49 protein-coding genes, 2 tRNA genes and 1 riboswitch (1 of these 52 running past the window's edge) are annotated in these 57671 nt (G+C 70.1%); of the genes, 30 read left to right on the top strand and 21 right to left on the bottom strand.

The window, feature by feature from the left end; all coding sequences use genetic code 11:
• Positions 1-420: the 3' end of a transglycosylase domain-containing protein gene (locus ABGB11_RS26930; protein ID WP_347636997.1), read on the top strand. Its footprint begins 2211 nt before the window's first position; the window shows 420 of its 2631 coding nt (coding positions 2212-2631); its start codon lies beyond the left edge, outside the window; the stop codon is at positions 418-420.
• Between the two features lie 37 nt (positions 421-457).
• Here ABGB11_RS26930 and ABGB11_RS26925 read toward each other — a convergent pair whose 3' ends face one another.
• Entirely contained in the window at positions 458-841 is a 384-nt protein-coding gene (locus ABGB11_RS26925; RefSeq protein WP_347636995.1) for a hypothetical protein, read from the bottom strand.
• Between the two features lie 50 nt (positions 842-891).
• Positions 892-1008: riboswitch (SAM riboswitch) on the top strand.
• Between the two features lie 41 nt (positions 1009-1049).
• Between ABGB11_RS26925 and ABGB11_RS26920 the strand changes: the two genes are divergently transcribed.
• From ABGB11_RS26920 to ABGB11_RS26905, 4 genes are all read left to right on the top strand, one after another.
• On the top strand, positions 1050-2330 hold the full coding sequence (locus tag ABGB11_RS26920; RefSeq protein ID WP_347636993.1) for an aminotransferase class V-fold PLP-dependent enzyme: 1281 nt from the start codon (positions 1050-1052) through the stop codon (positions 2328-2330).
• A 102-nt stretch (positions 2331-2432) separates the two neighbouring features.
• Complete coding sequence (locus ABGB11_RS26915) at positions 2433-5846, top strand: SseB family protein (protein WP_347636991.1); 3414 nt, start codon at positions 2433-2435, stop codon at positions 5844-5846.
• Positions 5843-6211 carry a hypothetical protein gene (locus ABGB11_RS26910; RefSeq protein ID WP_347636989.1) on the top strand — a complete coding sequence of 123 codons (369 nt, stop codon included), beginning with the start codon at positions 5843-5845 and terminating at the stop codon, positions 6209-6211. The genes ABGB11_RS26915 and ABGB11_RS26910 overlap by 4 nt, the downstream gene beginning before the upstream one ends.
• A 144-nt stretch (positions 6212-6355) precedes the next feature.
• The gene (locus ABGB11_RS26905; protein WP_347636987.1) at positions 6356-7330 is read left to right on the top strand and encodes a hypothetical protein; all 975 of its coding nucleotides are present in this window, start codon (positions 6356-6358) and stop codon (positions 7328-7330) included.
• Between the two features lie 196 nt (positions 7331-7526).
• On the opposite strand, the gene ABGB11_RS26900 is transcribed toward ABGB11_RS26905, so the two are convergent.
• The 3 genes from ABGB11_RS26900 to ABGB11_RS26890 all read right to left on the bottom strand — a co-directional run bounded on the left by ABGB11_RS26900 (position 7527) and on the right by ABGB11_RS26890 (position 10578).
• A complete protein-coding gene (locus tag ABGB11_RS26900; protein WP_347637184.1) occupies positions 7527-8762 on the bottom strand; it encodes a S8 family serine peptidase in 1236 nt (411 codons plus the stop codon).
• A gap of 5 nt (positions 8763-8767) precedes the next feature.
• Positions 8768-9478, bottom strand: a complete 711-nt coding sequence (locus ABGB11_RS26895) for a hypothetical protein (RefSeq protein ID WP_347636985.1) — start codon at positions 9476-9478, stop codon at positions 8768-8770.
• A gap of 281 nt (positions 9479-9759) precedes the next feature.
• On the bottom strand, positions 9760-10578 hold the full coding sequence (locus ABGB11_RS26890) for an RNA methyltransferase (protein WP_347636983.1): 819 nt from the start codon (positions 10576-10578) through the stop codon (positions 9760-9762).
• A 272-nt stretch (positions 10579-10850) separates the two neighbouring features.
• On the opposite strand from ABGB11_RS26890, the gene ABGB11_RS26885 reads away from it, so the two are divergent.
• The 3 genes from ABGB11_RS26885 (at position 10851) to ABGB11_RS26875 (ending at position 16610) form a co-directional block, all read left to right on the top strand.
• A complete protein-coding gene (locus ABGB11_RS26885; protein WP_347636981.1) occupies positions 10851-13130 on the top strand; it encodes a substrate-binding domain-containing protein in 2280 nt (759 codons plus the stop codon).
• 285 nt (positions 13131-13415) lie between these two features.
• Positions 13416-14921 (top strand): sigma-70 family RNA polymerase sigma factor, encoded by a 1506-nt coding sequence (locus ABGB11_RS26880; protein WP_347636979.1) that lies wholly within the window; start codon positions 13416-13418, stop codon positions 14919-14921.
• A gap of 216 nt (positions 14922-15137) precedes the next feature.
• A complete protein-coding gene (locus ABGB11_RS26875) occupies positions 15138-16610 on the top strand; it encodes a sigma-70 family RNA polymerase sigma factor (protein ID WP_347636977.1) in 1473 nt (490 codons plus the stop codon).
• 48 nt (positions 16611-16658) lie between these two features.
• Here ABGB11_RS26875 and ABGB11_RS26870 read toward each other — a convergent pair whose 3' ends face one another.
• On the bottom strand, positions 16659-17744 hold the full coding sequence (locus ABGB11_RS26870; RefSeq protein WP_347636975.1) for a phosphotransferase family protein: 1086 nt from the start codon (positions 17742-17744) through the stop codon (positions 16659-16661).
• A 428-nt stretch (positions 17745-18172) separates the two neighbouring features.
• On the opposite strand from ABGB11_RS26870, the gene ABGB11_RS26865 reads away from it, so the two are divergent.
• Positions 18173-18865: a hypothetical protein gene (locus ABGB11_RS26865; protein ID WP_347636973.1), complete on the top strand. Its 693-nt coding sequence runs from the start codon at positions 18173-18175 to the stop codon at positions 18863-18865.
• Between the two features lie 40 nt (positions 18866-18905).
• Here the strand turns inward: ABGB11_RS26865 and ABGB11_RS26860 are convergent, their stop codons facing one another.
• The gene (locus ABGB11_RS26860; RefSeq protein ID WP_347637182.1) at positions 18906-20267 is read right to left on the bottom strand and encodes a PLP-dependent aminotransferase family protein; all 1362 of its coding nucleotides are present in this window, start codon (positions 20265-20267) and stop codon (positions 18906-18908) included.
• Positions 20268-20342: 75 nt separating this feature from the next.
• Between ABGB11_RS26860 and ABGB11_RS26855 the strand changes: the two genes are divergently transcribed.
• The 5 genes from ABGB11_RS26855 (at position 20343) to ABGB11_RS26835 (ending at position 23190) form a co-directional block, all read left to right on the top strand.
• On the top strand, positions 20343-20993 hold the full coding sequence (locus ABGB11_RS26855; RefSeq protein WP_347636971.1) for a pyridoxamine 5'-phosphate oxidase family protein: 651 nt from the start codon (positions 20343-20345) through the stop codon (positions 20991-20993).
• A 52-nt stretch (positions 20994-21045) separates the two neighbouring features.
• Positions 21046-21642, top strand: coding sequence for an oligoribonuclease (gene orn / locus ABGB11_RS26850; protein WP_347636969.1), 597 nt, complete (start codon positions 21046-21048; stop codon positions 21640-21642).
• A 54-nt stretch (positions 21643-21696) separates the two neighbouring features.
• A tRNA-His gene (locus tag ABGB11_RS26845) sits at positions 21697-21772 on the top strand.
• A gap of 702 nt (positions 21773-22474) precedes the next feature.
• A complete protein-coding gene (locus ABGB11_RS26840; protein ID WP_347636967.1) occupies positions 22475-23044 on the top strand; it encodes a response regulator transcription factor in 570 nt (189 codons plus the stop codon).
• A 73-nt stretch (positions 23045-23117) separates the two neighbouring features.
• A tRNA-Lys gene (locus tag ABGB11_RS26835) sits at positions 23118-23190 on the top strand.
• A 194-nt stretch (positions 23191-23384) separates the two neighbouring features.
• Here ABGB11_RS26835 and ABGB11_RS26830 read toward each other — a convergent pair.
• From ABGB11_RS26830 to ABGB11_RS26805, 6 genes are all read right to left on the bottom strand, one after another.
• Complete coding sequence (locus tag ABGB11_RS26830; protein ID WP_347636965.1) at positions 23385-24680, bottom strand: MFS transporter; 1296 nt, start codon at positions 24678-24680, stop codon at positions 23385-23387.
• Between the two features lie 96 nt (positions 24681-24776).
• Complete coding sequence (locus ABGB11_RS26825) at positions 24777-25370, bottom strand: DUF2637 domain-containing protein (RefSeq protein WP_347636963.1); 594 nt, start codon at positions 25368-25370, stop codon at positions 24777-24779.
• Between the two features lie 186 nt (positions 25371-25556).
• Complete coding sequence (locus ABGB11_RS26820) at positions 25557-27215, bottom strand: tyrosine-type recombinase/integrase (RefSeq protein WP_347636961.1); 1659 nt, start codon at positions 27213-27215, stop codon at positions 25557-25559.
• A 4-nt stretch (positions 27216-27219) separates the two neighbouring features.
• A complete protein-coding gene (locus ABGB11_RS26815) occupies positions 27220-27444 on the bottom strand; it encodes a DNA-binding protein (protein WP_347636959.1) in 225 nt (74 codons plus the stop codon).
• 8 nt (positions 27445-27452) lie between these two features.
• Entirely contained in the window at positions 27453-28631 is a 1179-nt protein-coding gene (locus tag ABGB11_RS26810; protein ID WP_347636957.1) for a DNA methyltransferase, read from the bottom strand.
• The gene (locus ABGB11_RS26805; RefSeq protein WP_347636955.1) at positions 28628-29368 is read right to left on the bottom strand and encodes a hypothetical protein; all 741 of its coding nucleotides are present in this window, start codon (positions 29366-29368) and stop codon (positions 28628-28630) included. Before ABGB11_RS26805 ends, ABGB11_RS26810 begins: the two co-directional genes overlap by 4 nt.
• Positions 29369-30096: 728 nt before the next feature.
• Between ABGB11_RS26805 and ABGB11_RS26800 the strand changes: the two genes are divergently transcribed.
• From ABGB11_RS26800 to ABGB11_RS26755, 10 genes are all read left to right on the top strand, one after another.
• The gene (locus ABGB11_RS26800) at positions 30097-30975 is read left to right on the top strand and encodes a hypothetical protein (protein ID WP_347636953.1); all 879 of its coding nucleotides are present in this window, start codon (positions 30097-30099) and stop codon (positions 30973-30975) included.
• A gap of 362 nt (positions 30976-31337) precedes the next feature.
• On the top strand, positions 31338-31652 hold the full coding sequence (locus tag ABGB11_RS26795) for a pilin (protein ID WP_347636951.1): 315 nt from the start codon (positions 31338-31340) through the stop codon (positions 31650-31652).
• 301 nt (positions 31653-31953) lie between these two features.
• A complete protein-coding gene (locus tag ABGB11_RS26790) occupies positions 31954-33387 on the top strand; it encodes a hypothetical protein (protein ID WP_347636949.1) in 1434 nt (477 codons plus the stop codon).
• Entirely contained in the window at positions 33384-34370 is a 987-nt protein-coding gene (locus tag ABGB11_RS26785; RefSeq protein ID WP_347636947.1) for a PrgI family protein, read from the top strand. The genes ABGB11_RS26790 and ABGB11_RS26785 overlap by 4 nt, the downstream gene beginning before the upstream one ends.
• Entirely contained in the window at positions 34367-36175 is a 1809-nt protein-coding gene (locus ABGB11_RS26780; protein ID WP_347636945.1) for an ATP-binding protein, read from the top strand. Before ABGB11_RS26785 ends, ABGB11_RS26780 begins: the two co-directional genes overlap by 4 nt.
• Complete coding sequence (locus ABGB11_RS26775; RefSeq protein ID WP_347636943.1) at positions 36172-38601, top strand: type IV secretion system DNA-binding domain-containing protein; 2430 nt, start codon at positions 36172-36174, stop codon at positions 38599-38601. The genes ABGB11_RS26780 and ABGB11_RS26775 overlap by 4 nt, the downstream gene beginning before the upstream one ends.
• Positions 38598-39497: a replication-relaxation family protein gene (locus tag ABGB11_RS26770; RefSeq protein WP_347636941.1), complete on the top strand. Its 900-nt coding sequence runs from the start codon at positions 38598-38600 to the stop codon at positions 39495-39497. The genes ABGB11_RS26775 and ABGB11_RS26770 overlap by 4 nt, the downstream gene beginning before the upstream one ends.
• A complete protein-coding gene (locus tag ABGB11_RS26765) occupies positions 39497-40477 on the top strand; it encodes an NlpC/P60 family protein (protein WP_347636939.1) in 981 nt (326 codons plus the stop codon). Before ABGB11_RS26770 ends, ABGB11_RS26765 begins: the two co-directional genes overlap by 1 nt.
• 179 nt (positions 40478-40656) lie before the next feature.
• Positions 40657-40998: a DUF5713 family protein gene (locus tag ABGB11_RS26760; RefSeq protein ID WP_347636937.1), complete on the top strand. Its 342-nt coding sequence runs from the start codon at positions 40657-40659 to the stop codon at positions 40996-40998.
• 102 nt (positions 40999-41100) lie between these two features.
• On the top strand, positions 41101-41757 hold the full coding sequence (locus tag ABGB11_RS26755; protein ID WP_347636935.1) for a DUF6461 domain-containing protein: 657 nt from the start codon (positions 41101-41103) through the stop codon (positions 41755-41757).
• Positions 41758-41887: 130 nt separating this feature from the next.
• Here the strand turns inward: ABGB11_RS26755 and ABGB11_RS26750 are convergent, their stop codons facing one another.
• The 7 genes from ABGB11_RS26750 to ABGB11_RS26720 all read right to left on the bottom strand — a co-directional run bounded on the left by ABGB11_RS26750 (position 41888) and on the right by ABGB11_RS26720 (position 48661).
• Complete coding sequence (locus tag ABGB11_RS26750; RefSeq protein WP_347636933.1) at positions 41888-42271, bottom strand: hypothetical protein; 384 nt, start codon at positions 42269-42271, stop codon at positions 41888-41890.
• Positions 42272-42312: 41 nt separating this feature from the next.
• A complete protein-coding gene (locus tag ABGB11_RS26745; RefSeq protein ID WP_347636931.1) occupies positions 42313-42642 on the bottom strand; it encodes a hypothetical protein in 330 nt (109 codons plus the stop codon).
• An 83-nt stretch (positions 42643-42725) separates the two neighbouring features.
• Positions 42726-44471, bottom strand: coding sequence for a hypothetical protein (locus ABGB11_RS26740; protein WP_347636929.1), 1746 nt, complete (start codon positions 44469-44471; stop codon positions 42726-42728).
• Between the two features lie 51 nt (positions 44472-44522).
• Positions 44523-45683 carry an AAA family ATPase gene (locus ABGB11_RS26735; RefSeq protein ID WP_347636927.1) on the bottom strand — a complete coding sequence of 387 codons (1161 nt, stop codon included), beginning with the start codon at positions 45681-45683 and terminating at the stop codon, positions 44523-44525.
• 81 nt (positions 45684-45764) lie between these two features.
• Positions 45765-46091 (bottom strand): helix-turn-helix domain-containing protein, encoded by a 327-nt coding sequence (locus tag ABGB11_RS26730; protein WP_347636925.1) that lies wholly within the window; start codon positions 46089-46091, stop codon positions 45765-45767.
• Between the two features lie 316 nt (positions 46092-46407).
• A complete protein-coding gene (locus ABGB11_RS26725) occupies positions 46408-46656 on the bottom strand; it encodes a helix-turn-helix domain-containing protein (protein ID WP_347636922.1) in 249 nt (82 codons plus the stop codon).
• Between the two features lie 1252 nt (positions 46657-47908).
• The gene (locus tag ABGB11_RS26720; RefSeq protein ID WP_347636921.1) at positions 47909-48661 is read right to left on the bottom strand and encodes a bacterial transcriptional activator domain-containing protein; all 753 of its coding nucleotides are present in this window, start codon (positions 48659-48661) and stop codon (positions 47909-47911) included.
• An 846-nt stretch (positions 48662-49507) separates the two neighbouring features.
• Between ABGB11_RS26720 and ABGB11_RS26715 the strand changes: the two genes are divergently transcribed.
• From ABGB11_RS26715 to ABGB11_RS26705, 3 genes are all read left to right on the top strand, one after another.
• Positions 49508-50482, top strand: coding sequence for a LuxR C-terminal-related transcriptional regulator (locus tag ABGB11_RS26715; protein WP_347636919.1), 975 nt, complete (start codon positions 49508-49510; stop codon positions 50480-50482).
• 28 nt (positions 50483-50510) lie between these two features.
• Positions 50511-52304 (top strand): prolyl oligopeptidase family serine peptidase, encoded by a 1794-nt coding sequence (locus tag ABGB11_RS26710; protein WP_347636917.1) that lies wholly within the window; start codon positions 50511-50513, stop codon positions 52302-52304.
• 166 nt (positions 52305-52470) lie between these two features.
• Positions 52471-53379, top strand: coding sequence for a restriction endonuclease (locus tag ABGB11_RS26705; RefSeq protein WP_347636915.1), 909 nt, complete (start codon positions 52471-52473; stop codon positions 53377-53379).
• Positions 53380-53565: 186 nt separating this feature from the next.
• On the opposite strand, the gene ABGB11_RS26700 is transcribed toward ABGB11_RS26705, so the two are convergent.
• The gene (locus ABGB11_RS26700; RefSeq protein ID WP_347636913.1) at positions 53566-54111 is read right to left on the bottom strand and encodes an ATP-binding protein; all 546 of its coding nucleotides are present in this window, start codon (positions 54109-54111) and stop codon (positions 53566-53568) included.
• A gap of 251 nt (positions 54112-54362) precedes the next feature.
• On the opposite strand from ABGB11_RS26700, the gene ABGB11_RS26695 reads away from it, so the two are divergent.
• From ABGB11_RS26695 to ABGB11_RS26685, 3 genes are all read left to right on the top strand, one after another.
• Positions 54363-55787 carry a hypothetical protein gene (locus ABGB11_RS26695; RefSeq protein ID WP_347636911.1) on the top strand — a complete coding sequence of 475 codons (1425 nt, stop codon included), beginning with the start codon at positions 54363-54365 and terminating at the stop codon, positions 55785-55787.
• 10 nt (positions 55788-55797) lie between these two features.
• Complete coding sequence (locus tag ABGB11_RS26690; protein WP_347636909.1) at positions 55798-56295, top strand: GNAT family N-acetyltransferase; 498 nt, start codon at positions 55798-55800, stop codon at positions 56293-56295.
• A 136-nt stretch (positions 56296-56431) separates the two neighbouring features.
• The gene (locus ABGB11_RS26685; RefSeq protein WP_347636907.1) at positions 56432-57319 is read left to right on the top strand and encodes a helix-turn-helix transcriptional regulator; all 888 of its coding nucleotides are present in this window, start codon (positions 56432-56434) and stop codon (positions 57317-57319) included.
• Here ABGB11_RS26685 and ABGB11_RS26680 read toward each other — a convergent pair.
• Positions 57304-57528, bottom strand: a complete 225-nt coding sequence (locus ABGB11_RS26680) for a DUF6879 family protein (RefSeq protein WP_347636905.1) — start codon at positions 57526-57528, stop codon at positions 57304-57306. The two genes, ABGB11_RS26685 and ABGB11_RS26680, sit on opposite strands and share 16 nt — an antisense overlap.
• Positions 57529-57671 lie beyond the last annotated feature (143 nt).

Raw genomic sequence — 57671 nt, 5'->3', positions numbered from 1 at the left:
CGCAGCGACGGCAAGCCGCTGAACATCCCCGGCTACGGCGCGTACGGCGGGCAGCTCCCCGCGCAGATGTGGCGCTCGTACATGACCGACGCAGTGAACATCAAGAACTACGAGCCGGAGTCGTTCGGGTCCCCGTCGATGACGCCGGGCGGCGGCTACGACGGCCCGACGCGCGAGGCCCCGCCGGACGGCACGGAGCAGCCCGGGACCGACGATCCGACCCGGCCGCCGCCGGACACCGAGGAGCCCGAGATCCCGACGCCGCCGACCGGCATCCCGACCGGCATCCCGACCCCGCCCGGCGGGGGCGGCGACGGTGACGGCGGAGGCGACGGCGACGGTGACGGCGGCGGAGGGAACGGCGACGGCGGCGGGGGCGGGGGCGGCGACGGCCCGATCGGCGGCTTCCCCAGGAACTAGCGCCGGGTGCGGCGCACCGCCGCACCCGGGCCGCGCGTCAGTCGCAGGCCTTGCCGATGGTGGCCGGCGTGTCCCTCATCACGGCGTCGAGCCGAGACACGTCGCCGGTGCCGACGGCCGGCGCGGCTTCGCGGAGCTTGCCCGCCTCGGTCTTCAACGCCTTCTTCAGGGCGCCGTCGTCGGCCTGCTTCGCCAGGCCGTCGACCCGTCCGGCGAGCTGCTCGGTGGCCTGCCGCCACCGTGCCGGCTCCGCCGCCGGGATGCTCCTGACCTGGGTGACGTACTGCTGGAACGCCTTCTTGGTGTCGGTGCACACCTGGGCTGAGTTGCCGCCGCCCAGCGTCCCGCACCCGCCCAGCAGGCCGGACGCGCCGAGCGCCACCACGCCCCCGGCCACCGTCCGCACCACCCCGTACCGCATCGCACCCTCCCGTTTGCGCCCAGATCGGCCGCGTATATGATTCCGCACTAGGTCATGAGCGCCAGCGTCAAGCCCCGGCTTGCTGGCCGGCAACCCTTCGTCCGCGATGGGGTGCCCCGGGTGAGGACCTGGCCGGACGCACGACCGCGTCCCGGCAAGCGCGGACCCCGCCGGTTCTCCCGGGGTCCCTGACCCGAAGGGTTCCGGTATGCCCACGCTGCTCGCAGACTCCCCCATCGCCACCCCTGCTGTGACGCCGTCCGAGGGGGTCCGGGTTCGCCCCGTTCCCCGCGTCATCGGGGCGGACGTCCCGGTTCCGGTGCGGGACGGCGGACAGGTCCCCTACGCCAACTTCGACTACGCGGCGAGCGCGCCCTGCCTGGAGGCGGTGCACGAGGCCGTCACCCGTGCGCTGCCGTACTACAGCAGCGTCCACCGCGGGGCGGGCTACGCGTCCCAGGTCACGACCCGCGCCTACGAGGAGGCGCGGGAGACCGTCCGGTCGTTCCTCGGGGCGTGGCGGCGCTCGGCCGTCGTGTTCACCCGGAACACGACCGACGCGATGAACCTGCTCGCCCGCGCCGTCCCCGCCGGGACGAGCGTCGTCGTGTTCGAGACCGAGCACCACGCGTCGCTGCTGCCGTGGAAGCGCGCGGTGCGCCTCGCCGCGCCCGCCACGCCCGCCGAGGCCATCTCCGCCGCCGAGCGCGCCCTGCGCGGCTGCCCGGTCGGGTCGCGGCTGCTCGTCGTCACGGCCGCGTCGAACGTCACCGGCGAACTGTGGCCGATCGAGGAGCTGGCGCGCGTCGCGCACCGCAACGGCGCCCGCATCGCCGTCGACGCCGCCCAGCTCGTCCCGCACCGCCCGCTGGACATGGCGGCGCTCGGCCTCGACTACGTCGCGTTCTCCGGGCACAAGCTGTACGCGCCGTTCGGCGCGGGCGTGCTCGCCGGGCGCGCCGACTGGCTGCGCGCCGCCGAGCCGTACCTGAAGGGCGGCGGCGCGAGCGCCTCCGTCGGGACGGCGACGCGGTGGGCGCCGTCCGCCGAGCAGCGCCACGAGGCCGGGTCGCCGAACGTCCTCGGGGTCATCGCGCTCGCCGCCGCCTGCGAGACGCTGTCCGCCTCCTGGGAGGCGCTGGCCGCGCGCGAGGAGGCCCTGGTGGCGCGCCTGCGGTCCGGGCTGGCCGCGCTGCCGTCCGTCCGGGAGCTGTCCCTGTGGGGACCGCGCGCGCCGCGCGTCGGGATCGTGTCGTTCGTCGTGGACGGCTGGGACGCGCGCGACGTGGCGCTCACGCTGTCGGACGAGCACGGCATCGGCGTCCGGGACGGGAAGTTCTGCGCGCACCCGTTCGTCCGGCACCTGCTGGGCGGTGAGGACGGCTGCTCCGCGCCCGGCTCCGCCGTCCGCGCGAGCCTCGGCATCGGGACGACCGAGGAGCACGTCGACCGTCTCCTGACCGCCCTCGCCGGGCTGTCAGAGCGCTGACCTGCGATCTCTCCCGCGCAGTCAGATGATTATGCTCTTTGGTCCTGTTCGCCCATGTAGCGTAGGCAGTCGCGCGGGGACGAGCACGGAGGAAACAGGGGGGTGGCGACGGTGGCCGACGCGTGGCGACCCACGTCGGAACTGGAGCACCGACTGCAGGAGACCGTACGGGCCGGGGACCAGGAGAGCTACTTCCGCCTGCTCGCGGACAGTGAGCTCGTCGTACCCGTCCCGCCCGAGGCGGTGGACGGCGTCCTCTCGGGGGAGGCGCGGCCGTCCTGGCCCACCCAGGAGGAGGACGGCCGGGTCCACGTCCTGGTTTACACGTCGGCCTCGGCGATGCGCGCCTGCATGGGGCCGTCCTACCAGCACTTCATGACGGTCCGGTTCGGCGACATCGCGGAGACCTGGCCGGACTCCCGCTGGTGGCTCGCCATCGACGCGCCCGCCCACGGCGTCCGCACCGTCCTGCCCATCGAGGCGCGAATGCCGTCGTGGTTCGTGCGGCAGGTCGCCGAGGGCGACGGCCGGCCCCCGCAGGTCGGCCGCGTGTCCGCCCCGTGGGAGGAGCTCCGCGACCAGCACCGCGACCTGCCCCGCGAGGCGCCCCGCACCGAGTTCCAGCCGGCGAACGACGTCGAGCGCGACCTGCTGCGGGCCGCGTCCACCAACGACCACGACCTGTTCCTGCAGACGCTCGCCGACACCGAGGTGCTGCTGCCCGTCCCGGACGACCTCGACTTCTCGCTGCGTCCGGGCCGCCCCGGCTTCCCCTGGCAGACCAGGGAGGTCGACGGCTCCACCGTCGTCCCCGTCTTCACCTCGCCCGAGCGCCTCACCGAGGCCGCCCGCGCCGCCGGGACCGGCACCGAGTTCATCACGCTGCCGTTCACCGTCGTGCTGCGCTACTGGCCGAACCACGACTGGCTCCTCGCCATCAACTCCGGCTCCCCCGCCGGCGGCACCGTCCTCGCCCAGCAGCTCCCCGGCCTCGCCACCTGGGCCGACCAGCGCGCCGCCCAGCGCATGGCGGACCGCTTCGAACCGCAGAACGACGTCGAGCAGCGCCTCCTGGACGCCGCCCGCCGCCGCGACACCGACGGCTTCTTCAAGATCTTGCTCGGCGCCCAGGTCCTGGTGCCCACCGACGCCGACACCCCGTGGGGCATCGTCCCGGGCGACGCCGAGTTCCCGTGGCGGCCCGTCCCGGTCCACGGCCGCACGTCCATCCAGCTGTTCACGTCCCTGAAGTGGATGAACGATGCCATCGGCTCGTCCCGCTTCATCATGCCGAGCCTCCTGGAGATGGTCACCGCCTGGCCCGACACGAACTGGACGCTCGTCCTGAACCCGGGCACACCCATCGACGCGTCCATGCCGGGCGACCAGGTCCGCACGCTGCGCGGCCCGGCCACGCCGCCGTCCGCGTCCACCCCGCCGCCCCCGGAGGCGCCGGCGGTCCCCGTCGCTCCGGCCGTCCCCAGCACCGACCCCGCCCAGGCTGATGAACCGGCGCCCGCCGTACCAGGAGGCACCGGCCGCCACTCCGGCCCGTCCAGCGACCCGCAAGACCTGGCCGCGGCGCCGACGTCCGAAGCCCCCTCCGGCGCCCACGCCGCGCCCCGACCCCCTGCGCAACCCGAGGCCCCGAGCGAGGGCGGCACAGGCCCGTCCGCCCTTCCTCCCCAGCCCGCACCACGCGACCAGGAAGACGCCCCCGGGCAGCCCCCCGCTCCACAGAACGCTCCCCAGGAGCCGCAGCCCAGCGAGCCTTTCGCAAGCGCACCCAACGTCCCGCCCCAGGTCGCGCCTGCCGGGCAGGCAGACGCCCTCGGGCAGCACCACAGCCCGCAGGACGTCCCACCCCCGGTCACACCAAGCGCACCAGAAGAAACCCCGGGGCTTGATCCCGCCGCGCACGGCACTCCCCCAGGCGCCGCGCCCGCCAACGAGCCGACGCCATCCGGAATTGGCGCAAGCGCGCCCAACGTCCCGCCCCGGGTCGCTCCTGGCGCGCAAGGAGACACCCCCGGCCAGCAGCCCCCCGGCCCCCCGAACGTCCCCCAAGGGCCGCAGCCCAGCACTCCGTTCGCGAGCGGCGCAGGTGCGCCCCAACCCCCCGCGCCTGCAAGCGAGCCGAGCGGCAGCGGCATGGAGGCGCCCAACGTCCCGCCCCCGCCCACGCCAAGCGGACCGGAAGAAGCCCCGGGGGTCGTGCCGGCCAACGAGCCGATACCGACCGGAAGTGACATAAGCGCGCCCAACGTCCCGCCCCCTGTCGCGCCGGGCGGGCAAGCGGACGCCAGCGGCAGCGGCTTGGAGGCGCCCAACGTCCCGCCCCCGCCCACGCCAAGCGGACGGGAAGAAGCCCTCGCGCACCCGGCGGAGCCCACAGTTCCGGACGCCGGCGGTGAACAGGCGCCTGGCGCGACACCCGAGGCGGGCGGCCCTCGCCATGCGGAGGCGGCGGACGTCCCGCAAGGCCGGGCGTTGCGCGCCGTGGAAGAGCCCGAGCCGGCGTTCGAGCCGGGCAACCGGATCGACCAGGAGCTTTTCGACGCGGCGCAGAGCGGCGACTCGGACGCCTTCCTGCGGGTGCTGCTGAACGCGAACGTGCTCGTACCGATCCCCGGTGACGCGCCGCTCGAGATCACGCCGATGCAGCAGGAGTTCCGGTGGGACGCGGCGCTGCGGAGCGCGACGGCCGTGCAGGTGTTCACGTCGCTCGTGAGGCTGCGCGAGGTGCTGCCGGAATCCCGGTTCGTGTACGCGGACTTCCGGGAGCTGATCGGCGCGTGGCCCCGTGAAGACTGGACGATGCTGCTCAACCCCGGCACGCGGATCGGCGCGTCGCTGCGCGGCGACCAGGTGCGGGCGCTGAGCGAGTGGGCGATTCGGGTCGGGCTCGTCCCGGCGCGGCCGGAGGTCCCCGTGCCGCCGCCGCGGCCGGAGCCGGCGCCGCAACCGGCGTCCGACCTGGACGACCGTCTCTCGTCCCCGACCATCATGCAGAAGGTCGTCCCGCACGGGCACGTCGCCTGGTACCTGGAGCAGGGCTACGACCGGGTCGGCGGCTTCGTGCACTCGACCGGCGACGTGGCCGAGTTGCAGACTCCCGCCCAGTTGTACGAGGCGCTCGGGCTGCTCTGCGAAGGCTCGCCGTTCTCGCCCGGCGACGAAGGCGTGTACGTCATCCGGTGGCCCGCGTACTGCCCCGACCTGTACCGCGTCCCCTTCGGGGGGCGGGACGCCGAGGAGATGGCGGCGTGGGGCGAGGCCGGATGGGTCATCGAGCGGCCGCCGTTCCTGGGCAGCGGCTTCGCGCCGGGCAGCGCCGGGTCCATCCGCGAGTACAAGGTGGTCAGCGTCCGGCTGCCGTACGGGGCGGAGATGTACTACCTCGGCAGGGACCGGTCCGAACGGTTCATCGCCATGTACGATCCCGACCGGCTCGCCTGGCTGCGGCCGGACGCCAGCGCCGAGGCCTGGAACGAACGGACGGAGGCCACCCAGTGATCCGGGACGGGTACGTCGCGCGCTGGCTCGGGCGCGACTTCGAGGCCGCTCCGGGCGCCGACGGCGAGATCAGGCTGTACGCGCCCGGCCCGACGGACGGCTTCGAGGAGCTCCGTCCCGGACGCTTCCGCCGCATCGTCCCCGCGTCCGAGGTCGAGGAGCTCCGCTACGTCCGGACGACGTGCCGCTGGCGCGGCGAGCGCTTCGTCATCGTCGGCGAGCACGAATCGTGGCTGCGTGTCGAGTACGCGGGCGGGCGCGCCCCGGTCGCCGAAGCGCTCGGCCTCGACCGCATTGACCAGGGCATCTGGCAGACATGGGCACCCGGCACCGAGATCGAGGACATCCAGGAGGAGTTCATCTGATCGCGGACAGGGTTGATTTGCGCCGTGGATCCATGTTCGCATGATTCCCGGGGTGATCCCCCGGGTAGTGGCAAGAGCGCTCAACGGCGACGCGACGGAGGTGCGGCGGCAGTGATCTGCCGATCGGCGGTAAAACCGGTCTTTGTGGGGCTCGGCACGGCGGCCATCCTCGCCGCCGGCGGCGCATCCGCCGCCGCCGAATCCCCGACCCCCTCCCCCTCCGACTCGGGCTCCACCGAGCCGGCACCGACCCCGACGCTCCAGGTGAAGGTCATCGTGGCCGACGCCAGCGTGGAGGCCGGCACCCCCGTCACCATCACGACGAAGGTGTCCACAGACGTGGGCAAGGCTTCGGACGTCGAAGTGACGGCCGTCAATGTGTCGACGGACCCGAAGGCCGATCTAAAGATCTCGGGGGACTGCCCGCCTCCGGCGACGGACGCGAGCTGCACCCTGGGGACGGTGGACACCGCCGGCGAGAGCCTCACGTCCACTGTCACGGTTCCCAAGGACATCAAGAAGAAGGTCAGGTTGGCCTACACGGTGGCCGTGGTGGGGAAGGCGTCTGACGACAAGACCCAGACCGTCGTGCAGTCCGCGTCAGTGCTCTACACGCCCATCAAGGTGTCGCCCACGCCGACCAAGACACCCACGAAGAAGCCGACCAAGAAGCCGACGAAGTCGCCTTCGCCGTCCGCCAGTTCCTCGTCGTCCTCCGGGACGTCGGGCGGTGGCAGCGGCTCCGGTGGCTCCAGCGGGTCCAGTGGGTCGGGGTCGGACGGTTACGTGGGGCCCTCGCCGAACTCGTCGTTCGACGCGCGGAACCCGCAGGTGGCGCTGCCGTCGATCCAGGCGCCCAACCCGTCGGTGGCACCGAGCCCGTCTCCCGGGTCGGGGACGCCGCAGAGCCGCCTGCAGGGCAACAAGGCGCCCGTCGCGCAGGATCTGACGTTCGAGCGGATGGCCAGCACGCAGATCGCGTGGCTGGCGGCGCTGCTGGTCGCGTTCTCGCTGCTGCTGACGCAGGTGCGGCTCGGACGCCGCCGCCTGCCGGCCGGGGCGCCCAGGCGCACGAAGGGCTCGCACCGCCGTCCCCGCCACGGCATGTTCGGCAGGTAGGCCCGGCCCCGGGCCCGCCGCCCCATCGCCTTTTGGGACTCCGGGCTCATGCGTTCCGGATCAGCGGATCGCTCGGGGGCCCGACCAACCTGCAGCGCATGCACCTAGGCAGCCCGATTGCGGCAGCCGCCGGGCCGGTTCGGCGCTGGAGCTTTGGAACTCCTCGAACGCACTCAAAGCCCGGATCAGCGACCGCTCACCGGGGCCCGCCCATGGGAGGACCACCCATCGGAGGACCACCCATCGGAGGACCACCCATGGGAGGCCCGCCCATCGGAGGACCGCCCATCGGGGGGCCTCCCGCGGGGATGGGCCGCTGGTGACGGCGGCGTCTCAGCATGAGGCCGCCGCCGAGTAGCGCGAGGCCGAGCAGGAAGGCGACGGCGATGGTGACGATGAGACTGGTCTCCATCGGCTCCACGAGCTTCCTCTCGACCCCGGTGGGCTTGCCCAGGTGGGACTTGCCCTTGTGCGGCACGGGGTTCTTCAGCGTCCGCGGCGGATTCGCGGCGGCCTGCACCGCCCGCGCCGCGTCGATCCGGCCGTAGCCGAGCACCGGGCTCCAGCCGGACCCTGTCGCGGTGGTCCGCAGGATCGTGCGGACCTCGGCCGGGGTCAGCCGCGGGTTACGCGACTTCATCAGGGCGACCACGCCGGACGCGAGCGCGGTCGCCGGCGAGGTCCCCTGGATGGCCTTGTACCCGCCGCCCGGTTGCGCGCTGTTGATCGCCACGCCTGGAGCGGCGACATCGTTGTAGGAGCGAACGGTGGAGAACTCCGCGCGCCCCCCGTCCGGCTTGACGGCCGCGACGGCGATGGCCCCGACGAGCCCGGCGGGGAAGCTGGCCTGATTGAGCTCTGCGGCCCGCCCGTCATTGCCCGCGCCCGCCAGGACCGGTATGCCCTTACTGATCGCGTACCCGACCGCGCGCTGCTCCTGGTTCGTGTTACCCAGGTCGAAGGTGCCGTCGCTGCCGAGTGACAGCGAGATGACGTCGGCCCCGTGATCGACCGCGTACTGGATACTCGGCTGCACGTGGCCGGCGGAGCTCTTTTTGTTGAAGGAAGGATCCTCCCTCTCCAAAATGCCCCGGATAGAAAGAATGCGCGCCTTGGGGGCTATCTTCAGGACGGCATGGGCCATGGCGGTGCCGTGCACGCCCCACCGCCGGTCGCCGCGCTTGACCCCGCCGGGTACGTAGTCGGGGCCCTGCGTCACCTTGCCCCTCAGCGCGGGGTGCCGGTCCTCGACCCCGGTGTCGATCACCGCGACCGTGACACCCTCGCCCTGCTTCTGGCTCAGCGACCGCGCCTGCGCCGCCTTCAGCGCGGTGATCTCCCAGTCGGTCGGCGCGGCATGGGCCCTCGGCGCGGTGGCGACAAGGCTCGCGGCGGCCAGCACGACCGCGGCCAGCGTACGGCAGCCGTTCATCGCGTTCACTCGTCCCCCTTGGCGCCCTTGAGTGCCAGGTCGGTCAGCCAGAGGCCCACTTCCGACGCGAGCGCCTCGGCGGCCTCGGTCCAGGGGAGGCGGTCATGCCGCGGAGAGTCATCGCTCCAGGGCGGGGGCAGCTTCGCCGCCCTCCGTCCGTCCACAGAGCCCGTGGTCGCTGCGATCACATACGGCACCTCAGCGCTGGCGACCTCGCCGGCGTGGGCCCCGTTGCGCGCCTCGTCGTTCCAGCGAGCCGCCGGGGTGCCCGGCGCGGGAAGCGCGTGGACCAGCGCGAATTCGTTGGTGATGCCTTTGAGCGACTCGGCGAGCTCCACCGACCGCGAGTCCACATCGCCCCCGGGCTTCAGCACCACGACCGCCACGGTCGCCACGATGTTGCCGCTCGCGTCCACGTACGTGGCGCGGGGCGCCGCCTCGCAGCCCGCCTCGGCGGCCAGGTCCTCCGAGCGCTTCGAAAGCCCGGCCCCGCAGGAGCCGTCCGGCGCGATCGCCACCCGATACCAGGAGGCCTCCTTGCCTCCCACATGCGAGCCCGGCTCGCGCTTGTGCTGGATGGTGGCGGGGAAGAACGTGTCGACCGCCACCTCTTTCCACATCGCCTGCCCGTAGGCGGGATTCACCTTCTCACCGCGGGCGCTGTAGCCCACGACGCCGAGGGCCGTGGCAGCCAGCAGCACCATCGCACCTGCCACGATGAGGCCGGTGCCCAGGCATCCGCCCGAGCCGTTCGCGGGGGGCGGGTGCGGTGGCCCGAACGCAGGGGGGCCGTGATTCACAGAGGACATGCAATTCTCACCGGTCTGGAGTCATCGGGTTCGGGGGCGACTTCAGTCCAGTACTCGACCACAGGCCGTCATCACCCCATCACCAGGACGGGCAAGCATAGGGGTGTAACGGACCGACCGTAAACTCCACCACAATCACCCCATGTTTCACACGGGCGCGACACTTCACCCAGCCAGGCACAGAGCCGTCATCCGTGGCGCATCAAGCTGTGGCATGCGATGGCCGCGGCGGCCACGACGTTGAGGGAGTCGACGCCGTTGGCCATCGCGGCGGTGTTCATGGGTATGCATACGCGCTCGTCGGCCTCATGCAGCCAGCGAGACGAGAGGCCGTCGCCTTCTGAACCGAGCATGAGGGCGACCCTCTCCCCCATCGGGGCCCTGTCCATAGGTGTAGCCCCTTGATCCGGGGTGAGGGCGAGCATCGTGAAGCCGGCATCACGGATGATGCTCAGGTCGTCGCGCCAACGCGTCATCCGGGAGTACGGGATGGCGAAGACGGCTCCCATGGACACCTTCACCGCTCGCCGGTACAGGGGATCCGCGCACCTGGGAGACAGGATGACGGCGTCGATGCCGAGGGCGGCGGCGCACCTGTATATGGCGCCCACGTTTCCATGATCAACGAGGTCCTCCAGCACGAGGATGCGGCGGGCGCCGTCCAGGACGGCTTCGAGGGGCGACAGCGGGAGGCGTTCCAGGGACGCCAGGGCGCCCCGGTGGACCTGGAAGCCGGTAAGGGACTCCATGGTGGCGTCGTCGACGATGTAGGCGGGGGCGTCCAGGCCGTCCAGGACATCGGCGAGCGGTTCGGCCCAGCGGCGGGCCATCAGCAGGGAGCGGACGGGGTGGCCGGCGGCGACGGCCCGGCGGATCACCTTCTCGCCCTCTGCGACGAAGAGGCCGTGCTCGGCCTCCAGGCTCTTGCGCAGGTTCACGTCGCGGAGCCGGACGTAGTCCGCGAGGCGCGGGTCCGCGGGGTCGGCGAGGGGGATCAGGCGGGCCATCCCCCAAGTGTGCCGCCGGGTGCGGGATGGTTCAGCGAAGCGGCGGCCGGATCCGGCCGCTTAATGATCTTTTCCGCCCGGGCCGACCAGAGTCAACCCCGGGGTGTACCGCCGTGATCGCTGGTTGTGATGGTCGAAGGCAATGCCGGGATCTTCAAGACATACGCTCATGACCTGCGTCATTATCAATTTTGAGTTCTTTGTAACCTCTGGTTCGTACTACTACAGTGCCGTGAAACATCGGCGGGTTTCTGGTGAATCGAGGTCAGGCCATGAGCGGACGTCATCGCAATGACATCCCCGAGGGGATGGGCGACGGCGGATACGACCCGTCCACGCCCGTCTTCGGCCCGGCCAACGACGGGTCGTCCGACTGGTTCGGGGCGCGTGACGGGCAGGGGCAGCCGCTCGCCCAGCCGCAGGCGGGTCCGCAGGGCGCGCCGCCCGGCATGGCGCCGGGGGCCTCGGGCGAGACGCCGGAATGGTTCACGCCCCGGCAGTCGTCGGAGCAGCCGGTGTACGGCGGGCGGTCCGGCGCGTCCGAGACGGGCGGGTACGGGACCGGGCGGTCCGGGGGCTACGGGCGGGAGCCCGGGGCTTCCTCGCCGCAGGGGCCGCCCCCCGAATCCTCGCCGCTGGCCGGGACCGGGTACAGCGAGTACGACTCCATCAGCAGGTCGGACGGCGGCCGTGCCGGGCTCTTCGGCGGCTCCGGAGGGCCGGGCGACTCCGGCGGCTACGGCGGCGGGTCCGGTGACTCGGGCGGTTACGGCGGCGGGTCCGGTGGTTACGGCAGCGGGTCCGGCGGTTACGAGTACGGGCGCCGCAAGCGCAAGCGCAGCGCGACCGCGCTGATCGGGCCGATGGCCGGGGCCGTCGGCCTCGCGGTGCTCCTCGGCGTCGGCGTCTACGCGTTCGCCGAGAGCGGCGGCGGCTGCTCCGGCGACGACGCGCTGAACCTGTCGGTCGCGGTGGCGCCCGACATCGCGCCGGTCGTGGAGAAGGCCGCCGGCCGCTTCAACGACGGCAAGGAGAAGGTCGACGGCAAGTGCGTCAAGGCGACGGTGAAGAAGGTCGAGCCGGCGTCGGTGACGACCCTGCTGTCCGGGCAGGCCGTGGCCAACGACCGGCCGGACGTGTGGATCCCCGACTCGTCCCTGTGGACGTCCCTGGCCCAGGCCGGTGACGAGAAGGGCGAGAAGGGCGGCGTCGTCTCCACGAAGACGTCCCTGGCGCAGAGCCCGATCGTCGTGGGGCTGCCCCAGTCGCTCGCGGTGCAACTGAAGAAGCAGGGCGTCACCGCCAGCCCGTCCTGGGACAACCTGCTGAAGGCCGCCGGCGGCACCGCGGGCGGCGCGGTGACCAAGAACCAGATGATCCCGGCGGGCTCGGTGCGGCTCCTCGCGCCCGACCCGATGAAGAACGCCGCGGGCATGGGCTCGCTGATGGTCACGAGCATGCTGCTGGCGAACGACCCCAACCGCGACTCGATCTTCACCGGCATCGTCCGGACCGTCCGCGAGAGCACCGTCCCCAACGTGGCGGCGGAGTTCCAGCGCTTCCGCAAGGACCGCAGCGGCAAGCAGCCGATCTCGCTGTCGTCCGAGCAGGCCCTCTACGCCTACAACCGGACGAAGCCGGCCGAGCCCGCGGTGGCGCTGTACCCGATCGAGGGCACGCTGTCGATGGACTACCCGTTCACCGTGACCAGCAAGGACGACGCCAAGCAGAAGGGCGCCCGCCTGCTGGAGAAGGCGATGAGCACCGAGGCCACCCGCAAGGACGTCCTCGACGCCGGGTTCCGGACGCCGGACGGCAAGGCGCCCTCCGGGTTCACCCCGGCCACCGGGGTCAGCCCGGCCCGGCCGCGGCAGCTGCCCACGCCGAAGAGCGACGACGTCGCGAAGGTCATGCAGGCGTGGTCGAAGCTGTCGCTCGGCCTGCGCATGCTGACGCTGATCGACGTGTCCGGGTCGATGGCCGAGAAGGTCGGGCCGAACACCAACCGGCTGCAGGCGATCGCGCAGGTGTCGCAGGGCGGGCTCAGCATGATGTCCAACGACACCGAGCTCGGGCAGTGGCTGTTCTCGACGAACATGGACGGCAGCATCCCCTACAAGGAGTCGGTGCCGATCGGCCCGCTCGGCGACCGGATCGGGTCGAACACGCGGCGCGGGCTCGTCCTGTCGACGCTGAACCAGATGAAGCCGAAGCCGAACGGCGACACCGGCCTGTACCGGACGATGCTGGCCGCGTACAAGAAGATGAACGAGACCTACAAGCCGGAGTTCGGCAACTCGATCCTGCTGCTCACGGACGGCAAGAACGACGACGACGGCGGCCCGACGCTGGCGGAGACGCTGAAGCAGCTGAAGGAGATGCAGGATCCGAACAAGCCGATCCAGGTCAACATGATCGGCTTCGGTAAGGGGGTCGACAGGAACGAGCTGGAGAAGATCGCCACGGCGACGAACGGCAACGTCCAGGTCGCGCAGACGCCGCAGGAGATCTCCAAGATCTTCCTCAAGATGCTGTCCCGGCGCATCCAGTGATCACCTGCCGGTGATCTTCCGGACGCGCCGGGTAGTTCTGGAATTTTCCCTGCGTTCGGTGTCAACCGGGTGCGGGACCCGATCGTCTTTCTATGTGGAGGCCCGACGGGGAGCGGGGCCGTCGGGCCTCCGACTCACCTTCCTCCCTGGCCCGTGACAGGGAAGGCGGCCGGTCCGGACGACCGGGGCCGCCGGGAGAGAACACCGCTCCCCTTCTTCATTTTCTTCTCAGCCCGTCCCCAATGGTGCGGACGAGGCTTTCCGAACAGCCCGCGGGAGGACCTCGTGTCCGGTTGGCCCAGTCTCGATCGCGCCGACGACGAGCGCCTGGCCCGGTCGTTGGCGGCGGGCGACCCAGGCGCCCTCATCCAGGTGATGGACCGCTACGCGGCCCGCCTGTACGACTACTGCCACGCGCTGCTGCGCGACCAGGACCAGGCGGCCGGCGCGCTCCACGACGCGCTCATCGCCGCCTACGCGCACGTGTCCGTGCTGCGCGAGCCCGACCGGTTCCGCGGCTGGCTCTACGCGCTCGTCCGCAACGAGTGCATGCGGCGGCTGCGCGACCCGGACCGTCCCGCCGAGCGCCACGAGGCGCCCGAGGTCGAGGACGGCTTCCTGGACGAGGCCGAGCAGGCCCGCCGGCAGGAGGCCCGCCGGCTCGTCCACGGCGCCCTGGCCGAGTTGCGCGGCCGCGAGCGCGAGGCGCTGGACCTCGTGCTGCGGCACGGCCTGGACACGGCCGAGGTCGGCGCCGTCCTCGGCATGGACGCCCAGGAGGCCACCGACCTGACCGGCGAGGCCCACGCCCGCCTGGACGACGCGCTCGCCGCCGGCTACCTCGCCCGCGCGGGGCGCGACGACTGCCCGGAGATCGCCGCGATCGCCGGCGACGCCGCCGGGCCGCTGCCGCCGCCCGTGATGCGGCGGCTCGTCCACCACATCCAGACATGCGGCATCTGCGGTCCGCGGCGCGACCGGACCGTCTCCGCGGCGCGGCTTCTCCAGGTGCTCCCGGTCGCGATGATGCCGACCGACCTGCGCGGGCTCGTCATGGCGACCGCCACCGACCCCGCGCTGGCGCCCGACCTCGCCGCGATCGCGCACAGGGCCGAACCGTTCGACGCCTGGGGCTGGCCGCACGGCCTCGACCGCGCGGACGCGGGGGCGTTCTCCGAGCGGCGCGCCCCGCGCGGGCTGCTCGCGGCGCTGGCCGCGGCCGCGGCCGTCATCGTGATCGTGGCCGGGGCCTTCTACGTGATGTCCGGCTCGTCGAGCGAGCCGACGGCGGCCAAGGACCCCTCGGGCGGGACCAGCTCGGCGGCCTCCCCGTCGTCCCCGGGCGACTCCGAGAGCCCGTCGGACAGCCCGTCGCCGACCGAGTCGGAGACGCCGACGCCCACGCCCACCACGACCAGCCCGACCCCGACGCCGACCCGGACGCGCACGCCGACGCGCTCGTCCAGGCCGTCCGCGACCAGCAGCGCGCCGCGGACCGGCAGGCTGTCGGTGGGCGGCTGCACGATCAGCGGTCCCGGGCGCGGCAGCTGCAACCTCTCGGTGCGCGCCGTGGGCGGGTCCGTCACCTGGTCCGTCACAGGTCACTCCGACGGGCTCAGCGCCAGCGGCGGGGGCACGCTCCGCAGCGGGCAGAGCACCTCCGTCCGTGTCTTCGGCACGTGCACGCCGCCCGGCGGATCGGGGACGGTCAGCTTCTCCCCCAGTGGCACGGGCTCGGTGACGCTGTCGTGCGACGAGGAGCCTCCGGGCGACGGTCCGGAGGGCAACTGAGCCAAACGTGATCTAGATCACATTGCTACTCGCAAGTACCGTTCCACAAGGCGATTCGGCCACAGCGCGTACCCTCGCGGTCACTAAAATCGGCCCAAAGGGGAGAAATTCCAGCGACTTGATGGCAAGATCAGGCAACCAGAGTCGGCCGACCGGTGTCGGGGCTCAGCGGAGGCACGATCTAGCACATCACAACCATCGACTGGGAGGGTTCCCTTGGCCGGTGAGCCAGGGCCCCGGCAGAACGATGACGTCAGGCTGGCGGACTCGCTGCGAGCCGGGGACGTCATCGCGCTGACCGAGGTGTACGACACCTACGCGCCGTTCCTCTACGACTACTGCCACGGCCTGCTGCGCGACCGCGTCGAGGCGGCCGGAGCGCTGCGCAACGTCGTGATCGCCGCCCGCGAGCACGTGGACCGGCTCACCGAGCCGGACCGGCTGCGCGGCTGGCTGTACGCCATCGCCCGCAAGGAGTGCATGCGGCGCCGCGACAGCCCCAACCGGCACACCGGGCAGGAGGCCCCGGAGGCCGACGACGAGCTCACTCCCGAGCAGCTCGCCCGCCGCGAGGAGCGCCGGCTGCTCGCGCACAGCGCGCTCGCCGCGCTCAACGGGCGGCAGCGCGAGGCGATCGACCTCTCGGTCCGCCACGAGCTGGACGAGGTGGACCTGTCCGGCGTCTTCGGCATGCCGCTGGAGGAGACGCTCGCGCTGGTGGAGAAGGCCCGCGAGGACCTCGCCGCCGCGCTGCACGCGTCCCTCATCGCGCAGAACCACTGGAAGGACTGCCCGAGCGTCTCCGCGCTGACCGAGTCGTGGCCGCTGTCCCCGCAGACGTCGGCCTCGCTCGTCCGGCACGTGGCGAGCTGCCCGGTCTGCGGCGCGCGGGAGACGCCGCCGCTGCCGCCGGACCGGCTGCTGTCGGTGCTGCCGATCGCGGCGATCCCCGCCGAGCTGCGACTGGACGTGCTGACCGCCGCGACCGCCGAGGACCGCGCCGGGAACCGCCGCGCCATCGCCGCCTGGACCGAGCCGTTCGACGAGTACGGCTGGCCCCTCCCCTACCAGCAGACCGCGCCCCGCGCCCGCGACCGGGCGCCCCGCCGCCGCGGCCCCGTGCTCGCCGCCGTCGCCGTGGGCGTCGGCGTCCTGGTGCTGTTCGGCGGCGCGATGGCCTGGCTCGGCGGCGGGAGCGGCGGGACGAACGCCTCCGCGACCGGCCCGGCGTCCCCCGGCGGCGGTGACTCGCCCGGTGGCTCGGGCGCGCCCGAGCCTGCGCCGACGGACCCGTTCCCCACGGTGTCGTCGCCGTCCCCGAGCGAGTCGGGGTCGCCGTCGAAGTCGCCGTCGCCTTCCAAGAGCCCGTCGAAGACGCCGTCCAGCAAGCCGCCTACCCCGCCGACGTCCGAGGCGCCGAAGCCTCCGACGCCGGGGGACCTCTCGGTGAGCGGCTGCGACATGGGGCGGAGGAGCTCCTGCACCGTCCAGGTCACCGCGGTCGGCGGTCCGGCGAACTGGCGCGTGACCGGGACGTCCGGCCCTGTGCGGGCCGGCGGCTCCGGGCACCTCGACGCGGGACAGAGCGCCGGTGTGCGTGTGACGCGCGCGTCCAGCTTCTGCCTCGGCCAGCAGACCGGCACCGTGTCGGTCTCGGGCCGCTCCGTGTCGGTCACCTACACGTGCTGAGCGGGGTGCGCGCCGTGTGAGCGGCGCGCACCCGCAGGGCAGGGCCGCCTACCGGAGGAAACCGGCATCGAGGGTCGCGTGTGCGCGCTCCAGCAGGAGCGGGACCCCGGTGCCGATCTGGTCGAACCCCTCCCCGACGGTGGCGTTCTGCAGGTAGCGGGCGTGGATGCCCTCCAGGATCACCGCGAGCTTGAAGCACGCGAACGCGACGTAGAAGTCGACGTCCGCGAGGTCGAAGCCGGTCAGCGCGGCGTAGCGGCCGGCGAACTCGCGGCGCGTGAAGAACCCGGGCGCAGAGGTGATCGTGGCGCCGACCGGGAGCTCCTGCTCGTCGGCGGCCTCGGCCCAGTAGACGAGCGTCAGCCCGAGGTCGGACAGCGGGTCGCCGAGCGTCGACATCTCCCAGTCGACGACGGCGGCGATCTCCGGACGCGGCTCCAGCCGGGCGAGCGCGTTGTCGAGCCGGAAGTCGCCGTGGACGAGCCGCGCCGGGGCGTCGGCGGGCATCCGCTCGGCGAGCCGCGCGACGAGCCGGTCGTACTCGGGCAGGTCGCGGCGCGCGCCGGTCGACCTGATGGCCTCCCGCGAGCCGTCCCACTGCTTGCCCCAGCGCCTGAGCTGGCGCTCCATGTAGCCGCTCGGACGGCCGAAGTCCTCCAGCCCGACCGCCTTCACGTCGACCGTGTGGATCGCGGCGAGCGCCCCGGCCAGCGCCTCGCTGAGGCCGCGCGCCTGCTCGGGGGTCATGTCCTCGGCGTCCTCGCGGGCGCGCAGGACGCGTCCCTCGACGAAGTCCATGAGGTAGAAGCGGGCGCCGATGACGTCCTCGTCGTCGCAGAACGCCAGCGTCTTCGGCACCGGCACCGCCGTCCCGTGGCCGAGGGCGCTGAGCACCCGGTACTCGCGTCCCATGTCGTGGGCCGTCGGCTGGACGTGCCCGAGCGGCGGCCTGCGCAGCACGATCCGGCGGCCGCCGTCCAGCGTGATGCCGTAGGTGAGGTTCGAACGCCCGCCCGCGATCAGGTCGATCGCGGTGATCCGTCCCGATCCGGGCAGCTCGCGGGCCAGCCAGGCCGCCAGCCGGGGGACGTCGACACCGGGCACCCCGGCCGGAAGTTCTGCGTCAACGGTCATGACGTCCTATTAGAACGCGGCTCGGTCTGGCCTGTGAACCCCACCGGGGTACCCGCGCCGTGAGCGACGCCACCCCGGCCACTTCCGGCCGACTTGCAGGCGGGTTTCACCATACCTTCAGAATGGGTGCTGACCTGCACGGACACCGTCGACCGCGGAACAGCGGAGTCGGATTCCCGGGAACACCCGGAGGAAAAATGTGACACAAGGTGGAATGCTCGGACACGCGGGGTACCCATTCGCATCGACTCCCGAGCAAACTGGGCTCTACCCGGCACGGAGGCCCTTAGCCGTCATCCGGCTCATGAGACGGCAGGCTGGACTGAGGAGTCCCGCTGGGCTAGAAGAGGACTAGACCACTCGGGGTCAGACCGCCCGATTGGGGGGGACGCACCGTGGCAGACGCATGGCTGCCGGGAGCCGGCCGCATGCCGGCACGACATGACGGTGGAGCGTTGAGAGGGGGTGCTCCCCGCGCCGTGTGGTGCGCCGGCGAGTACGACCCCCACGCCGTCTCGGCGCGCTCGGTGGCCGCCGACCTCCTCAAGGAGGACCGGCCGGCCCACCTGGTGTGGCATCCCGGCACCGGCGAGATCGTGCAGCTCCTCCCGATCACCCGCGCGGCCCGGCTGCTCGGCGGGCGGATCGGCCGGGAGGGGCGCGTCTGCGCGCAGCTCATGGTGATCGGCCAGTCCCGGGCGCCGTTCACCGGCTCGCTGCTCACCGGCATCGACGCGATCGTCGCCTGGCTGGACGCGTGGGGCGTCGCGCGCCGCTGGCCGGCCGGCCCCCCGCTCCCCTCGCCCCAGTCGTACCACGCGCACCGCAATCGCAGGGACTGGGCGCGCGGCGGGCATTACGGCGCCTCCCAGGTCCCGGTGCTCGACCGTCCCGACCCCGGCGGCATCGACATCCGGCGCATCACCGGACCCGACACGCCGCTCGCGGCCATCCCGAAGCCCCGCGTCCCGGGCACCTCGGCCGGGCCCCGCCTGCTGCCGCCGCGCACCCGCACGCCCGACACCGTCCGTCCTCCGCAGAACGACCCCCCGCCCCCGGGACGTCCCGCACCGCTGCGCCCGGCCTCCGAGCCGGTGCCCGTGGGACCGTCCGCCAACTGACCTGCTCGCAGCCGGTGCGGAGCGCATCGGCCCTTTCGCGCTACCCGGCGAGGTCCCGGACGACCTCGCAGCCCTTGCGCAGCTCGGTGAGGGACGCGGCGGCGCCGTACCCGATCACCAGGCCGGACGCGCGCACCGGACCCATGTGGTGGCGGTCGAGCGTCTCGACCAGGACCCCGCGCTCGGCGGCCTCGTCCGTGACCCGCCGGGCCACCGGCGCCGGGACGTCCACGACCAGGTGGAGGCCGGCCGTGTCGCCGCGCAGGGACAGGCCGTCGAGCGCCTGCACCACGACCTCGCGGCGCCGCGCGTACTCCCCCCGCATCCGGCGGATGTACCGGTCCAGATCGCCGCGCTCCAGGAGGAGCTTGAGCGCGTCCTGCGGCACCACGGCGGTCCGGTCGTTCAGCTCCTCCCGCCGCAGCGCCACCTCGGCGACCAGGTCGGGGCGTCCGACGAGCCAGCCCACGCCCATGTCCGCCGTGAGGATCTTGGCCGAGGTGCCCAGGTAGACCACCACGTCCGGATCCAGCCCGTACAGCGCGGGCAGGGGCGCGACGTCGTAGCGGAACTCGCCGTCGTAGTCGTCCTCCGCGATCAGCGCCCCGGTGCGCCGCGCCCACGCCAGCAGGGCCTGCCGGCGCGGCACCGGCAGGACACCGCCCATCGGGAACTGGTGGGACGGCGTCGTGTAGACGATGCGCAGATCATCGGGCAGGCCGTCGACGATGAGGCCGTGCTCGTCGACGGGGCAGGGAACGAGCTCGGCGCCTCGCCCGAGGAAGACCGCGCGGGCCTTGCCATAGCCGGGCTCCTCGACGCCCACGCGATCGCCCGGCCGCAGCACGGTCGCCGCCAGGAGATCGAGCCCGTTCGTCGCCCCGCGCGTCACGAGAAGGCCGTCCAGAGGGCAGGTCACTCCGCGGCTACGCCTGATGTAGTCGGCGAGTGCCTCCCGCAGGCCGGGCAACCCGTGCGGCTCCTGACGCTGCTGCGGCGGCATCCCCGCTGCCAGCCGCCATGCTCTGCGCCATGCGGGCGTGTCCAGCGCCCCGATCCACGCCGTTCCAGGTCTCAGGTCGATCTCGTGCGGGGCCGCCATCCTGCGGAGCGGCTTCGTCTCCACCCTCTGGGGCGCCAGGGCAGGGGCGGCTGCCACACCCTCGGTGACGTACGTGCCGGAACCATGCCGCCCCTCCAGCCAGCCCTCGGCGTACAACTGCTCATAGGCCTCGGTCACGACCGTCCGGCTGACACCAAGGAGACTGGCCAGCGCTCTACTGGACGGAAGCCGCTCCCCGGCGGCCAGACGTCCCTCCCCCATCGCGGCACGCAACTGGCCGACGAGCTGCGCGCTCATCGGCTCCTTGCCGTCCCTCTCCACGGACAGGGGCAGATCGATCGACAAAGTGGTCTCCACCCATACGCGTCGAGTGGCCATACCCACCAGGCCACTCCCCTCCTAGCGTAAACGGGCATGAACCCACTCTCCTCAACCGCCCGCACACGCCTGGGCCGGTACCCCGAGCGCTCCAGCACCGACCGTTCCGTCCTCTACGAGATCCTCGACGACGGCATGATCTGCCACCTCGGCCTCATCATGAACGGCTCACCACGCGTCATCCCCACCGGCTACGGCCGCGAGGACGACACCCTCTACGTCCACGGCTCCTCCGGAGCGAGCAGCCTCAGAGCCGGACCGTCCCAGGACATCTGCATCACCGTCACCCATCTGGACGGGATCGTCCTCGCCAGGTCCCTGTTCCACCACTCCATCAACTACCGCAGCGCCCTCATCTACGGGACGCCCCGCCTGGTCTCCGATGCGGACGAGAAGCTGCGCGGCCTCCGCGTCATCACCGAGCAACTGGCCCCCGGCCAGTGGGACGTTGCCCGGCAGCCCACTCGCAAGGAACTCGCAGGCGTCTCCGTCTTGGCCCTTTCCCTGGACGAGGCCTCCGTCAAGATCCGGCAGGGACCGCCCAGCGACGACGAACCCGACTACGACCTCGACGTCTGGGCCGGGGTTCTTCCCGTCCGCCAGATCTTCGGCACACCCGCCCCGGACCCGCTCCTGCGCCCCGGCATCCCCGTCCCGGGGCATATCGCCCGCCGTGTGACCTCCTAAATCGATCGCCCGCGATGCCCCGCGCGGTCGGTCATGGCCGTAGGGTGAGTCCATGAACGAGCGGCTGGTCTGGATCGACTGCGAGATGACGGGACTCGACCTGCGCAACGACGCGCTCATCGAGATAGCCGCACTGGTCACCGACAGCGAGCTCAACATCCTGGACGAGGGCGTCGACGTGGTGATCAAGCCGCCCCCCGAGTCGGTCACCCAGATGACCAAGGTCGTCCGGGACATGCACACCACGTCCGGCCTCCTGGAGGCCCTCCCCGGCGGCGTGACCCTCGGCGAGGCCGAGGACGTCGTCCTCGACTACATCAAGAAGCACGTCAAGGACCCGAAGAAGGCGCCTCTCTGCGGCAACTCCATCGCCACGGACCGCTCCTTCCTCGCCCGCGACATGCCGGCGCTCGACGCCCACCTCCACTACCGCATGGTGGACGTCTCCTCCATCAAGGAGCTCGCCCGGCGCTGGTACCCCCGCGTCTACTTCGCCAGCCCCGAGAAGAAGGGCGGCCACCGCGCCCTCGCCGACATCACCGAGAGCATCCAGGAGCTGCGCTACTACCGCGCCGCCGTCTTCGTCCAGCAGCCCGGCCCCGACTCCGACACCGCCCGCGCCATCGCCGCCAAGGTCGCCTCCGGCTGACCCACCCCCGGGGAGCCGCTACACTACTGGGAGCCGGGCGCGATCCCGGCCACGGTGGGTGTAGCTCAGCTGGCAGAGCACTTGGTTGTGGTCCAAGATGTCGGGGGTTCAAGTCCCCTCACTCACCCCAGGCTAGAAGCAAGAAAAGCCCTGGTCACCGCAAGGATGACCGGGGCTTCTCTGTGTCCGGCGCCAGGCTCCCGCTCTCAGATGTCCGACGGAGCGATCTGGTTCGTCTGAACCCGCGTTCCATGAGAGGGAGAACCCCTGCGGTCGGAGACAGAACACAGAGGGCACGCGCAGGGCCGGGCGGGACCGTCAGGCGTGCAGCAGGGCGCGGCCGACGCCGGTCGCCATACCGGCCGCAGGACGGATGCCTCGGGCCTGGCCGCCGTAAAAATCTGATACACCGTGTTGCCAAACTCCGATGGACGAGGACGGTCGTCTTCGTATTGGCAAAGCCCACTCAAAGAGAGGAAAAGTACACATATGCCGGATCTGAGCGTTCTGCAGTCGACCCCGTACCCGGTCCCGGTCCCGTACCCGACCCCGCAGCCGAAAACCCCGGTCCCGCAGCCGTCGCGCCCCACACCGCCGAAGCCGTAGCGGCTCAGCTGTGAGGGTGATGATGAACTCCTGAACCTGATCTCTGATCAGGCCCCATAAGCAACACGTCGGCCCTCGCGCATCCGTGCGCAAGGGCCGACTCTTTTGGGGCCCCGGTCGCCGAAGGCCCGGGGCCTTCGCCGTCCCCGGCGCGGCCGATCGACTCTCGAAGATCGTCCCGTTATGCTCCCAGTCAGAGATGTCACCGACACGCCAAGGGCGACGGATGAGTGTCGACGAGACGGCCCCGCTCCGCGTACTCGTGGTGGACGGGGACCCCCGGGTCCGAGCCGACGTGGTCTCCCTGCTGGACGCCAGCGACGAGCTCGAGGTCGTCGCCGACACCCACGACCCCGCCGCGGCCCTCGCCCTGGCCGAGCGCCTGCGCCCCGACATCGTCCTGCTGGACGCGGCCGCCGCCGACCGCACGTCCCCCCTCAGCACCGCGTCCCGCGTGTTCGTCCTCGCCGCCGACGACCAGCACGCCGTCGACGCCGCCCTGCGCGCCGGCGCCTGCGGCCACCTCGTCCCCGGCTCCTTCACCGCCCGCGACCTCATCCGCGGCGTCCGCGCCGCGTCCCGCACCAGCCTCGGCCTGTCCGCCCGCGAGGCCGAGGTCATGGACCTCATCGCCACCGGCCGCTCCAACGGCGAGATCGCCCGCCAGCTCTTCCTCAGCGAGAAGACGGTGAAGAACCACGTCAACCGCATCTACGGCAAGCTCGGCGTCAGCTCCCGCGCCACCGCCATCGCCCTCTGGCGCGGCATGATGAGCGTGCTCCCCGCCCGCGACTGAACCGGTTCGCACTGGTCCGCCGCTCCTGATACTGTTCTTCCTGTCGCAAGGCCCGCAGGGCCCACATCGACAGGCGCCGTTAGCTCAATTGGCAGAGCAGCGGACTCTTAATCCGCGGGTTCGGGGTTCAAGTCCCTGACGGCGCACCCCGTCTGATCTGGGCAAACGCAAGTATGATCGCGTTTGTCCGTCGGTGTTTATGGGCCTTTTGCCCGCCCCCGCTGCTCCATGTTCGCTCGCCGGACACCACCCCAGACACCGGCGCCGCCAATGGCCGTAACAGCGGCCGTTTCTCCAGCACCTGCCACGGGCCCATAGGCCGCCGTAGCGGCCCGCATCGTCAGAGCCGTGCACCGTTACTCCCGACCGGCGCTGCCTGCCGGGCCCCCACCTCCTGCCCATCCAGAACCTCTCGAGCACCTGGCCCGGCTGTCCCCCGCAGGCACAAAGCCGAGAGCGTGATGACGGTTGCGGCAGCGATCAGCACCGCTGCACCAGCGGCGGCCTGCTGGGCCCCGATCACACCGGTGAGTGGACCTGCGGCCAGGGCGGCGGCGGGAGTGAGAGCGAAACCGCCCAGGACGGTCCAGCTGTTGACCCGCGCCAAAACATGGGATGGGAAGGCGTGCTGGATGGTCGTCCACCACAGCACGGCGTAAATCGTCTGACAGATGCCCGGCAGCAGCATCACCGCTGCCAGCACGGGCCAGGACACGCCCAGCCCCATCAGCAACATCGGGACGGCCGCGGTGGCGGGCAACAGCGCACAGGCCACCACGGGGTGTGCGGAACGCCAGCGAGCGGCGATGACAGCGCCCAGGAACGCGCCGACAGCTTCGACGGCGGTGATGATGCCCCAGGCCCGGGAGCCGCCGTGGCCGTGTTCGCTGTAGAGCGGGCCGATGACGGCGTTGAACGCCACGACCGCGACCAGCACGGCGGTGAACTGCAGGGTGAGGAGCCACACCCACCGGTAGGCGGTGAACTCCCGCCATCCCGCACGCAGTTCCTTCAGCGTCCCGGATGTATCAGCGCGCCAGACCGGGGTCCGTAGACGGGTCAGCAGGAGCGCTGCGATAAGGCTCGCGGCAGCCTCGATCGCGGCGGCCCAGCCCGGTCCCGCCGCAGCGATGACGATCCCGGAGGAGGCCTGGCCGATCAGGAGCCCGGCGGCGTTGGACTGGTTGAGCAGGGCGTTGGCGGCTTGACGGCGCTGCGGGGTGACCAGGTCGGCGACAATGCCGCGCTCGGCGGGCATGAACACCGCCCGCGCCGTCCCGGCCAGCAGCGCCAGAACGCACACCACCCACAGCGACGCCTGCCCGGTCAGGAAGCAGACCGCCAGCGCCGCCCAGGACGACGCGGCCAACAGTTCGGCTCCGGCCAGCACGGTGTGGCGGCGGAACCGGTCCCCAAGCACGCCTCCCGCCAGAACCAGGAGAGCAGGGAATGCTTTGCAGGCCACAACCAGCGACATCCCGGCCGGGCCGTGCCCCAGGTGCATGGCGCCCCAGGCCAAGGCGAGCTGGCCATAGCCGTCTCCGGTACTTCCGACCACCCGGGCCACGAACAGCGGAGCGGTGGCGGGGTTCTTGATCACGCCGATCAGCGTTGGGCTGGCAGACACCAGCAGCACGCTAGAAGGCCCCCGGCCATCGCCTGCGCAACGGCACGTTGAGATACCAAGCCCCCATCGGCAACAGGTGATCCCTTTGTGCCGGGCCTGGTTGACCTACTGCCGCTGGGCGAGCACGGCACGCACACGAGCCGCTCGGTCGTGCCCGAGGTGGAGTTCTCGCTTGAGGGCGCGGATGGACGGCAGCCGGCCCTCTTGGAGGGCATCGGCGAACCGTTCCCGAGCCCGCTCCACCATGGGATCGGGCTCCTCCAGATGCTCAGCAGCTCCGGCGGGCCCGCTGGGAGCGTGCTCCTCAGCTTCGTACCCGCACGAGCGGGTGCGCTCCGACCGGCCTCCTGCGGGGCGGCTTTTGAGTAGGCGGATCAGCAGTTCGAAGGACCCGACGGCGACCAGCGCGGGCCACCCGGCGACCAGTGCGCCGATCAGGCCGTGACCGGCGCCGTGCACGATGTTGGCACCGAGCGTGGCGGCCACTCCGGCAGCAAGCAATGCCCACGCATGCCGCGGCGCGGGGCGGTCGCGGCGGGCGCAATCCAGGAGCACCAAGGAGCAGGTCGCGATCAGCCCGTCCACCGTGAGCGGCAGCACCCGGGCGGCGATGCCGGATTCCCCGTGCCCGGCGACCAGTTCGTAGGCGTGGGCATAGCTGATTAACGCCGCGATCACGGTCACAGAGCAGACCGACACAGCCGCTCCCCACTGGATCAGCCGGTCACCACTCACCAAGAGCACCACCGTCCTCGAAGTCGTAGACATGCAGCCTCTGACGGCAGTCGAAGGCTGAGTCGCTTCGGCTCTGCGAGCCGATCGAACCGGCCGACTCGCAGAGCCGAAACAACGAGATCAGCGGCTTCTAAGTCGGAGGATGGAAGGTCATGACGCTCTGTCCTCTTGGTCCGCGCCAGGTTCGATTGCGCGGTCTTCGGTAGGCGACAGCTTGGCCACCGGACGTGGGTCCCTGACCTTCTTACGGCGTGGGGTGGCGTTGAGGATGACGGCGGCGGCGTCTTCGGCGGACTGGTGCGCCAGTTCCGGCAGCAGGCTGGTGTAGGTGTCGGCGGCGATGGTGATCGACGACAGCCGCAGTGTCTCCTGGACTACCTTCATGTCGTATCCGGCCGACAGCAGGATCGACGCGGCTCCGTGCCGCAGGTCGTGCAGCCGGATCGGCGGCACTCCGGCTTCCATGCTGAGCTGCTCGAACTGTTCGGTGACGAGCGCGGGATGCAGCGGCTGGCCGATCTGGGTGGTGAAGACGTGGCCGGTCTCCTGCCAGGCGTCTCCCGCCGCCAGCCGCTCGGTGTTCTGCCTGCTCTTGTGCGCGCGCAGCGCCTTGACCGTCTCCCGGTCGAGCGAGACCTGGCCTTCCCCCGCCTCACTCTTGGGCTTTCCTTCCCTGGTGGTACTGCCGAGCTGGGTGATCTGCCACCGAACGGTCAGGACTTTGCCGTCCAGATCGATGTCGGCCCAGCGCAGCCCGCAGGACTCGCCGCGGCGCAGACCGCGGAAGGCGATCAGGTAATACAGCGCGTACAGCCGGTGGCCCCGGGTGCGCCGGAGGAAGGTGTTGGTGAGTTCGGGCGTCCACACCATGACCCGGGACGGGCGGGGCGCACCGATGTAGGCATCGAGGCGGTTGAAGCGGGTGCCGTGCCGCATGCCGGGTTCCAGCTTGGCCAGCCGCCTCTTGCGGGTCTCTTGCTCCTGGATGTGGTCGTGGTGGGAGCGGCGCCATTCGGCGATGCGTTCGTCGGTCCACACCAGGGGCTTGGGCGCCTTGCCCGACGGCAACTCGACCAGCGAGGCCACGTTGAGGTCGATCCGCCGTTCCTTGATCGCCTTGCTCAGCGCGGCCCGCAACGTCGCGCGGATCCGATGCTTGGTCGCGGCTCCGACCACCCGGCGCCCCTTCACCTTCGCCCGCAGTTTCGGATCTCCTGAGTGCCGGGCGGCTGTGATGGTCTCGTTCAGCTCGTCGATGGCCTCGAACATCGAGTCCACGTCTGCGACGCGAAGCCGGTCGAGCGGGATCGTACCCAGGTGCGGAGTGAGGTAGAGGCGGATGTGGCTTTCGTAGCTGCGGCGGGTACCTTCGCGCAGTCCCTTGCGGCCCGCGAGCCAGTCCTCCAGGTAGGCGCCGACCGTCACGGTGGCATCCAGGTCCTGGCCGGTGCGGACCTTGCGCCGTACCTCCTCGGGGACGGGCAACCGTTTGGTCGCCTTGACCGTGGCCGTGACCAGGTCGGCGATCTGAACCCGCGTCCGGAAGTCGTCACCGGCTATAGACAGGAGTTCCTTAGCCATCTCCAACTCGGCGTCGGCTGCTTCCTGGGAGGCGAAGCCGCCGCGCCGCAGCGGTGTGCGCCTACGTCCGTCGAGGGTGGGTGGGAGCTCCAGCTGGTAGTACCAGCGTCCGTGTTTGGCGCTCCAGCGGCCGTCCCCGCGCCGTAGCCTCGGGCACTTGGTGCGCAGCAGCCTGCCGGTCTCGGCGTCGCGGCAGCCACATGATTTGAAGGTCGTTCCGGCGGCCATCGAACTATCCCCCGTCTCCTGGTTCAGGGCACCCAGCGGGGTCGAGGCCGAGCAGGGCGAGCAGGCCGGCGGTGGGCACCAGGTAGCTGCCTCCAATGCGCAGCACCCGGCAAGGGAACTCCCCGGCCCTGGCCAGCGCGTAGCTCTTGGTGCGCCCCACCCCGATCGCTCGTCCTGCGGTGACCACATCGACCATCGCGGGCAGCATGCGGATCTCCGCCGGTGTCATCCCAGGCTTCACCGTGCACCCCCGTGTCGGCGCTTGGCCGTTCGACCATGTAGCCGTCGCGTTGGCGCCGTGTCGAGGTGCTGCGGGGCCCGGAGGTCCTCCAGCGGATCGAGAAGGCTCCGTCCCGCTGGCCGCCTGACGTGCCGCGCTGTCCGAGTGGCGCCGTCCAAGCCGCGCGCTGGCGTTCGGGAGCGCCGACATGCACGCTCGGCTCCTGGGCGCTGGTCAAGCCCAGTCCGCTGGGACAATTTCCCAGGTGCCGTGTTCGCTGCAGGAGCCGCGGAATCCGCATGCCCGCGTCGTTCCTCGTGCCCTGCCCCGGCTGTGAAGGATGGTGTCGAGGTTCGGAAGACCAGCAGGTCTTCATGGGCGGCGGCGCAGGCGGGGATGCCACGGTCACGGGCGCGGCGGGCCTCCAGCATCTGGAAGAACGACGCGCGTGAGACGATCTGCCCGTCCCGCAACCCACACAGCAGCGCCACCAACCGGTCAGAGGGAATCAACCCGGCCTTCTCGGCGGCCTGAATGACGTGGCCAGGTAGGTCGATCAGTTCGCCCTTCACCCGGATGGGCCGCACCGTCACCGCGACGACGCCGCCGGATCTCAGCACACGAACGCAGCCAGCAAGGATCTGGGTGAAGCCGTCGAAGAGCTCCTCCAGCCCGCAGTGGGCCAGGTTGCCGCGATCGGCCGAGTACCGCGTATCCCACTTCTCGATCCGTGGCTCACCCGAGTCGCGGCTGGAACGCACGTGGCCGTGAGTCGAGGCACCGTAGGGCGGCGAGGTCAGCACCAGCGCCGCACGCCCGCGCTCCTGCGAGAGATTCGTCGGCAGGTGCCGCGAGTCCCCGCAGTGGACCTTCGCCTGGCCGGTGGCACCCTGAGATCGAGCATGCTGAACATTGCGGGCCGCGAGCCGAGCGAAGTCCCCCTCGTACTCCACTCCGGCCGCGTCCCGCCCCAGATGGACTGCCTCGACCAGAGTGGTGCCGATCCCGCACATCGGATCCACCACCAGCTCCCCCGGATCGGTGTAGGCGGAGATGACCTGCGCGGCGATCTGCGGCAGCATCCGGGCCGGATGCTTCATCGACTCGGACACGTACCGGCCCTGCCGCTGGACGCGAGACGGCTTCTGACCGGTCACCAGCACCGACAGCCTTGAACACGGCTGCTGGTCGCTCATCGCGCGCTCCTCTCCGGCTTGGCCGACGGGGCCGCGGCCGACTTGGTGAACAGGCACACGTCGGCGTGCACGGTGGCGGCGGGCGGCAGCGCCCGGGACCGGACGTCCCGCAGCTGGGCCAGTTCGTGCGGGCGGGCCTGCACGACGAGGGTGTCTCCGGCGACCGGGACGCGCAGCGCGATGACGTGCTGGCGGTAGCGGAACCCCAGCGCCCGAGCCTGCCGAATGATCTGCGGCGCCGGATCCACCATCCGCCCATCCTCATGGCGGGCGGTGGTGATCACTGCGAGATGTCCGCCGCGCCGCAGCACCCGCCACGCACCCAGCAAGAAGCCCTCCAGCCGCAGTTCCCCGCCGGTCAGGGTGTCCGACAGGCACGCCGGGCATCCCCCATGGCCACGTCGCGGGACCGGTTCCTGCACGGCACCGAGCCGGTAGGGCGGCGGCGCGGCGACCACCAGCGAAACCCGCTCCAGGTGATCGGCCAGACCGCGCAGCATCTGGTCCGGCCGACACGGACGGAACAGCAGTCCGGACAACTGCCGGTCGGGCAGGTCGGTGCGTAGCAGTGTCGCGATGTGCCGCGCGAGCGGCGGGTGCGGCACGCAACTGATCGCGCGCCGGCCGGACCGGGCCGCCGCCCGCAGGACCGCGTCGCTGGTGGTGAACCCCTCGGCGACCACCTCCCCCTCGCGGGTACAGGTGTCGATCAGATGCTGAGCCAGTTCGGCGCCCACAGCACGGCGATGGCGCCCGCACAGCCAGGGACCCGAGCCGGTGGCCACGGGTCTGATCTCGTGGTCGGCGTCAGGACACAGCCACACGGTCAAGGGCAGCAGCTGCCGCGCAGACCCGTTGGGACTCGTACTGGAGTGACCGGAACCGGGTGCTCCGAAGCTGGGCGGTGAAGTACTCATGATGCGGTGACCCGTTGCGGCCACCCGATCCCCACGCCCCTTAATAACCTCCCAGGCGCTGGTCCTGGACATCGGGGAGTGCCCCGGTCCTGGCCGACGTACGCACGGTTACCGGCAACGGGCTCGCGCGCTGCGAGACTTCCTGCTCACCGATCGGCTGCGTGACCTCGCAGCGCCAGATCCGACAGAGCGCGTCGACGAGGCTCCTTCGTGTTGACATGAAGTCATGAAGGCCCGAGTCCCGCGTAGCTCAAGCAGCGCGGATTTCTTTGAGCCGGCCCTTACCCAAGGTGCGGACGCCGAGTGTCGGCGCAGGTAGGAGGCGGTTTCGGTATGCCTTCGATTCTTTAACTAGCTGCCCCACGACATGCATGACCGCAACGTCTTGGCGTATTCGTGCAGGTCACCGCAGGTTTCGCTGCGATTTCGGTGCGGTCGCACTGCTCGAAGGTCGGCCAGGACGACGCCGAAGATGCGCCGATGCAGTGCCGAACAGGGGTGGAGATCTGACGGCGACCCATTCGCTCCGCGTTCTCCGGGGGTTTGCCATGTCCACCAACCGCTCCACGTCTGTCCGTACCGTCACCTCGCCAAGGACGGAATTGGCCGAGGCACCGTCCGGCCACCACGACCTTGACGGTGAGCTTCGCACCGACATCGACCGCGGCAACGCGATCGACGCCGTCGAGGCCAGCTTCGGCCTGCTGGTCCAGGGTCCATCGCCGCTCTGCGTGGACGGAGCCGAGATCGGGCACGGCCTTCCGGCACGCTCGATCGGCTTGCGCGAGATGCGAGCGATCCTGCTGCACCCCTCGACCGGCTACGCCGCACGTGACGCGGTCTGGGCTCAGCTGGTGTCCCGTGCTCGGCACGACGGACCGGCCTGGGTGGTCGGGTGCCTCGGGATCGCCTTGCCTGGGCTGAAGGCGACCTTGGCACGGGTGACTTCCGGCTGTGGTTGGCAGGAGCCGCACCGGATCGACGAGGCCGCGGCTGCGATGGTCAGCGCGTTCCACCAAGGGCTGCTCACCATCGACATCGACCGCAAGGCCATCGGCCCGCGGCTGCTGCTGCGCGCACGGAAAGCCGCCTACGGTGCCGGTACCAACGGCTCACCGCTCATGCAGGTGGCGCCCGAAAGCATGGCGGAGACGGTGCTGCCGCCGGTGACACAGAGGCCCGCTGGGCACGTCGATCTGGTGCTGGCCGAAGCCGTCCGGCAGGGGGTCCTCTCCCGGTTCGAAGCCTCGGTCATCGGGGTGACCCGGTTCGAGGACGTCGACCCCCGCCAGCTCGCCGAACAGCTCGGCACGGGTTACGAGGCGCTGATGAAGCGGCGCCGGCGTGCCGAGCGCAGGCTCGGCGAGGCCATCCAAGCGGGCGATCTCGCAGAGATCAGCGAACTGATGTCCAATCCGGGCTCCTGAAAGGTCATTAAGGGGCGAAGGAGCTCGCAGGACGGGAGCGGTTCGGGCAGGCGGCCACCCGGTCCCCACAACCAGCCGACCGCCCGTCCGCGCCCTCGGAGGAGGACACCCGGAGCCCGCCCGCTCCCGTCCCGCGAGCCCTTCCCGAGCTGCCAGTGATCAGGGAAACGTCCGCTCTCCATCCGTTCGGAGGCCTCACCATGAACGCGCAGCCGTCCCGTACGGTTACCGCCCGCTCCTCCACCGCGCCCGGCGGGAAAGGCGTCAGCTGGATCCGCTCTGTCACCACGAGCGTAAGCAGTGGCGTCAGCAGGGTCCGGACTTCTGCGGCGAACGGCAGGAAGGGGGTCAGCTGGGTTCGGGTGGCCGCCGCATTGCTGCTCGCAGCGGTCGGCGTCCTGGCCGTGGTCGTCCTGGTGGTGCCCGGCGTCGCCGAGGCCGTGGCCGACCTCAACCAGGTCATCACCAACCTGCGCAACGTGATCGTCGGGCTGCTGGTCGGGTTGGCGACACTGTTCGCCACGATCGGCGGGCTGCGCTACATCCTCGCCGGCGGCGACCCCAGCGAAGTCGAGGCCGCCAAGAAGACCCTGCGGTCGGCCGCGATCGGGTACGGCGTCGCGGTCATGGCGCCGGTGCTGGTCAAGATCCTCCAGGGCATAGTGGGCGAGGCATGACCCGGCGCCGCATCCGGCAACGCGCTCCCGTCCTGTGGCTGCTGCTTGCCCTGGCCGTATTCGGGGGCAGCGTTACCCTCGTGGGCTCAGAGCCCAGCGATCGAGCCGATGTTCGTACGGTGAGTGCCGCCGTCGCAGTGTCCCCTTCGACGACGCCATCGCCGTCTCCGTCGACCACGCCGTCGCTCACGCCCGCGCCCTCGGATGTGTCGCCGTCGCCCCATCGACGGAAGGGGACAGCACGACGCCCGGTCCCGCCCCGTCCACACCCGGCTCACCGCCCGAGGACGACGACTGCGGCATGTGGGACTTCATGTGCTCGGTCAGCCAGGGCATCACCGGATGGTTCCGGGACCTGGCCAAGTCCGGTTCCGAGTCGGTGATGTCGTTCCTGGCGGCCACGGTGATGGGCACCCCGGAGATCGATTCGCCAGAGATGGCCCGCGCCGCGAAGCTTTGGGGCTCCTCACAGACGATCGCCAACACCTGCTTCGTTCTCATCATCACGGTCGTCGGCGTGCTGCTGATGACGGGGCATTCCCTGCCAGGTGAGCTGACCGTCAAGGACCTGCTGCCGCGGGTGCTACTGGCGTTCCTGTCGGCCAACTTGAGCCTGGTCCTGATCGGGTACGCCATCTCGTTCGCCAACGGTTTGGCGGCGGCGTTCCTGTCGGCTGGGGAGCAGCGGATCGATCCCGACCGGGTCGGAACGCTGATGTCCTCCAGCATCACGGCCACGATCAACACCACCGGCATGTTTCCCATCCTGGTAACGCTGGTCGCGCTCGTGATGGCCGCGATGGTGGCGTTCATCTACGTCATGCGGCTGGCGATCACGATGGTGCTCATCGCCGCCGCGCCGATCGCGCTGATGTTCCACGCGCTGCCGATGACCGAAGGCATCGCACGCCTGTGGTGGCGGGGCATCACCGGGATGCTGGCCATCCAGGTCTGCCAGGCGCTGGTGTTCGTTACCGCGCTGCAGGTGCTTTTCACCAGCACCGGCTCGGGCGACGATCATCTCTGGGGCATTCCGAGCAAGGCCGACCTCATCGACCTGCTGCTGCTCAACTGCCTGCTCTACCTGATGATCCGCATCCCGTCCTGGGTCGCCCGGACCATCTGGCAGCCCGCCCAACCGCGAATGCTCACCCAGGCCGCCCGAAGCATCCTGATGTACTACACCTTCGGCGCCATCACGCGAGCTACACGCGCTGGCCGCGCTGCCGGGGCGGCCGGGCCCCGCCGTCCGAAGCCGGGCCCTGGAGGTGGCGGCAGGCCCAAGGGACCGGGGCCACACCCAGGCAGTCCCGGACCGGCGAACGGGCCCAAAACCCAGCCTCCGGGTGGCGGGCCTCGTCCCAGCAACGCCGAGCGGAAGTCGGGCATGCAGCCGAAGCGGCGGCCAGTAGGGGACAAGCGCCCACACCGCTACAACCGGCGACGCCCCGGCAACCACCGCAGCCGACCCGGCCGCCGCCCACCCCCGCCCGGCAGCCCGATAAAACCGGGCCGCCCTGCTCCACGGCGAGGTGGTCCGGCAGGTGGTGGGACTCCGCAGTCGAACACCCGCACCGTGCCCGTTCGTCCAGTCCGGCCTTCTTGGAGCCGCTCCGCAACGGCACCCGTCTTCCCAGGTGCCCGGCGCACCGTTCCGCAACGCCGTACACCCGCGCCCGCACGGCAAGCCACGCTGCGGCTCGTTCCACCCCGTCGTAAAGGAGGTCGCCGGTGAACGGCGAAGACTACGAGCCCCTGGTGGCCACGATCCCCGCCGACATCGAGCAGCCCGACAAGGTCCTGGCCGGCCAGACCGCCCGGCAGGTGCTCATCCTCGGGATCACCGGCCTTCTCACCGTGTGGCTGTACCTGCTCATCGCCAGTCTGCTGCCGCTGCTCGTGGTGATGCTGGTGTTGCTTCCAGTGGTGGCCGCCGGGAGCGCGCTGGCTTTGGGGCGGCGGGACGGGCTCGGCCTGGACCGGTTCGCCTGGCTGGGAATCACGCATTGGCCCCGCCGCAAAACGCAGGTCGCTGCGCCGGAGGGGGTCGAGGCGCTGCCGCGCTGGTGCCGGATACGCGGGCAGCTGCCCGCTCCGCTGCGGTTGCCCGTCCGCGCCATCCGCGAGGACGGGGTCATGGAGCTGGCCGACGGCGGTATGGCGGCGATCGTCCGGGCCGGGACGATCTCATTCGGGCTGCGGACGGCGGCTGAGCAGGCATCGCTGGTGGCGTTCCTGGGGCGCTGGCTCAACTCACTCGACGCCAGCGTGCAGATCCTCATCCAGACCCGATGCGCCGACCTTTCCGGGTTGTCTGCCCAGGTCGGTGTAGCCGCTGCTCAGCTCCCGCATCCGGCCTTGGAACGAGCAGCGCTCGCCCATGCCGATTTCCTGCTCGAGCTGTCCCGCTCCCGCGAGCTCCTGACCCGCGAAGTCCTCATCGTCATCCGCGACCAGCCCGGCGGTGACCGCCGCAAGACCGGTGGAGGTGACGGGGCCAGGAACGCCAGCGCAGCCGTCGTCCTCCGCCGAGCCGAGGAGACCGAACGAGCTCTGACCGCGATCGGCATCTCAGTCGAAGCCCTCGACGCCACCGCCTGCACCCGGGTACTGATCGACGCCCTCTCACCGGGTCAAGCACGGCCGCCAGGCGGCATCCCGGATCCAGACCAGCCGATCACCTCCGCCCTGTCGATGGACGAAGGAGCCGCCCAGTGAACGCCACGCACCTTCCCGCCCGTCTCAAGGGCCTCATCCGCCGGGCTGATCCCGAAGCCGAGGCGCGGAATCCATCGGCGCTCACCTTCACTCCATCGGCGCTGCGCATCGGCACCAAGAGCGTCGAGTTCCCCGAGCAGACGTGCGCCTCGTTCGCCGTGGTCGGCTATCCGCGCGAGGTCGGCGCGGGCTGGCTGGAGCCGCTGCTGACCTACCCGGGCCGCTTGGACGTGTCGCTGCACATCGAGCCGATCCCACCACTGGTGGCCGCGCAGCGTCTGCGGCGCCAGCTCGCCCGGCTGGAGTCCTCCTCGCGCGCCGACGCCCGAGCAGGGCGGTTGGCCGACTTCGCCGCCGAGGCCGCGGCCGAGGACGCCGCGGAGCTGTCGGCGGCGCTGGCGCGCGGAAACGGCAAGCTCTTCCGCGTCGGGCTTTACCTGACCATCTACGCACCCGACGCCGAGGCGCTGGAGGCCGAAAGCCAGCAGGTACGGGCACTGGCCGCGTCCCTGCTTCTGGACGCCCAGCCCACAACCTTCCGGGCCATACAGGGGTGGATCAGCAGCTTGCCGCTGGGCACCGACCCGGTGAAGCAACGGCGCAGCTTCGACACCAGCGCGCTGGCGGCCAGCTTCCCGTTCGCCTCCCCTGACCTCAACGCTCCGATCGGCACAACCGGGGTGCTGTACGGGCTGAACATCTCCAGCTCAGGCGTAGTGCTGTGGGACCGCTACGCCCAGGACAACCACAACTCCGTCGTCTTGGCCCGTTCGGGTGCGGGCAAGTCCTACTTCACCAAGCTGGAGACGCTGCGGCTGCTGTACCACGGCGTCGAGATCGCCGTGATCGACCCGGAGGACGAGTACCGGCGCCTGGCCGAGGCGGTCGGCGGGACCCACATCGCGCTTGGCGCGGAAGGGGTGTCTTTCAACCCGTTCGACCTGCCCGAAACCCGAAACGTCGACGTTCTCACCCGGCGGGCGCTGTTCATCCAGACCCTGGTCTCCGCGATGCTCGGCGAGGAGCTACCACCCGCCGCCCGCGCCGCCTTGGACAAAGCCGTGCTCGCCGCGTACGCCTCCAAGGGCATCTCCGCCGACCGTGCTACCTGGGGTCGGCCCGCGCCGCTGCTGGCCGATCTGGTCGAGCAGCTCACCATCAGCAAGGACACCGAGGCCGACCACATCGCCGCGCGGCTGGCCCCGTACGTGGCCGGCTCGTACAAGGAGCTGTTCGCCGCTGCCACCACCACCCGTCCCGGCGGGCATCTCACCGTCTTCTCCCTCCGGGCTCTGCCCGACGAGATCAAATCGGTCGGCGTGCTGCTCGCCCTGGATTCAATCTGGCGGCGCGTGTCCGACCCCGTCGACCGCCGCCCGCGCCTGGTCGTGGTGGACGAGGCCTGGCTGCTGATGAAGGAGCCCGAAGGCGCCAAGTTCCTTTACCGCCTGGCCAAGTCGGCACGCAAGTACTGGGCCGGGCTGGCCGTCATAACCCAGGATGCCGCCGATCTGCTGTCCTCCGACCTCGGCCGGGCGGTGGTGTCCAACGCCGCAACCCAGGTCCTGCTCCGCCAATCGCCCCAGGCCATCGGAGCCGTCGTCGAGGCGTTCAACCTCTCCGACGGCGAACGCGCCTTCCTGCTGTCGGCCGATCGCGGCGAGGGGCTGCTGTGCGGAGGCAACGCCGGTGACCGGGCCGCCTTCGCCGCAGTCGCCTCGCCCACCGAACACCAGCTCGTCACCACCAATCCGGCCGAAATCGCCGAACTCGAAGCAGCCGGCGAGGAGGACGACCCGCTATGAACGAAAGGCTCGCCTCCTCAGGGTGGGACTGGACTGACCTGGTCAACGCACCAGAGGTGCTCGCCTCCCTGCTCACCGATAACGCGGTGGCCATCACGGCGGGAATGATCGCTGCGGCCGCCGTCGTGCTCGGGTACCGCGAGGTCGTTTGGCACTGGCGGCATGCCCGCCACCAGCGGGCAGCCCGGATCATCATGGTCTCCGTACCGCCGGTGGTCGACCGGCACAGCGCGGAAGCCTGGTGGTCGCACCAGGTCGGGCTGCTCGCGCCACTGTGGAAACGGTGGACCGTGGGCCAGCCTCACCTGGCTTTCGAGTACGTCGCCGACGCCTCCGGCATCCGGATACAGGTATGGGTTCCAGGGACGGTCCCGCCCGGGATGATCGAGAAAACGATCCGCGCGGCATGGCCCGGAGCCACCCTCTCCACTACCGAAGCCGCAGCCGCCATCCCCACCCGCGAAGCCACTGGCGGGCGGCTCGTAACTGCCCGCGCGGACCACTTCCCACTCAGAATCGATTACGACTCTGACCCGCTGCGGCCCCTGCTAGGCGCCGCCGCCGGCCTGCGCCGAGGCGAGCACGCCATCGTCCAGGTCCTTGCCCGTCCCGTCACCGGCCTCCGTCTCAAGCGCGCCTACCAGGCAGCAGCAGCCCTGCGACGCGGGCACTCAACGGCGCCGCAAGGAACTCTGTTCGACCTGGTCACCCCTGGAAAGACCGGGCGACCGCGCAACCTCGACACCACTCGAACCCATCCCGAACGCACCGGCCAGATCCGCGCCATCCTCACCAAGGCGGCACAGCCCCGCTTCGAGGTCCAAGTCCGCTACGCCGTGGCAACCGACGCGAGAAGCGATCCATCCGCGTTCGGATGGCTACGCGGGCAGGCACACGCCCTTGCCTCCACCTTCGCCATCTACGGCTCTGGCCAGCAGTACCTGCGCCGCAAACGCCTCCACCACCCGCTGCAACGCATCGCCTCGCGAAAACTGCGCCGCGGACACCTCTTCTCCGTCCCAGAACTCGCCGCGCTCGCCCACCTGCCCATGGACGCCGACGCACCAGGCATCACCCGCGCCGGAGCCCGCCCGGTCGCACCCTCACCCGCCGTGCCAGCCGACGGCGAGGTACGGGTGCTCGGCGACGCCGACGCGGGCCACCCGCGCCCCGTGGCACTCCCGATAACCGGCGCCCGCCAGCACGTCCACGTGCTCGGCCAGACCGGCGTCGGCAAATCCACGCTGCTGGCCTCGATGATCCTCTCCGACGCCCACGCCGGACGAGGAGCACTGGTGATCGATCCGAAAGGAGATCTGGTCATCGACGTCCTGGACCGGCTCCCATACCCAATGGTCGAGCGAACCGTACTGTTCGATCCCACCGACTCCGGTCCGCCGCCGTCGGTGAACGTCCTCGCCGGTCCCGATCCCCACTTCGCCGTGGACTCGACCGTGACGATCTTCCACCGCTGCTTCTCCTCGGCCTGGGGACCTCGCCTCGACGACCTGCTGCGCTCAGCGTGCCTGACACTCATAGGCGTCAACGGATCCCGCGCCACGCTCACGCAGATTCCCAAGCTCCTCACCGACTCCGCCTACCGGGCACGCATCGTCAGCCAGCTCGCCGACGAGCTGCTGACCGGCTTCTGGAACGGCTACGACGACCTCTCCCCCGGCGCCCGAGCCACCGTCATCGGCCCGGTCATGAACAAGCTGCGCGCCGTCTTGCTCCGCCCCTTCGTCCGAGACGCCCTGTCAGCCACCGAGTCGACCGTGGACCTCGGCCGGCACCTGGACGCAGGCGGCCTCGTCCTGGCGCGCCTGCCCAAAGGCGTCCTAGGCGAGGACGCCACACGCCTCTTCGGCTCCATGCTCCTGGCCCACACCTGGCAAGGCGTCACCCGCCGAGCCGCCCAACCCGAGGACCGGCGCCCGGACTCAGCGGCCTACGTGGACGAATGCCACAACTTCCTCAACCTGCCCGGTTCAGTCTCCGACATCCTCGCTGAGGCCCGCGGCTACCGGCTCTCCCTCGTCCTAGCCCACCAGCATCTCACCCAGCTGCCCAGAGACCTGCGCGACGCCGTCTCCGCCGACGCCCGCAACAAGATCTACTTCACCACCTCACCCGAAGACGCCGGCGAACTCGCCCGCCACGTCGCCCCACTGCTGTCCGTCCACGACCTCGCCCACCTCGGCGCCTTCCAAGCCGCCGGTCGCCTGATCACCGGCAGCGAGCCCAGCCGCGCCTTCACCTTCCGGACCCGGCCACTGTCCGCAGTCGTCAACGGACGCCAGCAGGCCACGCGCCGAGTCTCACGCAGCCAGTACGGCGCCACAAGGCCCGTCGACCGGAAGCGACCACCACGCCCCCGAACAGCCCCGGCTGATCCCCGTACACGACGCGGGAGAGGTGACTCATGAGCCGACCGGTTCAACGCCACCGAACCCAGCGCACATCGCGTCCCCGAGCCAACCCGGAACTGCTCGCCGAACTCGCCTACCGCCTCACCCAACGCGATCGTGAAGTGATCGAGCTGGTGTGGGAGCACCGCGTCCTCACCACCCACCAGCTCACCGCGATCTGCTTCGGGAACTACAGCAAGGCCCGGCACCGGCTCCTGGCCCTGTACCGGCTCACCGCCCTGGAGCGGTTCCAACCCTGGACACCCTCAGGAAGCACGCCCTGGCACTGGGTACTCGGTCCCGGCGGCGCCCACGTGCTTGCAGGCGAACGCGGCATCGACCCCGCCGAGCTCGGCTACCGCAGGGAGGCGGCGCTGGCCATCTCCCACTCCGCCAAGCTCGGCCACCAGGTCGGCGTCAACGACTTCTTCGCCCGACTCCACACTGCCACCCGCACCCACCCAGGATCAGCCGTGGCCAAGTGGTGGGACGAACGGCGATGCGCTGCCCTCTGGGGAGACCTTGCCCACCCCGACGCCTACGGACGCTGGACCGAGCCCCACGCCGAAATCGACTTCTTCCTCGAACATGACACCGGCAGCGAAACCCTCGCCCGTGTCGCCGACAAACTCGCCGGCTACGCCTCCCTCGCCGAGTCCACCGGCATCACCACACCTGTACTGCTCTGGCTCCCCAGCACAGCCCGCGAAGCCAACCTCCGCAAGCGACTCGGCACCCCGGAAGTACCAGTGGCCACCGCCGTGCACACGCCTGCAACCGCACCGGAAGGCCCCGCTGGGCGAGTGTGGCTGCCGACCGGGTCATCAGGCCCCCGGCTGCGGTTGGCCGACTTGGCCAGCGCCTGGCCGGAGGCCGCGCGGCAGAATCACTCGGCTCCGGGCAAGGCGAGCTGATGCCAGCCCTCGCAGCAGGGGCGGCTTTGGTCGTCATCTTGCTCGTGGTGATCATTGGCGCGGTCAGCGGAGCGACCTCCTCAAGCCGGTCCTCCACCACTACCTGCGCGCCTGAGAAGGCCTCCCCCGCAACGGCGAAGGCCGCCGATATCCCGGCTACATATCTCGACCTCTACATGAAGGCCGGGAAGAAGTACGGCATCCCGTGGCCCGTGCTCGCCGCCGTCGGTGCCGCCGAGTCCGACCACGGACGGTCGCGGTATAAGGGCGTCCGCTCCGGCGAGAACCACGCCGGAGCCGCAGGCCCGATGCAGTTCCAGGCCGCCACCTGGGAGGCCTTCGGCGTGGACGGCGACCGTGACGGTGAAACCGACCGCTACGACCCGGCCGACGCCATCCCGTCCGCCGCGCGCTACCTCAAACACAACGGTGCGCCCGCCCGGCTGCGCGCGGCGCTCTACCGCTACAACCAGTCCTGGACGTACGTGAACGATGTCCTGGCCCGCGCCCGCACCTACGCCCAACACGCGAAACCGACGGACGGTAACGCCTGTGCCGCCCCCGCTGGCGTACGCGTCCCCAGCGGCACTATCGAAAAGATCATCACCTTCGCCATGGCCCAGCGCGGCAAGCGGTACGTCTTCGGCGCTACCGGCCCCGACGCGTGGGACTGCTCCAGCCTCGTCCAAGCCGCCTACCGCGCCGCCGGATTCACCATCCCCCGCACCACCTTCGCGCAATGGCCCTTCGGCGCGCGCATACCCAAAGGCTCCGAACAACCCGGCGACCTGGTCTTCTTCAACTCCGGCCCCGGCACCTCCAGCAGTAGCCCGGGACACGTCGGCCTGGTCATCGCTCCCGGCAAGATGGTCGCTGCCCGCTGCTCCACCTGCATTCCCAACATCGGAGTCCAGTCCTATAAACGCTCCGACTGGATGGGCGTCACCCGCCCACTGCTCCGGCTGGGCAAGTCCCGCTGATACACCACACGCCGTTTGAACAGCACGCCCGTTCTCCGGCCAGCTCCGAGGCCGGCCCAACTCGTTGCTTCGTGCTGAGGCTTGGTAGACCGCCTCGCCGGGACGTTCCGCACTGGCCCGGCTGACGGCTTTGTCAGTGGTGCGGTGCAATATCGGAGCCCGGTACGAAGGAGATCACGGTGTCGCTCACGAACCAGCAGGTGGCCGATCACGCCTTCCTGAAGGGCCTGTACGACGACGGATACTTTCCCGATCACCTCGTCGACAAGGGCAAGGCGATCCTGCTGAGGCTGTGCGAGCGGATCGAGTCCGAGCCGCCGTCCGATCTGGCGGCCCTGTACGTGCTCACGCAGGCCGCGACCGAGGAGTTCAACGCGCTGGAGGAAGAGTTCTACGCGGCCGGCAGCGAGATCGAGACCGTGGCACGCGAGCTGATCGCCGAGGACTTCTGGTTCGTGGCCTCGGCCTACGGCTTCGCAGATGCGGACGCGGAGGAACTGATCGCTACCCGGTACTGGTGATTCCCGGCACCTGTTGCGCCGAGTTCGCCGTGCGCGCGGGCCCCTGACAGAACGCCGTACGGCATCTATCCGTGAAGCGCTTCTTGATAGCGAAGGAGGACGGTGGCCGATCCTCTGTCTCCGTACCACTGGCTCGAAGGACCCGGCGGGCACCCCCGGCGACTGGGCGGCATCTACTGCGTTTCGTTCTTCCGTGAGCTCGCCCCTGCCGAGGTCCTGCACAGGTTCGGGCCTGACGAAGCGCCCGGCCAAGAGATGACCTTCGATCAGCTTTGGGACATCGTCGGAGATTTCACCACCAGGACCCAAGGCGGTTCTGGAAGCGGCTACGTCGGAGTGCGGCAGGCCCGAGGGTGGAGCGTGGCCATCGAACTCCTGGGCTGGTACGCCGTACTGCCCGGGTACCACACCCGGCTCTCTGAGGGCTGCGAAATGATCGCCATCTCGCGGCACGACTACGCCGAAGACTCCTTCGTGTACGCAGCCGACGGCGAACTGCTCACCGGTTTCACTCCGCACATGCCGAGCAGGCGGTGGGGCAGCGATCCGAACAGGATCAACCCGATCATGCACGAGTTCGGGATGCCTACGGAGACCTTGAACGATGAGGAGTGGGAGGACGAGGACGCCTGGGATCGAATGTACGAGCACCGGATCGCGCGGGTCTTCGCACTGGCGGCTGAGCTCACCGGTGTCGCGTTCACTCCGAGCCTTCTCGACGAGCCGCTCCTTGTAGGCGCCATCACCCAACTCGCCTGAGGACTTCATCGTCTCAGCCCGGTACGGTCCTGCGACCGAAATCGCAGCACTGCCACCCTCGAGTCAAGCCGGCAGAGTGTCGGCTACTGGTCTAGGCGCTCAATGAGAAGGCTTGATGAGCGGCCGGCTGTCACCGCTGCGGCTCGGGCTTCGTGGCCAGGGCCTCCAGGTGGGCGGTGTCTCGGTAGAAGCGGCGGGCGCCTTCGATCGAGGCCACAGCGAATCCCAGGCCGAACGGGCAGGCGACGCGCGGGGCGGGCCGGTCGATCAACACGCGGCGCGCGGCCTCGCGTACACGCCATAGGGCGTCGACAGGGTCGCTGCCACCTTGGTCGATCTTCATGACGACGCTCTCCCACCATCCGGCCACCGCACGAAGTTCGGCAACGGTACGTACCTCGGAGGTGAGGCCCTCTCCCTCGTCGATACGGGCGACGAGTCGGCCTTCGGCATCGCCTCGTGCGCGGAGGGCTTCTTCGTGGCGGTCGCGGACGTAGGTCTCGAACCGGTTCATGTTCTCCCCTTCTCTGCGGTGCGGTGCAGAACTCGTGTTCATCAGGCGTCGCCGCCTCGTATGCGGCAGGCACGTTCATCGGCCTCGCTCAGGACGACGACGGGCAGTTCGGCGATCCCGACGGACAGCGCGCGGTGGATGCGGTGCCAGCCGTCGATGACCAGCGGTGTGCTCGGGTTGGGCACCGGAACGGCTAGCAAGGGACGGGTCAGATCGGCCGTACGGGCATGGTCGGGGTCGACCTGGATGACCGCGCGTGCCCAAGCCAGGCGTTGCAGGTCGCCAGGGACGGTCGGATGGCACGCGGCGAGCTGGGTAGCGAGATCGATGTCCCAGGCCCAGCCGAGCATGATGAACATCTCGTTGGCCATGAACGAATCTCCTGATCAGAGTGCATGGTGCGGTCGCTGGCGGCGAGGCGGGTCCGGCTGCGCACCGGACCCGCCCGAACGGGTCAGGCTCTGCTGAGGGCACGGGTCGCGGCGCGGCCGATCGCGGTAGCCGCTTCGGTGGGGTCGCTCAGCTTGACCAGGCGGGCTCCGTCGAGCGGGACGGCATAGTCGAGGGCGAGCCAGAGGACGGCGCAACCGGCCGAGTCGAGGCGCCGGATGCGCTCTTCTCCGGCCTCGCGCTGCTGCGGAGTGAAGATGCCGTCGGAGACAACGACCAGGAGCCGCGCCGTACCGGCTCGGGTGAGGTCGAGCGCGGCGGCGAGGGCGTCGACCGCTTCGGTGAACTGCTCGGTGGAGTCGCTGGCGCTGAAGGTGCGGACCTTCTGCGGGACCTGTCCTGGATGGGTGACGGCCCGGACGCGGGCGCCGAAGATGACCGTGGCCGATTGAGCGTCCGGTACGTGCGCGGCGGCGCGGGCCATGATCCAGGCGGCGGACGCCACGGGCCCGGCGAGAGTGTGCATCGAGCCGGACACGTCGCAGGCGATGCCCATCCGCAGCGGTGGCGAGGGGACGTGTCGGCGGGTCGTCCGGGTGAACGGTTCGGCGGTGGGTGTGAGACCGGCAGCGCGCTGGGCGTCTGCGGCCAGGGCGCCACGCATCTTCAGGCGGCCAGGCGGGGTCGCCGAGGTGGTCGTGCTGGCGGTCCGTTCGCGGTGCGCTGCAGCGCGAAGGACGCGTGCGAGGCGGCGTGCCGCTGCCTGCTCGTCAGCGGTCGCCGGACGGCTCCCGGTGATCGCGGTAGGCCCTCGGCGGCCGGTGTCCGGGTGCGACTTACCGAAGACGCGCCGAGCGGTCCGGGCAGCGCGCTCGCGAACAGCGCGCTCCTCAGCTCGTTGCCGCGCGGCCTCCGACTCGCCGGGCCCGGAAGTGCCGTGCGCCGTCGCCACGGCGGTCAGCGCCGAGGTGATGGCGGAGGCGAGCGGAGACGGTTCGGGGGAGCCGGAGGAGGCGCTCGGTCCTTCTCCCTTCGGAGCGGGGCGGTCGGGCGCGGTGTCCAGGATGTTGCACCAGCGGCGGCCAAGGTCGAGCATCGTCTCGCGGTCGTCGTCGCCGGTGACGTGGGCGATGTGCCACAGCGCGGCGAGGGCGCTGAGACGGCTCGGGCTGAGGATGCCCGTGATGGTGGTCTTCAGGTCGGCGACCTCGGCGGGGTCGAGGATCCCGGCGTCGACGCGGGCCAGTAGAAGGGCGGCGGCGCGGGCGGCGTCCCACGGTGTCATGGTCGCCGTGACGGCGTCCGCTCCACCCGGTATCTCACTGGGCGCGGTGAAGTCGGCCAGTACGAGGCGGCTGGCGGATGCGCGCAGCCAGCGCCGGTCGGCGGGGCGGCGCCGCAGGTGCGCCGCTTCGATCCGCGACTCCTCCAAGGCCAGCGCGGCCTCCACGTGTGCGCCGGTGGCTCCGTCCGGCACCGTCCAGCGGGTGTGGGATGCGTGCGCGGCCTCGTGGACCAGGACGCCCCATAGCGCCGGGTACCGATCGCGGTCGGCCGGGCGGGACGGATCACAGGTGGTGGGATGGTGGCCGAGGTGCTTCCCGTCCAGTTCCACGGTGGCCAGGGCCGGGATGAAGCAGCCGGGTGCGCCGTGCCCGGCACCGGGCGCGCAGGTGACCGTCAGGTCATCGCGGTCGGCCAGGTCGGTGATCTCCTCGGTGAACGCGGCGGATAGCCGCAGCCAGGCGCCTTTGGCTTCTGCCCCAGCGGTCTCGGGCTCGGGTGCGATGATCATGTGTGGTTTCGGCATGGCGTCGTTCCTTCCGGGTGGCGGGGCGGCTGGGCAGTAGATAGCGGCCGGTCAGATCTGGCGGCCGAGGGCAAGGGGCGCGATGGTCCGGCCGTAGACGGAGCCGACGACCTCGGCGATGACATCGCGGTCCTCGTCAGGGGCGATGCCGATGAGGTTCGCGACGGCGGCCTCGGCACCGAGGACACCGGCGATCTTCTGGAAGGCGATGAGCTCGCGCAGCTGCGGCGCCCAGCCGATCTCTCCGGAGGCCTGCCGGATGGAGAGGTTGCAGGCGACCCGCACGGCCTTGGGATCGATGCCGAGTTTCCGGGCGAGGTCGTAGTCGGTGGAGACCTTGATCTGCGCGGCGAACCGGGACGCCAGCGCCTCGGTCAGTACCGCCCCGTGCACGCCGGGGTTGTGCCCGGCGATCACATAGAAGCCGTCCTTGGCGCTGATCGTCTCGCCCTTGTGGGCCTTCACGGTGATCTGCCGCCGCCCGTCCATGGCCGGGTAGACGACCGCCAGGACCTTGGGGGAGATCAGCGTGGCGTCATCGATGAGCAGGCACCGGCCCTCGGTCATCGCGGTCGCCAGTGGCCCGTACACGAACTCGTAACCGCCACCCGCCGCCTGGGTGTACTCCCCGACGAAATCGGCGACGGCGGTGTCACCGTCCCCTGCAACTGTGATCAGGTCCGGGAACGCGGCTTCAACCAGGGACGTCTTCCCGGTCCCCGGCGGCCCGTACAGCAGCGCCGGGATCCCGGCGTTACGCAGGCGGCGCAGCGCGTCCACGTCGGGCAGGTCGGCGAGCGTTCGAGGGTGGTAGCTCTGGCCGTTCGGGCGCCGTACAGCGGTTGCGGTCCTCGGGCTCGCGGTGGGGGCCGCCGTCCGCTCCGTGCTCGCCGTGGTCGGGGCTGCTGGACGGGTCGGCGGAGCGCTCGTACCGGCGCCTTTGGCGGCCTCGATGGTGGTGGAGGTGACGCGGTAGCGGCGCGGGCGGGCGCCGACCTGCTCGGCGTGGCCCTGCTCGGTGAGGGTGTCCAGGGCATTGCCGACGGCTCCGGCGGACCGGTCGAGCGCGCGGGCGATCTCGCCCGGCGTCAGCGTTCCGCTCGGGTGGGCGACGAGGTGCGCGGCGACTCTGCGCCGCAACTCTCCCTGCCCGAGGCGGCCGGACCGCGTTTCATCGGCTGGGCTGGGGACGGGCACGGTGGGTGTGTTCATGGTGATCTCCAAGGCGTGGCTCGTGCTGGCAGGGACCGGGCTGCGGTGGGCGCTGCTGGTCGCGCCCACCGCCTCAGCCCGTCACTCGGCGGCGGTCGCCGCCTCCGCGCCCGAGGCGGCGATGAAGCGGCGGGGACGCTCGCAGGTCTGCACCGCTTCGCCGAGGGCCACCAAGCGGTCGAGGGCGTTCGCGATGGCTCCGGCCGAGTGGCCGATCACCTTGGCGATCTCATGCGGGGTCAGTTCGGCGGTCGGGTGCGCGGCGAGGTGAGCCGACACCTTCGCGCGCATCTCGCCGGGGTTGGATCGGGCCTGGCCCGTGGCGTTGCGCGGACGCCCGTTGACGGCGGTACGGACCAGCCGCCGCGCCTTCCCCGAGCCCGTGTAGGCGATCTCGATCGCCGCCATGGCCTCCTCACGGTCACCGCTGGCCAGAGCCCCAAGGGCCGTCTCGACGGCGTCCCGCATGACCGTCAGCGCTTCCCGTGCCTCCGCAACCGCGCCGGAGTCCATCGCCTCAGGGCCACCGGGCTCGTCCGGGAGTGTCTCCGCGCTAGCGCTCGGTTCCGGGACGGCGTCAGCGGCCGCGTCGTCGGCTGGGGCGGCGGGCGCCGGTACCGCCTCCGCGCTCGTCTCCGTGACGGCGTCAGCGGCGCCTTTAGCAGCATCACCGCCTGTCATCGTGGCCACGAGCGCCCACCGGTCCGGAAGCCGCTTTCCGCCGTCACGCCCGCCCGGTGTCCGGACCGCGGTGGCCGTCCTTCTCCAGCGCCGCCAGGGTGCGGTTGGTGGTCGCCCGGCTGACACCCGCCGTTGCCGACAGTTCCGCCGGGCTCGCACCGGGGTTGGCCAGGAGCGCGTCCCAGACGTCGCCTGCCGCGCCGTCGGGACGACCGCCGTCCTGTTCGGCGGGCGTGGTGTTCTCGTCGGTCATAGCGGCGGTGGGCGCACCGTGAATTTCGATGGCGGTCATGGGCGATTCCGTTTCTGCGATACGGCAACCGGATTCCGGCACCGGGCTCGTTTCGGAGCTCGACCATTTCTCGACACGCCCCACCAGACAAGGCCTGTCGACCATCCTTTACTAATCCACTATTAACGGAGGGTCAGTTCTTCCACCGTTTCGAACGCCGCCCAGCAGAGATAATCGACGAACTTCACCTCACAGCTAGCACCATCTCACCGGAAGTCGGCGTTGCACACTGAGACGTCCACTCTCAGCACATCGTTCATCTCGTGCAATTCAGCTCGTCGGCTCTGGATGCTCACGTTCTGAACGGAATGCCAAGCGCCCTCGGGAACCGAGTCGAAGCGCGGACGGCAGGCATCCACTCGCGCCTCGCAGGCCTCATCCGGATGCCCCCGAGGCGAGTGAAGCGGCTCAGACGAAGGCCGGCACTGGAGGGCAGTGCCGGCCCTCAAACCCAGATCACAGCGAGCAGTCGGGCAAGCGGATAACCGCACTGAAGTAGAGGTCACGCACACACCTGTCGCATTGCTTCGTAGAGCGAGTCGACCGCACTGTCGGTACGGCCGATCCGCGCACTGAACTGCTCATACGCCCCACCTAGCCGGTGCCAGTCATAGTTGGCCCCCCGACCGGCCCCCCGGTTGGTCCACCGGATGGGCCCCCGGGTAGGCAGGAATGGCCAGGCAATCGCGCCCAGACCGTATGCCCCTCTTCCGGACTCCCCTTGAAGCCGAACTCCGCCGCCAACTTCACCACGCCCAGCAGTCCCCTGCCGTTCTCGTTCGGAGCGACCGCCGGCGACTCGATGCGCACAGCCGGGACGCGCTTCCCGCCCAGATCGCGTACCGCGAGCCAGACCGGGCCGTTGCAGATGACCTCCACACCGAACCATCCCCCTGGTTCCCCGGACCGCGTATGCAGCAGGGCATTGCTCATGAGTTCGGCCGCGATCCATTCAGCGTCGGAGACACAATCGAAATCGGCGAGCACGGTCGCAACGAATCTCCGTCCCTGGCTGCACTGGTCGGCCCTGCCTGGAAAGACTCGACGCCATCTAAGGTCTCCCTCGTACTGGAACCACTTACGCGCCTCGTACGAGAATCGTTCCGAAAGAGCCACGATCGATGACCTCCACTCTGCATTCCCCCGAAGTCGCCACACGAATGTCCGGCGACCGCATTAATGGAGATCGGACTTCGCGATGGGGGTCAAGTCATGGACGTGCAAGCGATGCAGTGATCGCTACGGCGGGGCTTCAGCCGACGAGACTGCGCAGGAGGTTCTTGGTTCGCCTCTCGGGCTCTGCATCGAGCTGCCGCAGACGTTCGATGAGCTCGTCGTAGCAGCAGCGCACCGCGTGCACCTGGCCGAGGTCTGCGTGGAGCTGCATCCGGCGCCGGTAGAGGTACTCGTCAACAGCGCCGATCACGGACGCCCGCTCCAGGTAGAGAAGGGCGCGCTCGGCGTCGTCCTGTAGAGCCGCCATCTGGACCATGGCGCGGGCGACCTCCCTGTCAAGCGCGGCCGAGGCGTTCTGCGCGAACTCGAACGGGCTCCCAGGCATGTACGGGCCGGAGTACAGATCGATTGCCTGCTCCAGCGCCTCGGACCGTTCCGCTCCGTTGAGGCATCGAGCCGCCGACAGTCCCCTGCGCAGCTTCCAGACATCGCAGGTGAAGAGTCCAGGATTGAGGCGATAGGTACTGGCACCGAGGTTCTGCACCATGGCCGCGCCGCTCCGACCTGGCCGCCCCAGCGCTTCGCACAGTTTGGTCCGCACCTCGCGCATCGGTCGCCAGAAGAGCTCACGGTTCTCTCTGGGGTCAGCGTCCGGCCACATGCGCGCGTAGGCGCTCGATCGGGCGAGCCCGGAATCACCGCACTCCGCCAGCAGCCCGAGCAGCCCCCATGCGGCTCGCTCCCCGCAACCGATCACCCGGCCTCCAGGCCCCTCGATCTCGTAACGGCCAAGGAGCCGTACGAGCCCAGGGACGGCTGTGTCGATCACGGAGACCTGCTTCCCCTGCCGCCCCCGGCCGGAGCCATCCTCCATGGCAGCCGGCCGCGGCTCCGCGGTGGTTGAAGCCGCCAGTTCGCCAGCAATCTCGTCGCCGGAGTGATTTGCGTCATCGCTGACCCGAGGGGACCGTACGCGCCCAACAGCTCGCGACCCACGACCACCACCCCCGCGGGCGGTAGCCCGCGGGGGTGGTGGGCAAGCCGGAGGCCTTCGGGGTCTCCTTGCCAGGGCTTCACGTTTCGCGCCCTCGCTTCTATTCGCCTCCGTCGTTCCACGGGTCGAGGCAGGACGAACAGCCAGGAGCAGAAGGCAGGCGTTCAGCCCCACGCCAACACCCACGGACACCGCAAGTCCTTCGTCATCAGCAGGGCCGGCGCTGAGCAGAATGATCGCCGCAGCGACGACCCAGGCAATCCCGAACCGCACCGATTCGTGTCTGGCACCCGGTCGCACGCCGCCGGCCTCTGCACTGAGCCGCACCCTGTTCTTCCACGTCATGCCACTCCCCCGTCGCTGTTGCGATCACTCGGGACGATTGAACATGCGTCGTCGCGAGACAGCCCCTGAAGGAAAACGATCAGTGCAACAAGTGATCACCTGCGCGCGCCCGATTCCAGGGCACGACCCGCCGGGAAGGCCAGCCGCGCCAGGCGTCCGACCACTGACGACGCTCCGGGCTGGCGCAGTGGCGAGAAGTCATCAATGGAGAGAAACAGCCACTCGTGTCGGAGGGCGGCACGACGACACGACCAGCCACCGACCTTCATAACTATGAGCGCAAGTGCCGTTACTCTCGGCGTTCGGAGGTGAGTCATGAGCGGCCATGAAGAGAGCGTGGGCAGGCTGCTGCAGGGCGTCGTTCCGGACGAACTGCTCGCCGCATACACCCGCCTGCTCGACGAGGACGGGTGCCCGCACGACGAGGCGGCGGCCTTCCTCGGGAGCCCCGAAGCGGTCGAGGCGCTGACCCAGCGTGGGATGGCCCATGTGCGTCCTGACGTGCCTGCCACACCTCCGCGCCTGGTCCCGGCTCCACCCGACCTGGCCCTGCTCGGAGCCCTGACCGACCTTGCACGGCAATTGGCGGTCCAGCAGGACCGGCTGCTCAACGGCCACCGCCGGCTGAGCGACCTGCGCCACGCCCCTGCGGCCGATGACGGCGACCGCCTCGACCGCTTGCTCAAGATCGTCACCAGCCGGGACGAGATCAGCCGCCTTTCCTACTCGCTCATCAACGCAGCGCGGCACGACTGGCTGACCCTCGACAACTACGTCCTGGAGGCCCCGGTCGAGGAATCGACCGGTTTCGCACCTCTCCCTTCCTTCGGCGAAGAGGTTCGCTGCCGCGCGATCTACGAGACCAAATGCGCCGAGCATCCCGTCGGAGCCAGGACCATCGAGGCCGCCGTCCAAGCCGGCGAGCAGGCTCGCCTTCTGCCCCGCATCGGGATGAAGATGAAGCTCGCGGACGAGGCCGTGGCGCTCCTGCCGCTCACCCCGACCGGGATGTCAGGCGCGCTACTCGTGCGCTCTCCTGTCATCGTCGGCGCACTCCGCGAGTACTTCGAGATGCTGTGGGAACGCGCGGTCCCCTACGGCAACCCCGACCCGCAAGCGCCGATCACGCCCATCCAAGCGAACATCCTCAGACTCCTCACCCAGGGCCTCACCGACGAGGTGATCGGCCGCCGCCTGAACCTGAGCAAGAACACCGTCCAGCGCCACTTCACCGCTCTGCGAGAAGCGCTCGGCGCCGAGACCCGCTTCGCAGCCGGGGCCGCCGCCGTCCGCCGCGGCTGGATCGACTAGACCACCCCCGACATCCGAAAGGCATCCCATGCCCGAGTACGAGGACTTCGTTCCCTGCCAGCGATTCCAGCCCACGCTGGCACTTTCCCCCGACGCGACCACTGTGGCGTACTCCAGCAACGCCTCGGGCCACTACGAACTCTGGACGATTCCTGTCGCAGGCGGCAAGCCCCGCATGATGGCCGGCTTCCCTGATCGGACGGTGCGCCAGATCGCCTGGGCCCCCGACAGCAAGGAACTGGTCTTCTCCGCCGACCGGGACGGCGACGAGCAGTACCGCCTCTACCGGGTCGGCCTCAGCGGTGAAGCACCCGTCGAGTTGGCCCCTGGCGCCGACTGCCAGCGCCTCCTGCCTGCCAGCCCCTTCGACGCAACCGGCCGGTACATCGTGTACGCCGCCAACGACCGTGACCCGCACGTACAGGACCTGCTCCTGCTCGACCTGGAAGAAGACCAGGTTCGCCGCTTCACCCCGCCGACCGAGATCATCTTTGAACCCGCCGGGATCTCCCCGGACGGCCGCTGGCTCCTGACCGCGGGATTCCGCTCCCACACCGAGGTCGGCGCCTACCTCATCGACCTCCGCCAGCCCGACGGCCAAGCAGTCTGCGTGACCGAGTCGCTCGGCAGCGGACTGTTCGAGCCCGCCGCCTGGGCGCCGGACTCCTCCGGGTTCTACCTATTGACCGACGCCTGGAGCGAGTTCACCGCCGCCGCGTTCTACTCCCTGACCGACCGCGAACTGCGCCCGGTCGCACAACCGCCCTGGGACGTCGAGATCATCGACACCGGCAAGGAAACGGTGCTGTGGTCGGTCAACGAAGCGGGCCGCTCGACCTTGCACGCGCGCCACCACCAGCAAGAGCTCGCACTCTCCGACATTCCCCACGGCGTCGTCAATGCTTTGGCCGTCGCCCCCGACGGTTCGATCGCGACGATGCTGATCGATGCGGCCACCCGTCCCGCCGAGATCGCCGTCGTCGAGCTCGACCGCGGCCGCTTCCGCTACCTCACCGACACCCGCCCCGCAGCGCTCCGTACGGTCGAACCCGTCGAACCGGAGACGGTCAGCTACCCCTCCGCCGACAGCCGTACCATCCACGCCTTCCTCTACCGGCCGCATGGCCCGGGCCCGCACCCGGTGCTGCTGTCGATTCATGGGGGCCCCGAGGCCCAGGAGCGCCCGGTGTACGCGCGCTCGGGTCTCTACCAACACCTGCTCGACCAGGGCATCGCCGTCCTGGCCCCTAACATCGCCGGCTCCACCGGCTACGGCACCGCCCACCAGAAACTCATCTACCGCGACTGGGGCGGCGCCGACCTCGCCGACCTCGACCACGCCGTCCAGTACCTGTACACCCTGCCCTGGGTCGACCGCGACCGGATCGCCACCGCAGGTGCCTCGTACGGCGGCTTCGCCGCTCTCTCCTGCCTGGCCAGACTCCCCTACCCGTGGGCCGCGGGCGTCTCCATCTGCGGCCCCACTAACCTGGTCACCCTCGCCCAGGCGTCACCACCCACCTGGAAGACCTTCGTCAATACCGTCCTCGGCGACCCGGACACCCAAGCCGACCGGCTGCTGCAGAACTCACCGGTGACCTACGCCGACAACATCACCGCACCGCTCTTCGTCATCCAGGGCGCCCGCGATCCCCGCGTCCCCCAAGCCGAGTCCGACCAGATCGTCAACCGGCTGCGCGAGCGCGGCATCGACGTCCGCTACGACATCTACCCCGACGAAGGCCACGGCTTCACCAACCGCGCCAACGAACTCGACGCCTACAGCAACATGGCCGACTTCCTCATCACCCACCTTCGGTGAGGTCATGACGGAACGGCTACGGAGCGATTCACGATCGCAGCAGGACTGCCTGCCGATCTGAAGTGTTCCCTGCCGCGGCGAGGGCTCTGCGAGTAGCGTGATCTCTCTCAGTGCCACTCCTGCCTGATAAGGGCCCCAGTACCTGACCGACGCAGACGGGGATGCCGTGCCGATTCCGGACTACCAGACGCTCATGGCCCCGGTTCTCGAGCTCCTGGCCGATGGCCGGGAGCTGAGACTCCAAGAGGTACGCGACCGCCTCGCACCGAAGCTCGGAATCAGCGAAGAGGAACGTCAGGAACGCATCAACAGCGGAACTCCTCGGTTCGATAACCGAGTCCACTGGGCCGTCACCTACCTCTACCAGGCGGGTCTGCTCCAGCGCCCCCGCCGCGGGGTCATCAAGATCACCGATCGCGGTCGCGAGGTGCTCAAGGCGAATCCTGAACGAGTCGACAACGAAGTGCTGAAGCAGTTCGAAGAGTTCCGAGCGTTCAAAAGCCGTACCCGACCTGGCCGTGCGGCCCCGGCCTCCTCTGAAGTGGAAGATCAGAGCACTCCCCAGGAGAAGATCTCCAGCGCGATCGAAGAGGCCAACGAAGCCGTTGCGGCCGAGGTCCTGGAGCGTGTTCAGCAGGCCGACTTCGTCTTCCTCGAACGCCTGGTACTGCGCGTACTGGCCGCAATGGGATACGGGGGGCCGACCGGCTCGATCAGGCACCTCGGCGGCCCCGGTGACGGCGGCGTGGACGGAGTGATCCGCCAAGATCCCCTCGGCCTGGACGAGATCTACGTCCAGGCCAAACGCTTCGCCACCCACCGCGCCATCGGACGCCCCGAGATTCAGGCGTTCGTGGGAGCCCTGCACGGAGCGCAAGCGGACCGCGGAATCTTCGTGACGACCAGTACCTTCACCGCAGACGCCAGCGAGTACGCCGACCGGGTCAACGCACGCGTCGTCCTCATCGACGGCCCCGCCCTCGCTCGTCTCATGGTCCAGCACAACATCGGCGTACAGGACCAAGAGCGCTACGTTCTCAAGCGCGTGGACGAGGACTTCTTCGAGGAGCTCTGACCCGCAGGTCTCCCCTCGCCGACGTTCAGCGACATGCCGCGGCATGGGGTTTCCCGGCGGGTGGACACCCCCAGCAGTGGTCGACGTTACCTGCAAGCAGGACAAGCCAAGCACAGGCCTGCTCCACCCGGCGTGGCAGCGTCAGTAACTGGTCCCGTCTCCTGGATCGCCTGGCCTCGGGCCCTCTCACTCAGGAAAGTCGTCCAGCAGCACGAAACCCATGCAGCTCGCCAACTCGGCGTCTCGCGGGGCAATCAGCGCCCGCACGCGGAAACCGGTTCCTGCCCGCCGTACCGACCAGCGTGAGGCGATGGAGGCCACGATGAACAGGCCCCGGCCGTTCGTCCCAGCGCTACCGGCGAGCTTGAGTCGGGGAACCGTGCCCCGCCCCCGCCCCGTGTCGGTGACGGTGATGACGACGCGCGATCGCGGGAGCCGCCTGATCGTCAGTCGTACGGGATCGCCCGGAGCACAGCCGTGAACGACGGCATTGGTAACGAGTTCGCTGACCACCAGTTCCGCGGTGTCGGCGCACCGGTGGTCCGGCCCCAGGGCCGCTCGGAGTCGCCTGCGCACGACCGCCACCTGCGACGGATCTGCTGACACTGCAAACACATCAGCCATCAGGAACATCCGAGCCCGACGGCCTCCCTCGTTGGCGTTGCGGTGGTTCCTCGCGAACCGCGCAGGAACGCGGACGGGAATATGGCGCATCGAGCGGGAGGCATCCATGGGCGAATCACCTTAAGCCGAATCCGGAGGGAAGTCGTACAAGCCGCCACCAAACGGTTACTCGTCGTGACGGCTCCCATCACTCTGATGCGACGCTCTCCACGGAGGCCAGGTCAGCCGAGCGTGAAGGCCGTGATGCTTCTCGACGGCCGCGTGAACGTCGTGAAGGTAGTGATGAGCCTGCCGTTCACGCCCGTGCCGCCGATTCGCGAGTTACGGTGCTGGCAGCTTTCAATCGGCATGGAGATCATGTGGTCGCGAAACAATCGCTTTTGGTCGATCATCTTGATCGGCTCAAGTGGACGCCTCGCGAACTCGCCCGTGCGATCAACTCCTGGTTGGAAGTCCGCGGCAGATCAGGCGAACGGATCCATCCGACGACGCCGTACCACTGGATCAGCAAGGGCTTCTGCCCCTACGCGCCCTATCCCCAGATCGTCGCCGAAGTCCTATCCGCGGCGCTCGGCCACGTGATCACTGCGCATGACCTGTGGCCGGACAAGACACCACCGACAGCCGACTCCCCAAAGACGGCGGCCAACGGCCTGACAGCGTCGTGGAACGCCGACGACGTCGTCGCACAGATCTCCGAACTCCCGCGTGAACACCCGGACGGCACGGCCTCGGTGAGCGGTCCCGACCTTGTCACGCCAGCGCTCGACGGGATCCGTCACTCCCCCGGAAAGGCAGCCGCGACGGTGGGCGCCGACCGCGTGCGTCCTGCCCTGATGACACTGATCACTCGGCATATCGCTGAACTGCGCCTGCTCGACGACCGTGCGGGTGGCGGCGCGCTCAATCTCCGCTACGTCCACAACGAGTTGCACACCGTCTTGGACCTGCTGCGCAACGCGGCCTGCGAAGCCGATCTGCACGAGCGGCTCTTGCTGGCCACGGCCGATCTCGCCCAGCTCTCCGGCTGGATGCACTGGGACGCTGGAAACCACGGCACCGGACAGCGCTACCTCCTTCTGGCCATCCGCGCCGCCCGAGCCGCTGCCGAATCGACAAGACTCGAACTACGTACCACTGCCACCGAGAGCACCGCCAACACGCTCGGCATGCTGGCCTACCAGTGCGCACACGCCGGCCGTCCAGCCGACGCCGTACGCCTGGCCGAAGCGGCCGCCAGACTCGGACGCGCCGCTTCGTCCGCAACGCGGGCACGACTCGCCGGGCGCCTGGCAACCGCACATGCCTCCGCAGGCGACATCCACGCGTTCCGAGACGCAGCGGAAGAAGCCCGTCGACATCTCAGCGACCACAGCCCGGACGACGCCCCACCATTCCTCTACTACCTCAACACCGAGCAGCTGGATGCCGAAGCCGGTCAGGCGCTCGTCGACCTGGCCCGGCGGCGGCCCGCTGAGTCCGGCAGACTGCTCAGCGAGTCCGTCGACCTCCTCACCCCACTAACGTCCACCGGTCTCCGCACCGAATACCAACGTTCCGCTCTCCTGCACGGCTGCTATCTCGTCCAAGCGCACCTGCACCAGCACGACCTCGAAGCGGCCGTCGCCGCCACCCGCAAGGCCACCGAGCGCCTGGCCGGTGTCCAGTCGGTCCGCTGCCAGGTACTGGTCAAGCGCCTGGTGCAAGCCTTTGCCCGCCGTGCCCGCAACCCCTATGTCGCCGACCTGCTACCCGAGTTGAATGACGCACTCGATACTGCGTGACCATGGAGACATGGCGCACGCCCTCTCCCCCTTCGAGCGCGACCCTCGTCACGTAGTTCAACCGCGCCCCTACGACCATCCCGACGCCCGCTGGCTCACCAATGAGCTGTACCTGGAACAGCTAGCCCGCTACGACGTCGCCGACGCCCCCATCGACTCGGTCGACGACTTCGCACCCCCGAACGGGCTCTTCCTCATCGCCTATGTCGACGGTGTTCCCTGCGCCTGCGGCGGAATCCGTACCTACGAACCGGGCGTGGCGGAAATCAAGAAAATGTACGTCGCTCCAGCGTTCCGCGGCCACGGGCTAGGGCGATGCATCCTTGCCGCGCTAGAACAAGCAGGTCAGGCCAACGGTGTCGTTCGGTTCATCTTGGAAACGGGTTCACGCAACACCGAGGCCCTCGCGCTCTACGCTCACGCTGGCTACTACCCCATCCCCGCCTACCGCGACCGCGACTCCACCATCAACCGCGCCCTGGCTAAGAACGCCACCAACCCCCAGTAGAGCGCCGATTGCCGGGTCTTTCCCGCGCGGCCCAGTAGCGAGCGTTCACAACCGCGTGCGGTCGGCTCCCTGTGAGTGTGAACCCTGGTGAACGGTGTCGCGCCCACCGGATCAGGCCGGGGCATGATGGGCCACTATGCCGCCCTCACCATCGTCATCAGCTCAAGCGGCGCGCGAGCGCTTGGGAAGCCAGCTCCGGGATCTCCGCCGGGCCAGGCGTATCTCGGGCCGGGCCTTCGCAACGTCAGCGGGGTGGAAGTCCGCGTCCCAGGTGTCCATGATCGAGATGGGCCGCCGAACGATCTCGGCGGAGCATGTGCGGTTGTGGTGCTCGATCTGTGGAGCGTCCGAGCGCCGGACCGAGGAACTGCTCGCCGAGCAGGCGGCGGTCGCGGGGATGTGGATCCCGTACGAGCAGCTGAACCGTGGTGGCCTACCGGCGGCGCAGAGATCGATCCGGCAGCAGTATGAGGAGCTGGTGCTGGCCCGGTCGTACCAGCCGAAGGTGTTTCCCGGCATGCTGCAGACCCCGGCTTACACTCGCGAGGCGCTGACCGGGGTGATCGTTGAGCAGGCGGTGCAGACGCCAGATCCGGACGGTGACGTCGAGCTGGCGGTGGCCGAACGGATGGATCGGCAGAGTCTGCTCAGCCGGCCGGATGCCCGCTGGTACTTCCTGCTGGAGGAGCCGGTGCTGTGGTACCGACCATATCCAGCCGACGTGCACCGCGACCAGCTACGGCACCTCCTGGAGGTGCGGCGGCGGCCGAACGTGTTTCTGGGGATCATCCCGGTCGGCACCTTCCGGCAAGGTGTTCACCCGGAGGAGGCGTTCGACATCACCGACGGCCACCTGGTGACCGTGGAACTGGTGTCGGGCTACCTGTCGGTGACGCAGCCAGCAGAGGTCGCGCTTTACGTGGCCACGTGGAAGCGGCTGTGGGCGCTGGCGGAGACAGCTGAGGCGGCGACGGGGCGGGTCCGCGCCGCGCTCGACCGGCTGGGCGATCAGGAGGGGGTGTAGTCGTCGTGCGGGATGCCGCGTTCCCACAGCATCTCGAACATGCCAACGATGGGCAGGACCTTACGCGGGTCGGCCACGTACTCCATCCGACCGGTGTCGGTACCGTCGCCTGCGGTGAAGTTGTAGGCGATGAGGCGCTGGTCGTACATGAAGAAGTCGGCGACAGGATGCGGCAGGTCGTAGGCCAGGTGGCGGGGCAGCCACCGCAACTCCTCCCCAGCTTTGAGAGGGAGTTTTGAGAGTGGTCGGCTGGTCTGTGTGTTGTGCTGGGTGATGGGGCGAATTTCAGTGTTCGCTGTGGTTCAGGGTGAACAGTCCTGGTTGATGTTCGGCGAGGAGGTCGCGGGCAACG

Origin of the sequence: Actinomadura sp. B10D3 (assembly GCF_039871695.1) — a bacterium.
Classification (GTDB): Bacteria; Actinomycetota; Actinomycetes; order Streptosporangiales; family Streptosporangiaceae; genus Spirillospora; species Spirillospora madurae.
Note: the sequence above shows the minus strand (reverse complement) of the source record. Positions and strands in the feature narration are given on the sequence as shown.

Coding starts and splice junctions, on each gene's coding strand:
- ABGB11_RS26925 (WP_347636995.1), bottom strand. CDS start 841: ATGCGGTACGGGGTGGTGCGGACGGTGGCCGGGGGCGTGGTGGCGCTC.
- ABGB11_RS26920 (WP_347636993.1), top strand. CDS start 1,050: ATGCCCACGCTGCTCGCAGACTCCCCCATCGCCACCCCTGCTGTGACG.
- ABGB11_RS26900 (WP_347637184.1), bottom strand. CDS start 8,762: ATGAACGGCTGCCGTACGCTGGCCGCGGTCGTGCTGGCCGCCGCGAGC.
- ABGB11_RS26890 (WP_347636983.1), bottom strand. CDS start 10,578: ATGGCCCGCCTGATCCCCCTCGCCGACCCCGCGGACCCGCGCCTCGCG.
- ABGB11_RS26885 (WP_347636981.1), top strand. CDS start 10,851: ATGAGCGGACGTCATCGCAATGACATCCCCGAGGGGATGGGCGACGGC.
- ABGB11_RS26870 (WP_347636975.1), bottom strand. CDS start 17,744: ATGACCGTTGACGCAGAACTTCCGGCCGGGGTGCCCGGTGTCGACGTC.
- ABGB11_RS26865 (WP_347636973.1), top strand. CDS start 18,173: ATGCCGGCACGACATGACGGTGGAGCGTTGAGAGGGGGTGCTCCCCGC.
- ABGB11_RS26855 (WP_347636971.1), top strand. CDS start 20,343: ATGAACCCACTCTCCTCAACCGCCCGCACACGCCTGGGCCGGTACCCC.
- orn (WP_347636969.1), top strand. CDS start 21,046: ATGAACGAGCGGCTGGTCTGGATCGACTGCGAGATGACGGGACTCGAC.
- ABGB11_RS26840 (WP_347636967.1), top strand. CDS start 22,475: ATGAGTGTCGACGAGACGGCCCCGCTCCGCGTACTCGTGGTGGACGGG.
- ABGB11_RS26820 (WP_347636961.1), bottom strand. CDS start 27,215: ATGGCCGCCGGAACGACCTTCAAATCATGTGGCTGCCGCGACGCCGAG.
- ABGB11_RS26815 (WP_347636959.1), bottom strand. CDS start 27,444: ATGACACCGGCGGAGATCCGCATGCTGCCCGCGATGGTCGATGTGGTC.
- ABGB11_RS26810 (WP_347636957.1), bottom strand. CDS start 28,631: ATGAGCGACCAGCAGCCGTGTTCAAGGCTGTCGGTGCTGGTGACCGGT.
- ABGB11_RS26800 (WP_347636953.1), top strand. CDS start 30,097: ATGTCCACCAACCGCTCCACGTCTGTCCGTACCGTCACCTCGCCAAGG.
- ABGB11_RS26790 (WP_347636949.1), top strand. CDS start 31,954: ATGTGGGACTTCATGTGCTCGGTCAGCCAGGGCATCACCGGATGGTTC.
- ABGB11_RS26775 (WP_347636943.1), top strand. CDS start 36,172: ATGAACGAAAGGCTCGCCTCCTCAGGGTGGGACTGGACTGACCTGGTC.
- ABGB11_RS26770 (WP_347636941.1), top strand. CDS start 38,598: ATGAGCCGACCGGTTCAACGCCACCGAACCCAGCGCACATCGCGTCCC.
- ABGB11_RS26765 (WP_347636939.1), top strand. CDS start 39,497: ATGCCAGCCCTCGCAGCAGGGGCGGCTTTGGTCGTCATCTTGCTCGTG.
- ABGB11_RS26750 (WP_347636933.1), bottom strand. CDS start 42,271: ATGAACCGGTTCGAGACCTACGTCCGCGACCGCCACGAAGAAGCCCTC.
- ABGB11_RS26745 (WP_347636931.1), bottom strand. CDS start 42,642: ATGGCCAACGAGATGTTCATCATGCTCGGCTGGGCCTGGGACATCGAT.
- ABGB11_RS26740 (WP_347636929.1), bottom strand. CDS start 44,471: ATGCCGAAACCACACATGATCATCGCACCCGAGCCCGAGACCGCTGGG.
- ABGB11_RS26735 (WP_347636927.1), bottom strand. CDS start 45,683: ATGAACACACCCACCGTGCCCGTCCCCAGCCCAGCCGATGAAACGCGG.
- ABGB11_RS26730 (WP_347636925.1), bottom strand. CDS start 46,091: ATGGCGGCGATCGAGATCGCCTACACGGGCTCGGGGAAGGCGCGGCGG.
- ABGB11_RS26725 (WP_347636922.1), bottom strand. CDS start 46,656: ATGACCGCCATCGAAATTCACGGTGCGCCCACCGCCGCTATGACCGAC.
- ABGB11_RS26710 (WP_347636917.1), top strand. CDS start 50,511: ATGCCCGAGTACGAGGACTTCGTTCCCTGCCAGCGATTCCAGCCCACG.
- ABGB11_RS26700 (WP_347636913.1), bottom strand. CDS start 54,111: ATGGATGCCTCCCGCTCGATGCGCCATATTCCCGTCCGCGTTCCTGCG.
- ABGB11_RS26690 (WP_347636909.1), top strand. CDS start 55,798: ATGGCGCACGCCCTCTCCCCCTTCGAGCGCGACCCTCGTCACGTAGTT.
- ABGB11_RS26685 (WP_347636907.1), top strand. CDS start 56,432: ATGCCGCCCTCACCATCGTCATCAGCTCAAGCGGCGCGCGAGCGCTTG.